The organism is Paenibacillus ginsengarvi (assembly GCF_003626695.1).
Lineage (GTDB): Bacteria > Bacillota > Bacilli > Paenibacillales > NBRC-103111 > Paenibacillus_AB > Paenibacillus_AB ginsengarvi.
In genome coordinates, this window is sequence record NZ_RBAH01000012.1 from 1 (window position 1) to 57,671 (window position 57,671).

Sequence of the window (57,671 nt, forward strand, 5' to 3'; positions counted from 1 at the left end):
TCCGTCTGTAACACGGGTTCGTGACACCAAGAAAGTACGACCTACCTTCGCCAGCCCAGTACCAGTATGGACAATATTTTCATTCATCAGTGGTGCCGCAAAGCAGCATGTTTGTCTGTAACGTTAAGAAATATACTCACTTTTTTGTAAAACTTCTTTAGTACACTAAGGATACGCTTTTGTTCGCGCGCAAACGAAAGTTAGCAGGAAGAAAGGGGTTCAGTATGCAAACGTACAATGTCCTCGTCGCCGACGACGATGCCGAAATCGTGGAAGCCATCCAAATTTACTTGCAGCGGGAACGGCTGAACATTTTCACCGCCTCGAACGGACTGGAGGCGCTCGAAGCGCTCGGAAAGCACGAGATTCATCTGATCGTGCTCGATGTCATGATGCCCGGACTCGATGGCATCAAGGCGACGCTGCAAATCCGCGAATCGAAAAACATCCCGATTCTCATCGTCTCCGCCAAAACCGAGGATGCCGACAAAATCATCGGCCTCAATGCCGGAGCGGACGACTATATCGGCAAGCCGTTCAACCCGCTCGAGCTGGTCGCCAGGGTGAAGTCCCAACTTCGCCGATATACGAGGCTCGGCAATTACAAGCCGGCGGACGAACTATTAAACGCCCAAGGGCTCGTACTGAACAAAAACACGAAGACGATAACCGTCGACGAGGAAGAAGTGCGATTGACCGCAACCGAATACAAAATTCTCGAGCTGCTTATGGAGCATAAGGGCCGCGTCTTTTCGATCGACGAAATTTACGAGAAGGTGTGGAAGGAGCCTAGCGTGAGCGGAGAAAATACGGTGGCGGTCCATGTCAGGCGGATTCGCGAAAAAATCGAAATTAACCCGCGCGAGCCAAAATATTTGAAGGTGGTATGGGGCATTGGCTACAAAATCGAAAAATAGCGGGCGGACCGTACCGATCACGGCTGTACTCGTTCTGCTAGTTTGCTTGACCGGAATCGCGCTTCAGCTGTTTATCGCGATTTATAAGGACCGGTCGTACATATACGGCAATCCGTTTTGGGACGGAGATTTGTTCAATAACGTTCAAGTTCAGATCACCGTTACCGATATCGCCAAATACTATGCGGAATACGCAGGCTACGAGCAGCTCAGCGACAAAGAGAAAGTCGACGAGGAGACGATCCGGCTGTGGCGGGAGCAGTTCGACGCGCTGGCCGCTGGGGCAATCCAAAACGCAGCAGGCCGAGGCGAGCATGACGCGCTGCCGGACGGACAAGTTTGGGCGAATACGGCGTCCACCTCGCTCGCCGCGCTGCAGCAGAGAACCGGCAAATGGATGTCGGACGAGTGGGACAAGTTGGCCGAGCAGGTTTGGCAAACTCAGCTTCAGGAAAATACGAAGCTGCTGCTCGCCGACAAAAACAGCGAGTACAACAATTTGAAAAGAGCGGTCACCCGTGTCGATCCTTTCTTGAAATATACGATTAAGGACAGCCGCCGCCAAATGACGTTTTCCAATACCCGGAGCGAATCAGCAGGAACGGATACGGCCGGAGAAGAAACCGTCCACACGATCACGTTTCCGATGAAAGAGCCGAGACCGCTGCATCAAGAGCTGAACGACTATTTCAAGCAGCACGGGTTGGAAGGAAGCTTTACGTTTTACGCAATCGCGGCGCCGGTTGAATCCGCCTTCGCATTCGATACGATTATGGCTAAAGACTACATAAGATTGCTGGACGTTCGCAAGCAGCTTCAATATGAAATGGCCGGCCTGGCGACGGTTCTAGCGGCAGTGGCGCTGCTGCTGCTGCATGTACGCAAACATCGGGAAGAAGCGGCAAAAGAAATCGGAATGCGGGTATCGAACTGGCAGCGCCGTATTCCGGTGGACCTTCGGGTCGCCCTGCTCGCGGCCGTCCCCGCTATCGCGATCGGCTGCGGAAGAACGATGTATAACTGGGGAATGCATTTCCCCTTGTTCAGCCATGTTTTCCGCTGGGCCTTGCTCTCGCTGCTTGCTTCTTACGTTCTGATCACGATAAGCGACGCGATTCGTCTGTATCGTCATGCCGGGACTTTAGCCGCTCAGCGGGAGAACGCGTACTTCGTTACGTTATTCCGGCTTGCGCGATTCGCGGCGATGCGGAAGGCACTCCTGCTCAAATCGGCTCTATTGTTTGCAGCCACCGTTTTATTCGGCTTGTGTGTTTTTGCTGCGGCTGCGGAATTCAAAGGGTTTGTGCTCCTGTCGGTGCTGTACATCGCCGTCTACGTCGCAGTGATTACACCGTACTGCTTAAAACGGATCGGGGCTATGAACATCATGGCAGCCGGCATTGACGAATTGGCCGCAGGCCGCTTGAACATGGCGTTCGAAGGGAACGGAACCGGAAGCGGCGGCGTCTTATCGCATATGATCCATCAGCTGAGCAACATGAGAAGCGGGCTGCAAGCCGCTCTGGACAGCCAGTTGAAAAGCGAGAAGCTGAAGTCCGAGCTGATCTCGAACGTCTCCCACGATCTGAAAACGCCGCTGACGTCGATGATCAATTACGTCGGCCTGCTCAAGCAAGAGGTACGCCGCCCTAGCGAGTCGGAACGCTACATCGCGGTTCTGGAAGCCAAGACGAAACGCCTCAAGGAGCTCATCGACGATCTGTTCGAAATATCCCAGCTTTCGAGCGGCACTGTCGTTCCCGTGATCGAACGCGTTGACGTGGCTGCCCTGCTGCAGCAGACGCTGGCGGAATTGGAGGATAAAATCGAAGCGTCCGGGCTGCAGTTCCGGGTCCAAGTTCAGCACCCGCATCTGTATGCTCGGCTTGACGGCAAAAAAACGTGGAGAGTGTTCGAAAACTTGATCCACAATACGCTCCGCTATTCGCTGCCGAACACGCGCGTCCATATCGGCCTGCTGGAAACAGACGAGCATATCGTACTGCGGATTCATAACGTTTCCGCTTATGAAATTACGGTTCCTCCGAACGAGCTGTTCGAGCGCTCCAAGCGAGGAGACGTTTCGCGGCATACGGAAGGATCGGGACTCGGACTCGCTATCGCCAAAAGCATTGTCGAGCTGCAGGGCGGGCGCATCTACATCGATATCGAAGGAGACTATTTCAAAGTAACCGTCGAACTGTTAAAAGATACGCTGCAGAAGCACGAATGATAAATAGCGGAGCCATCCCGGAAAAGGATGCGCTCCGCTAACGCTATTGCGATCCCTAAATAGGCCGGCTACGCGCTGCGATCTCCGAGAACGAATACTTTCACGTTTTTTTTCACTCCGAATTCGACCGCCTCGTCCAAATCGTTCATGAATACGTCGATGCGCGCTCCCTTGATTGCGGAGCCGGTATCCTCGGCCTTACGCAGTCCGATGCCTTCGATCAGCACCGTGGAGCCGAGCGGAATAATCGACGGATCGACTGCTACCGTCCTTCCTTCCTCCGCTTTGCTGCCGCTGCGCGTAATGCCGTATGCCGGATGGGATGGCGTTTTGCCCGTGGATTCTTTTCCCGCTGTGTACGCCGTTAGCGTAGAACTCAGCACACGCTGGACGACCGGCCGGTCTCCCGCTTCGTCGGTCCATCCCGGTTCGGTTTGCGGAATATCGAGCTTCTGGCCGACCCGGAGCCGGTTTGGGTCCTTCAGCGTATTGGCGGCAAGCAGCTCGCCCACGGTAATGCCGAAGGCGCGGGATATTTGAGAAAGGGTATCTCCCGAATGAACTTCGTACTGTAAAATCGTTACCGCCGGAGCGGTCGACTGCATCTGCTCCTGCTGGTTTGTACTCAGGGCGCCGCTTGCGTAAGCAGTACCGGCCGTCTCGGCTTCCCGATCGGCAGGGCCCGTGAATTCCCAAGTCGTACCGTTGTATATCCAATTGTCGGACATGGCAAGCTCTTCCTCCTGGCTGTTGTAGGCGAGCCCGGTCGCCCCCGTACCGAATGCGATTGCTACTGCCGTGACTACTGCCGTGACTTGTTTAATCCAGTTACGCATTCTAGCAACATCCTCCTCGATTTTGTAAGTAGTGTGATAGATTTGGATGGTACTAGAGTTGCCATATGACGGCCGTTCTAAACGTACTGGACTTTTCAATCAAGTTGTACAGGCTTTCGGAACGGAGTCCCGCTCTGTACGGCGCTACACCTGCATTTCGTTCCACCAATTCACTCCCCTGCACCTCGAAACAAAAAAGCGGCCCCGTCTATCAGACAGGGACCTCTGTGAACATATATTTCTTCTCCCTTACATCCACCGCTGCGATACGGTCGTATTGCAGTAAGAAGCATGGGTTTTATTTCACCCGACTCACCTTGCGCATCACGGCGACAAGCAGCAGCAGCAACGGCAGTAAAAGGCCGATGGTAAATACGAATAGCGGCAAAGTGGTTTTATTGAAGGTAGCCAAATAGGTGCTGTTGGGCACCGAAAATATGGAGAATGTAACGATAACGACACCCAAAGGGAACGCCAAAAACCGGTACGTGCGAAGGCGCAGCGATTCGGCTATGCCCAGAACAAGCGCATAATGCATGATGCTCAGTCTAAAATAGATCGTAAGAATCCAGATTATAGCCAAGATCGCTTCGATACGTTCCAGGAAATGGCCGATGTTGATTTTTCTCGCTATCGCATAACTTGGAAAGCTATTCCGGGCCACTTGATCAGCCCCGAGCACAGAGATACTCAGTACCGTAATAACCGTTAGAACGAGCCCGCCGAGGAGCATACCCGTAAATACGGCTCTTCCGGCTTTCTCGATCCGGTTCACCGCAGGATAGATCATAAGAAAAGTGACGGTCCCGAGAAACGGAAAAGTGAAAACGGAGATCGTTGCTTTCAGCACCGGAAAGAACCCTTCCTCCAAGACGGGTTGCAAGTTCTTCATCTCCACCTGCGGGGCCAGCAGCACAAACAACATGATAAGAAGCAGGATGACCCACGGGAAAAATAGTTCCGCGGCGCGCGCCAAAGGCTCAAGCCCCAGCTTAACCCCCATAATGACAACGACCATAACGCAAATATGAATAGCTTGGATCGGTGTTTGCTGCATAATTTGAGTCGTCAAAAAATCCCCGATGTTGCGAAGCGTCAATACAGCAATTATAAACACATAAAAGAAAAATATCGCAAAAACCGCTTTCCCCAGCCATTTTCCTAAAATCACTTCGCTGTATTCGGCGAAGGTCATGTTCGGAAATCGTTTCCCGAGAGCCATGTACAGCGGAATAACAAGCAAACCAAGACCTATCCCGGCTATAGCGGCGATCCAGGCATCCTGTTTGGCCTTGGCGACAAGAATGGAGGGAATGATCAGAATGGCGCTCCCGACCGTATATAACATCACGAATATCGTTAACTGACGAATGGTGATTTTTCCCTTTTCCAGCATCTAGATTCCTCCTCTCTGGCGAACCGCATATGCGCCTAGGAGCAGCAGAGGCATGCCGATGCTGAAAGTCATATCGAAATAAGGCCAATATGCCGTTGTATACTCACTAAAGTGCGCTATATTCGGGGAAAAATAAGTAGCCGAAGCGGCGATAGTAAAAGCGAGCGGCATGGCGAGCGCACGAAACTCTTTCAATTTGAGCACTTGCGCAAGACCGAGTTGAATCACATATACGTATATGGACGTTTTTATAAATAACGTAATGATCCACATGACGGCCATAATCGCTTCCAGCCTTTCGATGAAACGGCCGATGCTGATTTGTTTGGCGAGCGTATAGCTCGGATACATATTTCTGGATGAATAATCGTAGCCAAGCACAAGAACGGATAAGGCGATCATGATCACGAGAACGATACCACCGAGCAAAGCACCCGACACAAAATATTTTCGAATGTTCTCCGTCTTATTGACGTAAGGAAATATCATTAAAAACGCAACAAGCTCCATATAGGGATTGGAAGCGGAAAATATGGAGCCCCGTAAAACCGGCTTGATTCCTTCCGCAAAAACCGGCTGCACTTGTTTGGGATCAATCTGGGGGATAAGAAACAGGACAAGCCCAAGGAAGAGCAGCACAAACCAGGGAAAAAAAATTTCCCCGGCTCGGGCGACAGCCTCGAGTCCAAGCCGCAGGCCCATGACGATCACGCTAAGAAACAAAATATGGATAGCATCGATGGGGGTTTCCGGAATCATATGTGTTGTCATAAAATCGCCGATAATCCTTACTAGTCCTGCAGCGTTGTAGAAGATATAGGCCAGAAAGACGGAGGAAACCGCCGTTCCGACCCATGTTCCCAACAATTTGGCATTGTATTCGATCAAGTTCAAGCCAGGATACATCCGACCGACCGTTCCGACCAAATAGACGACAAGCAGTCCGATGAGCAGTCCGACAATGCCGGAGATCCATGCATCCTGTTTCGCCTCCATGGCGGGAACGGCAGGCAAGATGAGGATGGAATCGCCGACGGTCAGAAGGACGACCAGTATCGTAAATTGGCGAATATTGATTTTACCTTTTTCCAGCATCCGCTCCGGACTCCCTTAGCTCAAAAATTTCTTGAAGACATCGCTGACCGGCTTATACATCCACGTAAGAAAATCGAGCGGGCTCGGAAGGATCACATGCATGATCAGCGCAAAGCTGAGACCCGCCCCTGCCAGAAGCAGAATGGCGAATACCCACAGTTCCTTCACTAATTTTTGTTTCCAAAGAGTAGGAACTTCCAGTACCGCGATTACGGCTGTTACAACAAGGATCCCGCTAATTTTCCACATCGGAAGCGCTCCTTAATTTTTTAATTCTTCCAAAAAAGAATTGTTTATCGTGCCGAGACGCCGTATTCGGATATCGACATTCACGTTTACCGGGAGATCGGCGAACTGCTCATCCCAATTTTCCCTTACCTTTTTCCAGGCTTTCGGTTGCGTGCGATGGAACACTTCACCGAATCCGAAAATGTCCACTTTATATTGGTCTTGCACCCTTTTGATCGTCGCTTCGATAAACTCCTTTACGGTCTTCTCGCCGATTGTTTCGAGCATCTCGATCGAATTCGCTTTGGTCAGATCGATACGGCATGCGACTTCCCCCAAGTTCGCTTCCGTTCGAATGTTCACATCGATCGCCGGCGCGCCGTCTGCAAGCTTTCCTTTGACGATCGTTTTCGACCGGATGACCTCTACCGAAAATCGGCCTCCTTCCGGGCAGTTCGCATATCCTACCGTGTTGTCCACATTATCGGTTATATAGTTATAAGCCTTGCTTTCGGTATCATCCAGCCAGCCGACCAGCTTATCGCCGTTAAATACCGCCAGTCCTGCCGATTTCAGCCGGCTTTTTTGTACGAGGGAAGTGATGTTTTTCTCCGTTTTCCCCGCTTCGACGTCTCCGGTTGCTCTGATGCCGGTCAATACGGCGTGTTTGCCTGCGGTCGTCAAACTGGAAATCAGCTTGTCCAATGTAACTTTTACTGTAGGTGCCCAAGCCTTCTCCGAAGTCTCCAAGGAATCGAACAGCTCCATAGACGGTATTTTTTCTAGCGATGTCATGATGGACAGAAGGGTTGACGCTTCGTCGTCTCTCGCCACCACGATGTAAAAATCGGTGCGAAACTCATGATCCCGCGACATGAAATCCAACACGTCCCCGATTCCTTCTCTCGCCAGCGATTCTCCTATGACTACGACCCGCACATGGGACGAATAAATATTTCGCGGACTTTCCTTCGTCATTTTGCGCATCGCTTCCATAATAGAAGATCCGGTGGCCCGGTATAAGACAACCGGGGAACGAAGACTTTCCCCTTTTCGAGAAGCCGCTTGTCCCGGGTTGACCACCTGTACGGATACTTTGTAGTTATCCCCCGCCCGATCAATGCCAAGTCCGACTGCGATCGCAAGCGTATTTAATTCCCGGCGATTCCAGCATCCCGTAGCGGTTGCGAGCAGGACGGCGGATAGAAACAATAAGAGCAGATTTCGTACCATAAACACCCCACCTTATTGTGCGATCGACATGACTGCCGGCAGCCATAATGTTCTTATGACCGGGTATCCGGCTTCGGGGGCTTATTTCGTCCGCGTCGGACGTTCTTCTGGCTGACCAGTCTGGGACGAGTAAACATGGCCCAGTGAGGAACCCGAAAGATGGTGTCCTTCAGATCGTCGACGATAACGGGAGCAAGCGGACTCATGTAAGGGACGCCGAATGAGCGCAAGCTGCACAAGTGCAAAACAAGCGCGATGATCCCGATAATAATTCCGAAAATGCCAAAAGAAGCGGCGAGTCCCATTAACGGAAACCGCAGCATACGGATCGCAATGGCCATGTTGGAGGCGGGAAAAACAAAGCTGGAAATGGCCGTAATCGAGACGACGATGACCATGGCGGCCGAAACGATGCCTGCTTCGACCGCCGCTTGGCCGATGACGAGCGTTCCGACGATCGACACCGCTTGCCCGATTGCCCTTGGCATCCGCAAACCGGCCTCCCGCAATATTTCGAAGGTCAGCTCCATCATGAGCGCTTCGATGAAAGCTGGAAAAGGCACGCCTTCCCGTTGACCCGCCAAGCTGATCAACAGCTGTGTCGGCAGCATTTCCTGATGAAACGTGGTAATGGCGATATAGATCGACGGACCGAGCAGCGCGATAAAGAAACCTACGAAACGAAGGATGCGGATGAAGCTGCTGATGTCGGCACGTTGATAGTAATCTTCCGCGGAGTGGAAGAAAGAAATGAATAACGCGGGTACAACGAGCACAAACGGCGTCCCGTCTACCAGAATGGCGATTTTCCCTTCCAGAAGCTCGGCCGCGATGACATCCGGACGTTCAGAATTATAGATGGTCGGAAATGGCGAGTAGGCTTCATCTTGGATCAATTCCTCGACATAGCCGCTTTCGAGTATGCCGTCGATATCGATGCGATCGAGACGACTGCGCACTTCTTCTACCGTTTTATCATTGACGATGCCGTGAATATACATGACGGCCACGTTCGTTTTCGTCACCCTGCCGATTTGTTTGCGTTCGAGCCATAAATTCGGGTCTTTGATCTTTCTTCGGATCAATGCCGTGTTCGTTTGCAAGTTTTCCGTAAAGCTTTCCTTCGGCCCGCGCACGACCGATTCCGTGGCGGGCTCGGTCACGCTGCGGCCTTCCCATCCGCTCATGCCGATTACTAAACCTCGCGAATATCCGTCCAACAAAAGAATTACGCCGCCCGACAGGAGGGAAGTGAATAAAGTGCCGAAGTCCGTTACGTCCTGAATGTCTCCTACGGAGAGGATGCGCTCCTTCATGTCCTGCAGCAGATTTGGATCGCTGTAATCGGGGTCCGACATGAGGGTTTCCATAATATACTGTTGAGCGGATTTCATATCGACGAGCCCTTCGGTATAACACATGGCGGCTCGAATCCGCCCCCCGGGACCGATTCTGAATTCCCTGATCACGATGTCGCCGCTGTACCCGAGCATTTCTTTCATGAGCTGAATATTTTCCGGAAGACTGGCTTTAAGAGATTCGGCAACAACCGGTTGCCGGTTTTCGGCGTCATATAGGGACAAACGATTAGCGTTAGCTTTTTTTTTGAAAAATTTCATGACCCCGACCTTCTCCCGACTTGAGCTCCCAACTTTTTCTATTGTTTCCCGAACGCATGATTATAAACTTCCGGGCCGCGGCCCTCCGTTCATGAATGCGGCTGTCGGTGCGCAAGAAAGAAAAACCGTCCGGAAAACCAATAACAAAAAAACCTTGAAGGGCAAATGCCGATCAAGGTTTTGCGGGAACTCCGCTCTATTCAACATCTCCAAAAACAATGCGAATATCGAGCAGCTCGGAACGGCTGCCGATTCGCAGCGGCGGTCCCCAGGAGCCGAAGCCGCAAGACACGATTGCGTGCATCGCGCCTTTTCGTAAGTAACCCCAGTCCAGCTCGAAAATGCGGCGTGTAATGAGATGGCCCGGCATCAGTTGCCCGCGATGCGTATGCCCCGATAGCATCAGGTCGACGCCCGCCTTCTCCGCCTCGCCAAGCTGGCGCGGCTGGTGATCGAGCAGCACGATCGGCAGCGACTTGTCCGCTTCTGCCAGCAGCTCGTCTATGGCGAGTCGGCCTCCTGGGTCGAAGCGGGCGACAGCTGCGTCTTTGCGGCCGGCGACATAGAAGGTTGCATCCACGCTCACGATACGGTCGACGAGCACTTCAATGCCTATCGCCTGCATCCGTTTCAAATATTCGTCGATATGTCCGCCGATGTACTCATGGTTGCCGAGCGACGCATATACGCCGAGCGGAGCCCGCAAATTCCGCAGCACATCATCCATCCGCTCGCGGATAAACGGATCGATGCTATCGTCAAGCACATCTCCAGGCAAAAGGATGAGATCCGGCTTTAGCGCCTCCACACGTCGCAGCAGCCTGTGAATATGCCGTTTGCCCACGATCGTTCCGAGATGCAGGTCCGACGCCACGGCAAGTCGCAGCTCCTTGCGCGCCCCGGCCTGCTTGGCGACGCGGATGTCGTAGCGGCGTACAACCGGACTCCAGGCATTGCGCGAGCCGAGAAGTATAATGCCGGCCAAGAGCAGCAGCTCGGCAGAGCCGATTCCCTGAATCGCTCTGGCTGAATCCACACCGCCCCAGCGCAGCAAAACGTACAGAAGATCGGCCAGCGGCAGCGTAAGCAGCGAATACATCAGCACCGCGAGCCCGTAGGAGCCGATCAGCTTAACAAGCTTGTACAGCCCGTAAGGCAGTACGCGGCGCAGCAGCATGGCGGCCAAATAGCCATATGCGATGAAGGGGTACAAGGTCCAGAACGCCCAATCCGCCTGATCCGTTACGGCCGTTGTCCAGAACACGAACCCGTTCCAACCGATAAAGATCGTCAGAGCCACGTACACGAGCAAAATCGAAACGATAAGTAGTACGGTACGGCTTTTCAAGTCTTATGCTCTCCTCGTACCGAGAACCGCCCAGTAACGTCAGCTTTCCGGATCATGTGGTCCGGTTACATGGCAGGGCCCCCGAAGTATTGATCTGATCTCTCTAAATTCCATTGTCTCACAAGAAGCGCCGGATAAAAAGCACGGTTGCCGGAGCTAAGACGGTAGCTTGAAGATTACTAACCGCGCGACTTCAGCTTGTATGGCGACCTTCCGGCAGACGAAGGCATTCGTCCTTCGTAAACCAGAGCCGTTCGCTGAGCCGTCCGAGCAGCATCGCAGTCAAAGCGGCCGACGAAGCAAGCACGAACATAATCAAAATTTGATACCGCACCGCTTCGATCGGATCGGCCCCGGCTACGATCATGCCGGTCATCATGCCAGGCAGTTGGACGAGCCCTACCGTCTTCATGCCATCGATCGTCGGAATCATGCTCGAGCGCACCGAGCGCTTGACCGATGCCCGTATGGCTTGCCGGGCTGACGCGCCGAGCGAGAGCAGCGCCTCGATCTCGCCGCGGGAAGCTTCCATCTCCCGCTTCATCTGGTTCAGAAACAAGCCGCACACGATCATCGAACTGCCGATCGTAATACCGCTGACCGGTATGATATATTGCGGCGTCGGGTCGATGATCCCAAAACCGAGCAGCAGCGCCATCGTGACCGCTTCGGTGCAGGCGAGGGAAACCGCGATACGCAGGCGGATGCCGGGGATATGCTTCGCCCGCGAGCCGGCGTTCCAGGCGGCGACCGCGATCATGCCCGCTACGATCAGTACGATGAAGAGCGGATGGTTCGTATCGAATACGAAATGAAGCACATAGCCGACGAGCAGCAATTGAACGGCGGACCGTATCGTGCCGACGGCGATTTCTTTTTCCAGTCCCAGCTTCTGCCGCAGCGAAAGCGCCATCGTGACCCCTACAAATACAAGCGTGCATACCAACGCCCAATTAGACATGGCCCGCAGATCTCCCTTCGGCATGCAGCGAGCGTACAAACTCACGCGCCTTCTCCGTCGCCGGAGCACGGAAAAAGGCGGGCGCCGGACCGGCTTCCAGCAGCCGGTTGTCGGCCATGAACCAGACCGTATCGCAGCCCAGGCGCGCTTGTTCCAAATCGTGGGTCACCCATAATAGCGCCGTTCCCCTCTGCTCCGACCACTCGCCCAGCAGCCGCTCCACAGCCCGTTTGCTGGCCGGGTCCAGTGCCGACGTGACCTCATCCAGCAGCATCGCCTCCGGCTCCAGCAGCATGGAGCGGACGAGAGCGGTCCGCTGCTTCTCGCCACCCGACAGCTCTCCCGCCAGCTTCCGCCAATCCAGCCCGCCGAGACCGGCCGCATCCATGCAGCGCTCCGCCAAGTCCCGGTTGAACGGCTTCCCATGCAGGTCGCTTGCCGCCTTCAGATTCATCTCCACCGTTCCGGGCAGCATGACCGGCTGCTGGGCCACGTAGCCAATGCGCCGCCGCCATTCCGCCGGCTTCCAGTCCCGCGCTTCCCGCCCGGCTAACCGGATGGCGCCTTCGCTTTGCGTATCGAGCCGGGCCAGGATGCGCAGCAGCGTGCTTTTCCCTTGCCCCGACGTGCCTAGAATGGCGATTCGCTGCCCCGGTTCGACCTGGGCCGTTATCTCCCGGAACAAATATTCGCCGGGTCTATCCATTCGAATTTTGGCAATTTGCTCTAATACCAGCCATTCGTCCAATCCGCTACACTCCCATATCCGTCAAAACTCAAAGCGGACCGGCCTATACCGGACCGATCCGTTTGACAAACGTCTCTTCAATTATTGTAGCAGATCGACCGCTTCCGTTCGACTGGAGTCAAAAATCGGGATTGCCCATTTTGCCCGCTTGAAAGTCCTGGAACGCCTGAATGATTTCCTCGCGGCTGTTCATGACGAACGGTCCGTGCTGGAACACCGGCTCGTGGATCGGTTCGCCGCTGAGCACAAGCACGAGCGTGTCGTCCGTATGCCCTTCGATCATAATGTCCCCGGGCTCATTCGCAAATAGTACAAAGTCTCCTGCCGATGCCTGCTTCAATTCGTTGATTGTGGCGCTGCCCTTCAGCACCATAGCGGCCGTATTGTAAGTCTGCGGCAGCGCGAAGCGCGACTTGCCTCCCGCTTTAAAAGCAATGTCGAACAGATGAATCGGCGTAAAGGTTAACGCCGGACCCTTCACCCCCTCGTAGTCGCCGGCAATAATCCGCACCGTTCCGCCATCGTCGGGAAGCTGGACGTTGCCCATGTTTTTCTTCAGCAGCTCCTGATACCTCGGTTCATGCATTTTGTAGGCGCGCGGCAGATTGACCCATAACTGAATGAAATGAAACGTTCCCCCGCTTTTCGAAAATTCCTTGCTGTGGTATTCCTTATGCAGCAGGCCCGATCCGGCTGTCATCCACTGGACGTCGCCGGGGCCGACGATCCCGTGATTACCGAAGCTGTCATGGTGTTCGACCGAGCCTTCATAGGCGATCGAGACCGTTTCGAATCCGCGGTGCGGATGCGCGCCCACCCCTTTCACTTCGTCGCTTGGCGGGAATGCGAACGGGGCGTTATAGTCAAGCAGAATGAACGGGCTAAACCGCTGTCCGAAGTTGGTGCCGGACGGAAAGTAGTTGGATACGCGAAAGCCGTCCCCGACCATATGCGCGGGCGCTCCGTGAAACGTTCCTTCGATCGATCTGAATGTGGTTGTCATAAGGCAGCACTCCTTTGAAATGGATATATAGGTTTGCAATTTATTTTATATCAAGAATCTTAATTTAAAGATAATACACAAATGGCCGGTTGTCAATACCTCAATATCTTAACTAGAAAATACAGGATAAAACTGGATTTCATTGTTTTTCAGCTTGTTTTAAGGTTGCTTTAAGCTTGTTTTCAGCATCCGTTCACTTAAGCGAAATGTTGCTCTGGCATAATTTGTTTGCGAGATGAGCAAACCACAACGAAAGAGGCCGAAGATGTGACTGTAAAACCTAACAAATTCATGATACAGACGTCCCGCGGCGCGGCCGTTTTTTTAGTTTTACTGTTCCACGCATCCCAGACGGGGCTGCGATATTTCGATTACGATTACTTGGGCGTGGGCGAAATGGGGCGTTCCGGCGCCTACACGTTTTTTTTCGTCCTCACCGGTTATTTGATGCACACGCTCTATCGCCGGGAGTGGGGAAACCGCGGCATGTTCGGGACGTTTTTGCTAAAGCGGTTTGCCCGCATCTATCCTTTATATTGGCTCGTTATGGCTGCGGTTATGCCGATTTATTTTCTCGTGCCGTCGTTCGGCGTCGGCTTCGAACGGGACCCTTCCGCTATCTTGAAGTCGCTGCTGCTGTGGCCGCAAGACCACGGTCCGATACTGGGCGTCGCCTGGTCGCTCAGCTACATCGTCCTGTTTTACCTCGTGTACTCGCTCGTTTTCATCTGGAAAGATAAAGTGCTGGTGGCGATTTACTCGTCCTGGATGACCATTATCGTGCTGAATATGTTCGGCTGGATTGAATTGAAAGCAAGCACGATGCTTTCCTTTTTGTTCGGGTCGTATCATCTTCAGTTTGTCATCGGCATCTTGATCGCCATCGCGGTGCAGAGCTTTCCGGTAAAGCGTCATGCGTGGTGGGTAACGTCCGGCGCTGCCGTATACGTCGTGCTGTGGGTGGCGAGGTTCGAGCTGCGGAACATTCCGCAAGCGGAGCTGCTGCATTCATTGGGTTCGGCGCTCCTGCTGGTCGGCATCACGACTTGGAGCGGCAAGGAACCGCGTTACTTGAAGCCGCTCGCTGCGATGGGTGACGCCTCGTATTCGATCTTGCTGGCCAGCCTGCCGGCTCTGTCTATTACATTCAAGCTGGCTCGAGCCGCTCAACTTCCGGGTACGCTTGGTTTAGGAGTAACGATTTCGATCTGCCTTCTGGCAGCGCTTGGCCTGTGCCTGCTTTTCTACCGCTGGGTCGAACGGCCGCTGAACGAGTTTTTCCGCAAACGGTTTATGAATAAGAGAAATCTCTACCGGCATCCTTCAAAGATGAGCTTAACACCGCCTAAATAGCGGTTGCTCTGCCCGGTTCCTTGAACGCTTTTGACTCCAAAACTTGCGCCATCTTAAAGGTGGCGCTTTTTGCATGGGCTTGTTGACATAATTAATTGTCATACATATAATTGTTAAGACAACTATTTTCTCAAGAAGGTGAAACAATGATAAACGAAACGTCTTCCGCCAGCATCCTGGATCGTTCCGCCGGGTTTATGATGGGACTGACTTCGCGGAAGCTGTCGCATCTGTTTACGCAAAGGCTCAAGCCTTACGATATTACGCCGGAGCAATGGATGGTGCTGTACTGCATTCATGAGCGCGAGGGCATGATCCAGACCGAAATTGCGGCCCGCTCGGGCAAGGACAAGCCTACAACAGGGCGCATTCTCGAAACGCTAGAGAGCAAGGGCTTCGTTACGAAACAGATCGGCAAAACGGACCGGCGATCTTTTGTCGTTTTCATTACGGATGCCGGCAAGGAACTGCTGGAACAAACCGAACCGATCGAACGGCAAACCGTTGCCGACGCCACGACTGCCTTGAGCACCGCCGAGTACGAGCAACTGCTGCTGCTGCTGCGCCGCATTGGCGACACGATTGACCATATGGAGACCCCTGACGCCTAACCGCCACTTACCGCTGCCCTACCGAAATCGAACAGGAGATGTAAATTAAAAATGTCTGACCCGATACAATCATCTATTCAAACCAATACTCCAAAATTGTGGACAAGATCTTTTATCGTCATCACGCTAAGCTATTTTCTCATGTTTCTTTGCCTGCAAATGCTGCTGTCCCCGCTTCCAACGTACACGAAGGATCGTTTTGCTCCCGGTGACTTTACCGTGAGCCTGGTCACAAGCGTGTTCGCCCTTGCGGCGATCGTCGCCCGGCTCATTACGGCCCGGCTCATGAAAAAGGTGCACCGCAACGTGCTCCTTTTTTGCGGTCTGCTTGTCGGCGCTGCGGCAACGGCGCTGTACTCATTTGCAGATTCGATCGAAATGCTGCTGCTCCTTCGTATTTTGTACGGAGTCGGCTTCGGGGTCGGCAGCACGATCATGCCGACATTCGTTTCGCAAATTATCCCGCATGGCCGCATCGGCGAAGGAATCGGCTATTTTGGCTTGTCGACCAGTCTAGCCATGTCGTTCGGGCCGATGATCGGACTCTCCGTGCTGGACGGCTACGGCTTCGCCCCGCTTACGGCACTTGGCGCCATCTCGACTGCGCTTGTCATTCCGCTGCTGCTGGGGTTCCGCGCCATACCGGCCGCCCAGCCACGCAAATCGGCGCCGAACCAATCGGCCACAGCCGGTAGCGGCAAGAAGCCTTTTAACGGCAAATTGCTCATCCCTGCACTGCTGAATACGCTTGTGTCGATCACCTACGGCGGCCTGCTCAGCTTCCTCGCCCTGTTCGGCAAAGAAGCGCATTTGGCTCATGTCGGTTTGTTTTTTTTGTTTAATGTGTTTACCGTTCTGATCATCCGGCCGATATCCGGACGTCTGTTCGACAGCAAAGGCCATGCCGCAGTATTGATTCCGGCGGCGGTTTGCGTGTTTGCCGGTCTGCTGATTTTGTCGTTTGCGAATAACACGACCGTGCTGATTATATCCGCCCTCGTGTACGGCCTCGGCTTCGGCGCGATACAGCCGACGCTTCAGGCATGGATGCTGCGCGACTCGGCGCCGGAGCATCACGGCACGGTTAACAGCCTGTACTACAATGCGCTCGACTTTGGCGTGGCCGTAGGAGCCATGACGCTCGGAGTAATCGCATCGCACAGCACGTACGCGCTCATGTACCGCTATTCCGCATGTTTTATGATCGCTTTCCTCGTGTTTTATGTCATTTCCCAGTTGGTGTTGGGCAAGAAGACCGCAGCTGGCGTTGCACGGGGAGAAACGCAACATACAGCCAAAACTTAACATACTTAAATGTTGACTATGTATACATGTAACGGTACAATGATAGGATGAAGAGGTGACTGAATCATATGAATCCATATCAAATTTTGCTGTTCTATAAATATATTCCGATAGCCGACCCCGAGGCTTTCGCCGCTGAACATCTGCAATACACGAAGGAGCTCGGTGTCAAGGGGCGTATTTTGATCGCCAGCGAGGGCATCAACGGAACACTGTCCGGAACAATTGAACAAACCGAACGCTACATGGCACATATGAGAGCCAATCCTTTATTTGCCGATATGGTGTTCAAAATCGATCCGTCTGAAGGACATGCGTTCAAGAAGCTGTTCGTCCGCCACAGACAAGAACTCGTGACGCTTCGCTACACCCGGAAGCTCGATCCCGGTACGGATGGCGGCGGAAGACTCTCGCCGAAGATGTTCTACGAAACTATGCAGCAAGAGGATGTTGTCGTGCTCGACGGGCGCAGCGGGTACGAGTACGATCTTGGCCATTTTCGCAATGCAATCCGGCCGGACGTCGATTCGTTCCGTGAGTTTCCGGAGTGGATTCGCAGCAATATGGCAGATTTGAAGGATAAAAAAATATTGACCTATTGCACCGGCGGCATCCGCTGCGAAATGCTGACCGCCGTCCTCAAGGAAGAAGGGTTTCCCGATGTGCATCAGCTCGACGGCGGCATCGTTACGTACGGCCACGACCCGGAAGTGCAGGGCCGGGGATTCGACGGGAACTGCTACGTGTTCGACGAGCGCATCTCGGTGCGGATCAACCAAACCGACGAACATGTTCTCATCGGCGAATGCCACCATTGCGGCGCCAAGACGGACCGCTACATCAACTGCGCCGACGACAGCTGTCACCATCAGCATCTGGTATGCGACGACTGCCTGACATCGAAGCATGGCTACTGCTCCGAGGCGTGCGAGGCGCACGATACAGCTATGGCAAGCTCAAATTAAGATCTTAATGCCATTTACAACAAACAACCCCCGCGAGGTTCTCCGTGCGAGAACGGTTTGCAGGGGTTGCTTTTTTTCTATGTTCGTATCAATGCCCGGAACCCGCGGCTAGTCCGACGAGTTCGACCATTTTCCGGCTTTCTTCGTTCAGCCCGGCGATCGTCACCGTTTTGCCGTATTGCGCGTACCTGAGCTTCGCCTTCGCAATGGCCTTTACGGCCGATTGATCCCAGACGTGGGAGGCGCCGAAATCGATCACAACCTGCTCCGGATCTTTTTTGTAGTCAAACAGCTCGACGAAGTGCGACATCGTTCCGAAAAAGAGCTGTCCGGAAATCCGGTATGTTTTCGTTCCGTCCGGGGCCGTTTCGGCACTAGCCTTGATTTTCGCCGATTTCCAGCCAAAAATGACCGAACTGAGCACAACGCCCGCGAGTACCCCGATCGCCAAATCCGAAGTCGCGACTACAATCGCCACGGTAACGATCATAACAAGCGCGTCGCTTCGCGGCGTCTTGGGCAAGCTGCGAAGCGAGCTCCAATCGAACGTACTGACCGACACCATGATCATCACACCGACCAGAGCAGCCATCGGAATTTGCTTCACAACGCCGCCGAGCACGAGGATCAGAAACAGCAGGAATATTCCCGCAACGAACGTCGACAAGCGCGTGCGCCCGCCCGACTTGACGTTGATGACCGTTTGGCCGATCATCGCACAACCCGCCATACCGCCGAAAAAGCCGGTCAGCACATTCGCGATGCCTTGCCCGCGAATTTCTTTGTTTTTGTCGCTGTGCGTCTCGGTCATCTCATCCACAATCGAGGCGGTCATCAGCGTTTCGGTCATGCCGACGACAGCCAGCGCTAGCGAGTGAGGCAATATATGCCAGAGCGCCTGGATCGATAGCTCGATATCCGGAACGTGGAAAAACGGCAGCGATTGCGTCAGCGCGCCCATGTCGCCGACCGTGCGCACGTCCAAGTGAAGCGTCACGGATACGATCGTCATCGCTATGATCGCCACAAGCGCCGAAGGAACCGACTTCGTCAGCAGCGGGAACAGGTACACGATCGCGAGCGTACCGATCAGCAGCAAATACATCGATAGACCCGCTCCCTTGAAGTTCGGAAGCTGCGCCATAAAAATAATGATTGCAAGCGCATTAACGAAGCCGGTCATGACCGAATGCGGGATGAACGTAATAAACTTGCCGAACTTCAGCACGCCCATCGCGTATTGAAGCAGTCCCGTAAGGATCGAAGCGGCAAACAAATATTCGATTCCGTATTTGGCGATAATCGGCCCCATAAGCGAAGCCATCGCCCCGGTTGCGGCGGAGATCATCCCCGGCCGGCCTCCCGTAAACGAGATCGTAACGGCGATAATGAATGAGGCGTACAACCCGACCATCGGATCGACCCCGGCCAAAATGGAAAAGGCGATCGCCTCCGGAATAAGGGCAATCGCGACCGTCATTCCCGACAGTATGTCTCTGCGCGGATTGGACAGCCAGCCGGTCTTTACTTTTTCCCACAGCAAAACAATCTTTCAGCTCCTTGTCTATTTCCGAAATGACGCCGCACGAAGGCCAGCCGCCGCAAAAATACGCCGAACAGGCGGCTTCCTTGTGGCCGTACGGTTCATCCGGTGTGCCTCCCACTCTCAGAGAAGCCGGGCGATGTTTACAAGAGTTTATTATACACCACGTTCCGGCATCGTCTATACTGTTGGGGCAAATAACGACAAAAAGACAGCTCCCGCTTTTCGCAAGAACCGTCTGAATTTGCCGAGCTTTCACATACTGCTTAACCTTTCCACAAGCCGGTGCGTCTCGAGCACGCGATCGGCGCGAACTTGGCAGTCGTCCGGATTATCGAGCGTAGCGAGAAAATGGTCGACGATGCCTGCGAAGCCGCGGCGGTGGGAGATTGTCTCCCAACTGCCGAACCGCAGGCTCCGCTCTCCTTCGCGCTTATCCCGCAGCACGCCCGCTTCCATATTGACGATCTCGGCCGAACGGCCTCCTCCGTGCAGCTCCAGCCTCTCCAGATCGCCGCCGGCTCTCCGATTCATGCTGACGAGCGATACCGAGCGGCCGAACCGCAGGCTGCCCGACGCATGAAGCAGCCGGCCGTCCTCGTCCTTCTCGCCGAGCCAGCCCATCACCTCGTAGGCCCCGGCTCCTAGCCAGAGCAGCAGATCGATCATATGGATCATGTCGTCGTACATCGTTTCTTTCGCCATCAGCTTCTGCCTCGACACCCGATGCTTCTGGGCGACGCACAGATCGAAACCTCCGCCCGCCTCCAGCCAGTTCTTCGCCTGTACGTACATCGGCGCAAACCGGCGGTTGAAGCCTACGGCCAGCAGCTTGCCGCGCTTCGTCGCGAGCTCCGCCATCCGCTCGGATTCCTCCAGCTTGTAAGACAGCGGCTTGTCCACATACACGTGGACGCCTCGTTCCAGACAACGCTGCACAATATCTGCATGTGTTTCCGTCGGGCTGTGTACAAAGACGGCATCCAGCTCGCGGTCCAGCAGCTCGCCTAGATCCGTCGTGCCTCCGGGGAGCCGGTATGCCTGCCCTACCCGCTCCACTGTTTCCGGCGAGCGGCTTGCGATCCCGACGATTTCCAGTCCGGGGTGAACCGCCACGACCGGCAAATACGCCTTCTCCGCAATATCCCCCAAGCCGATTATCGCTACCTTTCTCTTCATGCCCCTCTCCCCCATCCTGCCGCTTTCCGCCTACGGCGCGGCAACGTATCCGAATCCAGCAGCACTTTCGAGCCGATTAGCGCCGCCACGGCCAGCAGGACGACGCCTACGCCGAGCGAAACGCCGAACAGCTGCACCCATACCGGCATATCCACGCTCAACCGGTATATCGCGCCACCGAGAAGCGGGCCAAGAAAACCGGCTAGCCCCGTCAGCGCGTAGAAAACCGCGATGAATACAGGCCGCTCGCTCTTCGGCGTATCTCCGATGACGAAATTAAACATCAGCTGGTTAAACCCTCCTGTGCCGATTCCGATCAGCGCATGAATCAGCAGGAGCACACCCATATCGGGGAAAAGCGGCAGCAGCCCCCAGCCCATACAAGCCGCGGCGATGACCGGCAGCGTCCAGAACAGCAGCGTCTTCGAACCGATCTTCGCATTCAGGTTGCCCCACATAAAATACCCGGCCATCATCGCCACATTCTGAGTCATCGTTGCAATTGCGATCCAGTTGTAGCTTACGTTCATTACGTTCAGCATGACGTAGCTGTAAAAAGGAACGGAAATCCCCTGCAAAAACAGCCACAGCGATATAAACAGCATCGATTTCAAAAAAGGCTTGTGGCGGAACGGAATCGCCAGCATTTCCTTCGTCCCGCTTTGCTGCGATTTCTCGAACGGCCGGTTCGGGTACAGCAGGAAAAAAGCAATGTCGAGCACGGCGCAAACGGCGGCCACCATGTACATGATCTCGAATCCTTGGCGCTCGGGCAGCCGGTCCAGCAACTGGCCGAACACCATAATGGCTATGCAGCCTCCTGCCCACAAAATCGTATTGCGGATGCCCAAGTACCTGCCGCGCACTTTGGCCGGCACCATATCGGCAATAAGCGACGTCCAGAATACGGAGCCCATGGCCTGCGACATAAAAGCAACGATGCATACGGCGATGTAAACGGATACTCCTAGTTCTCTCGGAATAAACATCGGCAGCACGCCGGCAGCGAGCCACAGCAGCCGGTGCGCCCCGCAGAGTACCGTGAAAAGCAGCTTCCGATTCGTAAATCGCTGAATCAGCAGCGCCGCTACAAGCTGCAGCATATTCGCCAGACTTGGAATCGCCAGCACAATGCCGACTTGCAGCGACGTAGCGCCTAAATATAGCAAATACCCCGTGACGAAAGGCCCACCTAGCAGTTGAAACATAATAATAGCCGGTATCCCTTCCAGAATAGCGGCGATCATTCCTCCGCGATAAGCGGAATGTTTGCGAACCGAACGTTTTTTGCCAAATATCCCCATAACTGAGCCTCGCTTCGCAACAATTTCAAAATTCGTACCAGCAACTGCATCTTCAAAGGTTATCGCCCATATGATATAATTAGTAGCGTATTTTGGCGAATGCTTGACTTGATATGGGGGAAACATGTAAATGAAAAACATATGGCTAGTGCTATTCGGACTTCTCGTATTCGGTGCGTTTTTCATTTCCAGCATCCTGCGGGAATCGCCCCTGCTGCTTTACATTGCCAGCGTCATCCCGATCTTCATCGTTCCTTTTTTGCCGGATCTGAGAACGAACCAGCGACTGCGCCAGAAGCGGGGCGGCGTGAGCGTCGTCAAGCTCAGCGGCAATTCCGGCAAGCCCGAGTGGCTGATCGTCACGTTTAAGCCGGGCACCGTTTACTGGAACCGGAAATCGCTGATCATTTCCTATGAACATGCGCCATCCGTGGAATCCGTTCCTACCGATGATTATACCGCGGCTCTGACCGTACTGAAATACGATTTACGAACACGCAAAAATTCGGAACGCGTCCGCATATCGCTGCCGAATTTGTCGGAACGCATTGTCGGCATGCCGTTTACAGTACATGAAGTAAACCGGCTGATTATTCCGCTTGGCGATACGGTTGAGTTGGAACCGGCGAACGTTCCCGCCGCCGTCGCTTCGCGCGGCATAGAGCTGCAAGCATAAATAAATAACCCCACAAAGTGGAGCCGTGGCTTCGAAGCAAGGGGTTCCCCCGAAAGTATTCGGATTAAGCTACGAAGGGTCACGTCACTTTCGGGGGAATCGATTATTCCAAATACTTTGCGGGGAGCCCCGACATGAAAGCCCGCCTATCGCAAGGCGGGCTTTGTTATTAGATTCAATAGCTGGCTGCGGCCGCTTGAATGACCGATTGCATCGGCAGATGGTACGGGCACACCTTTTGGCATAGCGGCGTTTCCTTGCAAGGTTCGTAATCGGCGCAAGCCGTAATCTTGTCCTTATGCTTCTCATAAAAGCCGTCGCCCTTGGCCAGCAAACCGAGCTCCTGGCGGACGACGCTAGAGATCATCACATCAGGGATCGGGATGCCCAGCGGACAGGAACAGTAGTTGCAGCGGCGGCAGTTATGCTCGCCCAGCTTCTGCGCCATATTTTCCAGCTCTCGCCGCTCCGCTTCCTCCACCTCGCGCTCCATCGCCGCTATGTTTTGCTTCACTTCCTCTACGCTCACCATACCGGATATGATAACATGAACGTCCTGGCTGTACGGATAACGAATCGCCTTGTCCACCGGTCGAATAAACCCGCCTGACAAAGGCTTCATCGCCACCCGGGCCATATTGCGGCGAACCATCTCGGGAATAAGCTCGTTCAAGGCAAACGGCTGCGCCAAATTCAAATGGAACAGCACCTGATCGAACTGGTCCTTCTGAATCCACATCGCCAGCAATTCCGGACGGTGGCCGGTAATGCCGATATGGCGCACCTTGCCCGCTTCCTTCGCCTCGAGCGCCGCGCGGTAAGCGCCGTCCTCCTCCATTGCGGCCTTGAATTCATGTACATAATTGACGTAATGGATTTGCAGCAAATCGATTACATCCGTCTTCATACGTGTCAAGCTGCGGTCGATTTCCTCTTTCGCCGTAGCATAATCGCGCTTGTTCGTCTTGGTAGCCAAAAAGTATTCATTCCGGCGGTGGGAGATGCATTCGCCGATAATTTCTTCGCTGTTCCGATAAGCCGCTGCCGTATCGATATAGGTAATGCCGTGATCGAGTGCGTAATTGAGCGTTTCACGCGCCTGCTCCAGCGGCACGCCGGGCAAATTCATCGCCCCGAACCCGAGCGACGATACGCTGTCCCCTATTTTGCCGAATGGCCGATATTTCATTGCTGCTCTCCTCTCTGCCGAAACGGACCTCTCCTTCTATTGTAGCATACGCCGTCAGCATAACGGCAGCGTTATTTTGAAACGGGTGCCTTGTCCGACCTCGCTGTCGACACGGATATGCCCGCCGTGGTTTCTAATAATCCGATAGCTGACGGCCAGTCCGAGGCCCGTTCCTTCCAGCTTCGTTGTGAAGAACGGGTCGAACAGCTTCGACTGCGTATGATAGTCCATTCCCGGCCCGTTATCCTGAATGCAGATTATAACCTCGGCATGATGCTCGGCCGCCGTAATGCGGATCATGCCTCGTTCCTTCCGAGCTACTCCGCTTATCGCCTCCAGCGAGTTGCGGATAATGTTCAGCAGCACCTGCTTCATCTGCTTGACGTCCACGCATACGACGAGAGCCGGACTGATGTGCGCCAGCTCGATATCGCAGCCTTTCATAATCGCCTCGCTCTCGAAAAGTAGCCGGACTTCGGCAAGCAAATGGTCCAGCTTCACCTGCTGCTTGTCCGGCGTCGACGGCTTGGAGGAATTTAAAAATTCGTAAATAATATGGTTGGCCCGGTCGATTTCCTCGATGACGATTCGCGCGTACTCTTCTTTGCCAACCCGCGTCAGCTCGGGGAGCAGCAATTGGATGAAGCCGCGAATCGATGTAAGCGGATTCCGAATTTCGTGGGCGATGGCGGCGGCGATTTTGCCGAGCATGGCGAGCTTGTCGTTCTGATAGGCCGATTGCTCGATCTTTTTAAACTCCGTGACGTCTTTGACGCTGATCAGAATATCTCCGTCCAGCTCTTCTCCGTAGGTTGCGGTTACCAGGTAATGGCGGCCGTTCTCGTCGATGACCTCCTGATAGCGCAGCCGGTACAAGATCATTTCGCGGTGAAGCTTGACGATCAGCTTCCGGAACGTACGCGACAGCTCGGAGGAGGACGCCAGCGCCCGCATATCGAGCCCGATCAGAGATTTGCGCGGCACACCCAGAAAACGCCCCATGAGCACGTTGACGAACGAGATGAATCCTTCGCTGTTGAACAGCATGATGCCGCAATCCATATGCTGCAGTACATTTTCATATTTGCTGGCGACAGCCTGAAACGAGCTGTGCGTCTGGACCAGCGTATCCCGCAGCTCCTCCAGCACCCGCTCCTGGTTCGGAACGTGCTGAAATTTGAAGCGGTAATGGGCCAGCAGCTCCATCAGAAACAGCAAAGACAGGCGGTAATAGCGCAGCGCCTCTTCCGGCTCTACGCTAGCGGTAATCGTGTGAATGCTCTGCTCGTGCAGCAGAACGATTTGCTCCGGCTCTACGGTTTGAAGCATGGTTCCTAGCGATGTTGCCGGATGATGGGAGCCGCTGCTGCCGTTCTCGAAAAATTGGGTCAGGGCTCGTAAGTATTGCTTCCTCAACTGAGTCATTAAGCACACCTCTACCTGAATGTTTACGCGCAGCCGGCCCCTTGCCGGACGTATCCCTAGCGAGCTACCAGTATCATAGAGTGATTAGCCAGGGGACGTCAATCGCAAATAACCGCTAATAAATTGGAACGATGTCGAATTAGTAAAGAAAAAAGAAAAACGTACCGCAGTCCCAAACCACCTGGAGATGCGGCACGTTTTGCAGTTTCGGAAATGGCGGAGAGCTTCCGTTCAAGCTCCTGTAAGGTTCGCTCCAAGCCGTCCTTCAGGAATGATGGCGAATTATCTCCGGTCGTCGTCTCTTCTTGGATCTTCCTGACGTTTCTTCTCTTCCTCCTGCTTTTTCTTCGCTTCTTCCTGCTTCTTTTTCTCTTCCTCTTGCTTTTTCTTCGCTTCTTCCTGCTTTTTTCTCTCTTCTTCTTGCTTTTTACTCTCTTCTTCCTGCTTTTTCTTCGCTTCTTCCTGCTTCTTCTTTTCGTCCGCCTTCTTCTTCTCTTCCTCTATCCTTTTTTTCTCTTCTTCCTGTTTCTTTTTCTCCGCCTCTACCCTTTTACGCTCATCCTCTTTTTTCTTATCCAGCTCCTGCTGTTTTTTCTTTTCCTCTTCCTGCTTTTTCTTCTCGTCCTCTTTGGAAGGCGTCGTTCCCGGCTTTTGCCCTATATTCGTCGCGCCGCCGTTGTTTCTGTTATCGTTCTTATTATCATTCTTGTTATCGTTTTTGCTGTCATTCTTGCTGTCGTTCTTGTTGTCGTTCTTGTTGTCGTTCTTGTTGTCGTTCTTGTTGTCGTTCTTGTTATCGTTTTTGCTATCATTCTTGTTGTCGTTTTTCGACGGCGTCGTTGTAGCTGGCTTTACCGGCTGCTTCTTGTCGTCGTTCGACTGTTTCTTGTCCTTCAGTCTGGCATCCAGCTCGCCTTTTCTCTCCTGCTCCAGCAAAGCGGATAACACTTCTTTTTTCGGCAAGCTGCCCGTATTGAGGAGACCTCCGATTCCGCCCGCCTCTTTGGCTATTTTATGTACGGAATCGTCCTTCAAGGCGTTCAGGTCGATCTCTTTTCCGTTATCTTTGGCGCTCAAATAGACGGCGTATTTGCCGGCCGAAACTCCTTTGGACAGAGCCTCTTCGCGAATCGTCGGAGGCGTTACGAAGGAAGTGACCTGAATATTCGAGGAAGCTTGCGGATGAGTCGTTCCGATATGCTTGGACACGGTGTCCGTCACAATTTGGCCGAGGTTGCTCTCGTCTATCTTCGCTTCCTCGTACACTTTCGTGCTGGAAATAATAATATCTCCTTCGTCTTTGCCGAAATACCCCTTTTGTTCCACTTGATCCATGATGACTTCCGTAGCAATTGCCAGCGGCTTGCCCCGTACGTTGATGGTCGATAGCAGGGCGGTGCCGTCATCATTAAGTCCCCGCGCTTCTTGGACGTTGTGATCCTTGTCGATGCCAAGCTCTACGCTCGGATTGATGTCAAGCGTCACATACGCAACGATCGGCTTGACCCCCTCCAGATTGCCCCCCAGGCCGGTAAAAATGACGAGGCAAAAGAGGACAGCTGCGCTCATGGCTAATACGGCGGAAAAAACGGGTCTTTTCAGGCGAAACGGAGGAGTGGAGAACAAAACTTCTTCTCCGATCTGGCATGCACGCCCCATGCGGGGAACTTTTTTGAATTGACCGTCCGGTGTAAGTACGACCAGATCCGCCTCGGTCAATTCCATCACAATACCTTTATGCACGCTCACTTACTCCCCTCCTTCGTGAACTTCCGGGATGTTCAAATAATGCTTCAAATACGGGTAAGGCCCGCTGTAAATCAGGGCGACCGCAATAATAAATTTACGGTTGCGCTCCAGCGTCTTCCGGGATACTTTCACCTGCCCCAGCAGCTCCTTGATCGGCAGCATCTTCTTGCTGAGCACGATCGACATCATCGTACTATCGCGCGCCAGCAGAGCCCCGATCTCGAACAAAGCGTCTCTGGAATCGCTATGCTTGGGAGAAGCTTCGACCAGGTCGCCGAACGATATCCCGAAATCCTGCAAACAGCGGTTGAAGTCCACAATTTCGCTTCGCCGTTCCTGGGTTGTTTTTTCTTTCTCGTACTGTTCAATCGCCTGGTGAACCTCGACGGGATTGACAATACTGTCCTCATCATCCTCCACTTCGAAAGAACTATACGGGATTTGCCCCGTAAAGCGGGACTCCTTGCGAATAAAGTCGATTAATCTTCGGCGTATGACCGTTTCGGCGAAGCTCAAAAAAGATCTTCCCGATTGCGGGGAAAACTGGTTGATGGCTTCGTTAAAAGCGCCGAGAGCGATACTGAACTCGTCGTCCTTGGAAGGATCGATATATCGTTTGCAGAAACGGCTTGTAACCTTGGCTACATACGGTTGATAGTCGGTAATAAATTGGTTTCTCAGACGGATGTTTCCATCTTGAATTTGCATCACCTTTTGTTCCGGAGAATCCGGTATATCGGAAGTGTCGTGAGACTGGCGTTTTCCGAGAAACTTCTTGAACAAGACGAGCAGCAAACATTCCACCTCACAATACATGTTTCGAGTTCACCCTCGCAGATATGGGGGTCAGCCGAACCCGATCCTTGTATTATAGCATACATTTTTATGGCAGCAGAACGCGCGCCGCTTTCTGGTCGCCATATCTGACTCTTTACCTAGCTTGTCCGGACGTTTATAGGACTAATAGCAGGGGCCTGCTCCGGGTGCAGCCGGGTTACATGCAAAACGTCTCTTCCTGGGAAGAGACGCGGATTTCAGCTACTTGGGGGTACCCGCCGAGAACGCCTTTTTGCGCATTTTATTGCGTCGTTCGTTTAACGCGGTCAGCCGTTTCTTCAGCTGCTTCTCCCATTCCTCATCCTTTAGCTGTTTGGCGACCGACAGCAGATCGAGCGCCATATCGATTTGATTCATGACGACGTCGGCCGGCTCCTCGGATTCTACATTGACACAGTTCTCGTACAACCCCTCGCTCGACTTGTCCTCCACATAATCCTGGAAATCGACTTCCGGCGCATGGTCGCCGTGGGCGTACTCGGCCAATATTTCGTATTCGCTTTCCACCATATAATGCACTTCGACACGATGGCAGACGGGGCAGAACAACAACGGAACATTATGAATATGCGTCCCGATATGCCGCAGCGTCCCTTTCGTGCCGATCATGCTGGCTCCGCAGCAAAAGCTCATCGCCACGCATCCTCCTTTCCGATATTTGCCCATGCAAGGCTGTGCAGCTTTTTTTCTATTTAACGTATTCGCTTTCAATACGGTTAATTCCTCTTCCGCCGCTTGTCCATTATCAGGAATTTCATACAACTTGAAGCCAAAAGGAAAAGACGCGAACCGGTACCCGCTTCCGTCGAAGCCATTACCGTTCGCGCCCTTGCCGTCTATAAACCCGGACCTTATTGTCCGTACGTTTCCTTATATCGTTCTGCGCTCCACAGGTTGTCCAGCTCGGACACGTCATTCAGCTCGACTACAACCATCCAGCCTTCGCCGTATGGAGCTTTGTTGACATGCTCTGGAGCATCTTCCAGACCGCCGTTCACTTCCACGACTTTGCCCGAAACCGGGGCGTACAGCTCGGATACGGTTTTCACCGACTCCACGCTGCCAAACGGCTCGCCGAATTCGAGCGTATCGCCAACCTTGGGCAGTTCCACGAATACGATATCGCCGAGCTCGTTTTGGGCGAAGTCGGTAATCCCGATCGTCACGCGGTTTCCTTCCAATCTGGCCCATTCATGCTCTTCGCTGTACTTCAGTTGATCTGGTACGTTCACTGGATAGTCCCTCCCGGAATAGGTTCAAACCTATATTATGGTTTCGGCCCCAATAGTTTATGAAGCCGCTGCTCCACCATACGGATCGCCTTCTCGCCCGCCCCGTAAAAGCGCATCTGGCCTTCGGCGTCGAACAAATAATAAGCCGGCACATATTCGTTCATGAACGAATCGGTTATGGTCAGATCGTTGTCGATCGCGACCGGATGCTTCAAGTCGTACTGCCGAATCGCACCGCGTACCGTTTCCGGATCTTTGTCCTTGTCGGAGCGTGGCGAGTGGACGCCGACAACTTGCAGACGATACGGCTCGGCGTACTTGTCTCTCCATTCGTTTACAAACGGCAAGCCTTCCTTGCACAAATAACAGCTGATCGCCCAGAAGTGGACAAGCACCGGGCGGCCCTTCAGCTCCGACTTGTCGATTGCACCGTTCACCCAATCCGGGACGTCCGCAAATGGCGGTATGGGCTCGCGCAAGCGTATTGGCATCCCGCTTCCCCCTCACATATGTCGATGACGCGCCTTCCATGGAACCGGTTTTGCAAAAATCCCCCCACCTGCATGAGGCAGGCAAGGGGAGCATGTACCTGTTAACGATCATCGGCTTCAAATCAACTGTTATGCATCTTATGTATCGTGCAGCAAAGTACTCATGCTCACGAGTAGAATCGTATCATTCCGAATCGGGAAAGTCAAAAAAATATTGTGATTTCCGGCAGCCAAATAAGCCAAAAAATCCCTCGAGCGACTTATCGCCCGAGGGATTGTGCGTATAGCAGTTTACTTGTTCATTGCGTCTACGATCAAATCGCCCATCGCAGTCGTGCCGATCGCCTTGTTCTTGTCTACGGCGATGTCGCCGGTGCGGTGACCCGCATCAAGAACCGACTTGACGGCATTTTCGATGACGTCTCCCGCTTCCTGGTAGCCGAACGACAGCTTGAGCATAAGCGCTACGGACAAAATCGTCGCGATCGGGTTGGCAATGCCTTGACCGGCGATATCCGGCGCAGAGCCGTGTACCGGCTCGTACAGGCCGAAGCTGCCTTCGCCGAGCGAAGCCGAGGACAACATCCCGATCGAACCGGTCAGCATCGCCGCTTCGTCGCTCAAAATGTCTCCGAACATATTCTCCGTCACGATGACGTCGAAGCTGGACGGACGGCGCAGCAGCTGCATCGCGCAGTTGTCGACGAGCACGTGCTCGAGCTCGACATCCGGATATTCCGGAGCGATTTTGTTAACCGTTTCGCGCCACAGGCGGGACGTCTCGAGCACGTTCGCCTTGTCGACGGAGCAAAGCTTCTTGCGGCGGGTGCGGGCGATCTGGAACGCCTGGTGCACGATCCGCTCGACTTCCTTCACGTTGTATACGCAAGTATCGACCGCTTCTTGACCGTTATCGGTTTCGCGGCGGAACTTCTCGCCGAAGTAGATGCCGCCCGTCAGCTCGCGAACGACGATCAGGTCGGTGCCTTCAAGCACTTCCGGCTTAAGCGTCGAAGCTTCCTTCAAGCAGTCGAAAATGACCGCGGGGCGAATGTTCGAGAACAGGCCAAGCGCTTTGCGAATGCCGAGAAGACCCGTTTCCGGACGAAGCTCCTTCGAGTTGTTATCCCATTTCGGTCCGCCAACCGCACCAAGCAATACGGCGTCGGCGCGTTTGCAAATATCGAGCGTATCCTGCGGAAGCGGCGTTCCTCTTTCGTCGATCGCGATGCCGCCGAACAAGCCGGACTCCGTTTCGAATTTGTAGCCAAACAGCTCTTCCGTTTTCTTCAGCACTTTAAGCGCCTCGGCTACTACTTCCGGTCCGATGCCGTCGCCGGGGAGAACCGCGATTTTTTTCGTATCAGCCATTACCATTCACTCCTAGAAAAATTTAGTTCGGAAACCTTCTCCTGCTTACTATCATTCTTGCACAAATCACTTCGCATTACAAAGATATAAAATCTATCGTTCTTATAGGTAAACGCAATAATGGTCAGGTTGGAGCAACCTTGCAGAAAAGCATGACTTACCCTTTCTGCTCCACAAGCTCGATCCGGTTGCCGAACGGATCGCTAATATGGAATCGCGTAACGCCCGCAATCGGTTCGTCGGAAACGACGGGGACCCCGCTTGCCTCCAGCTTGCTTCTCAGCGCATCCAAACCGCTTACCTCGAAAGCAGGGTGAGCCTTCAACGCGGGCACAAACTCGCCTTGCACGCCGATATGCAGCTGCTGCGCCCCGCATTGAAACCAGACACCCCCACGCTTCCGCAAAACTTCCGGCTTTTCCAGCTCCGGCATCCCCAGCAGCTCGCCGAAAAAGCGCCTTGCCTCCTGTTCGCAGCCGCTTGGAGCCGCCAACTGAACATGGTCGATACCTACAAAACGAAACGTCATCGCCTTTCACCTCTTTGTTTCATCCAATGAAACTAAATTCCGATTGATGAAACAATAATACCATAATTTCCGCCAACTGTCATTCGGAACTTTCACTTAAACTCGGCGATATAGTGCCCCAGCTCCACAAACCGGATGAGACCGGCCGATTCCGCCAGGCGGATCGATGCATGGTTCGTCTCCAGCACTTGGTAGCGTGGTACGAGCCCTCTGCTTATCAAATGAAACACCGCCGCGCCGACTACCCGCTTGGCTAGCCCGTGCCCCCTCCGTTCCTCCCGCGTATGGACAGCCCCGATCTCCCAAATTTGCTTATAATTTTGGAACACAAGACAGCTGCTGACCGGCAAACCATCCTCATACATCGTAAAGGAGCTTGCTCCGTTTTGAAAATAAGAGCGGATCTCCTCCTCCTCGTAGCTGTTATCGAGCCAGAGCGGCATCACATTTGCCTCCGATTTGCCGCTTATGACAACATGAGGGTCTACAGAGCCTGTTGCGCCAGACGGAGACGTATACGAATAAAACGATCGCGCTTTTTGCAAGTCGCACCACTCGGCCAGTTTCCGCGCATAGCTCGGCCTTTGCAGCTTGAAGATGACTCGCGACCCGGCCGGTATATACGGCAGCAGCTCAGGGATAAGCTCAACATCCGTACAGTCCAGAAAAACGGCATAATCGGCGTCAGGATACGTCAAACGGTCATACGGCAGCGCCGTTGTCGGCAGCAACAGCAACATTCCCAAATGTCCGCCCTTTTGTACAAAGCGGCATTCGATGAGACCCGGATACGACTGGATCATTTTGAGAAGACTCACATTGGTGAGCATGTCCTGCTCAAGCAGCTTCATAAGTTGCTTCAAACCAATCCCTTCCTTCAACAATTTTATATAAATATACAATAAATTGTATTATCAATCATCAAAATCACAAAAAAGCCTTCTGCCCTAAGGGCAAAAGGCTAATCTGCTTGATTACTTCACAGTCACTTTAATCGATACAGTTTTGCCGCCGAATTTGGCGCTGATGGAGGAGGTGCCCTTCTCATAGGCAGTAATCGTGCCGTCCATCACGTCGGCCGAATTATCGCGGGTACTTTTCCACTCCGCCCGGTCCGATACATCTCCGGTCGTGCCGTCTTTATACGTGGCGATAAGCGGGATCTTCCTCTTCTCGCCGACGCTCATCTCGACCGTTTTCACGCTGGCCTTCAAGTATTTCAAGCTGTCGACTTCTACGGCAACGGATACACTCTTGCCGCCGAACTTCGCAGTAATCGATGTTTTGCCGTACTCTCCTGCGCTGATGAGGCCCGAGTCGCTAATATCCGCAACTTTGTAGCTGCGGGTCGCCCATTCAGCTTCCGAAGTGACATCCCTCGTAGAACCGTCAGAGAACGTTGCCGTCAGGGTCACCTGAGCGGTGCCGCCCGACTTGAGCTGCACATCCCGCTTGTCTAGCGTCAGCTTCGTCGCATAGTCCACTTCCAGAGGGATGGTAACCGATCTGCTGCCGTATTTGGCAACCAGCGATGTTTTGCCTCGTTCGAACGAAGTTACAAGCCCGCCGGATACTTCCGCGATTTTGGACGAAGTAACCGACCAATCCGCTTTGGACGTTACATTCTCCGTAGTTCCGTCCGAATAAGTAGCCGTCAAGGTGACTTGAGCCTCTTGCCCTTTACTCAAAATGACGCTGCGGTGGCTCGCGCTCAGCTTGTCCGCCAGCTCAACCTGGGCAGTCGCGGACACGCTTTTCTCGCCGAACTTGGCGGTGATGGTGGCCTTTCCGGAGCTGTGCGCCGTCACGGTGCCGCCCGACACTTCGGCTACCGCCGCAGACGAGGTGGACCAGTCCGCATCGCGGGTGACGTCCTTGACCGTGCCGTCTTTATATTTCGCCGTAACCGTAAGCTGCTTGCGCTCTTCTTCCTTCAAAACAAGCGTCCGGTCGCTGATCGTAAGCATATCGAGCGCGCCGACACTGACCGATATTTTGACCGTCTTCTTGCCGTATTGAGCCGTTATCGTAGCTTCTCCGCGATCCAGCGCTAAGATCTTTCCGTCGACCACGGTTGCAAACGCCGCGTTGCTTGTCGTCCAGACCGCCTTCTCTGTTACGTCGCCCGTCGTCTCATCCGAGTATGTCGCGGTCAATTTCACTTGCACCGTATCGCCGGGCTGCACGTCGAATTTCACTTGATCGGCCGTAAGCTTGGTCGCTGGGTCAACCTCGACCGGAACCGTTACGCTCTTGTCGCCATATTTGACCGTAATCGTCGTATCGCCGGAGCCGATCGCCTTGACGCTGCCCTTTGTCACAACTGCAATGCTCTGGTCGTTAGACGTCCATTCCGCTTCGTCCGTTACCGTTCCGCTTGATCCATCGGCGTATGTAGCATCCAGCTTGATCGTTTTCGTATCGCCCTTGCGCATCGAAAGCGACTTCGGATTAACCGTGAGCTTCCTCGCCACGCTGACATCGACCATAACGGTAACCGTCTTCGAGCCGTAAGTGGCGGTGATCGACGCTTGTCCGGACTTGTAGGCGATCAGATTGCCCTTGTCCACACCGACAACGTCGGCGCTGTCCGAGCTCCATACAGCCGCGTCCGTTACGTCCGCCGCGACGCCATCGGCATAGGTCGCATCCAGCTTCAGCTTATCCGTACCGCCGACCTTCAGGAACAGGTCGCTTTTGTTCACGGTCAGCTTTTTCACGATTTCTACATTAACTGGAACCGTGATCGTCCTGCCTCCGTACTGGGCGGTAATAACCGCTTGCCCGCTCTGAAGCGCGGTAACAAGCCCTTTATACACGCTCGCCACATTGCCGTTATCGGAGCTCCATTCCGCCTGCCCCGTAACATCCTCTGTCTTGCCGTCCGTATAGGTCACGGTCAGCGACAGCTGGTGCGTGCCTTTCAGCTTCAGCTCCAGCTTGGAGCTGTCGGCTTTCAGCGTTTGAGTCGTATCGACGCTGACCGGGATCGTAACCGTCTTGTCGCCGTAAGAGGCCGTAATCGTTGCCTCACCCTTCGCGTAAGCCCGCACGGCGCCTTTGGACACATACGCCACGGTTTCGTCGTCCGAGAACCAGTCCGCCTTGGCGGTAACGTCCTCGGTTTTGCCGTCGGCGAACGTTGCCGTCAGCTTGATCGTTTCCGACTTGTCCTTGCGCATGACGAGATCGGTCACGTTCGCTTCGAGCTTCCGCGCGATTCCCGCATCGACCGTAATTTGCACCGACTTGTTGCCGTACGAAGCCTTAATCTCCGCTTGGCCGACCGAATTCGCAATAATGAGTCCTTTATCTACGTCGGCTACCGAGTCGTCGCTGCTCGTCCAGTCCGCCTTGTCCGTAATGACGGCCGTAGAGCCGTCCGCATACGTTGCCGTCAGCTTGATCTGCTTCGTCGCGTCGGGCTGCAAGAATACATCGGTAATGTCCGCTTCGAGCTTTCTTACCGATTCCACGTTTACCGTAATCGCCGCCGTTTTGCCGCCGTACTTCGCGCGGATCGTCGTCTGACCGGAACCGTACGCCGTGATAACGCCTTTGAAAGCGTCGGCTACGCCGCCATTATCCGAGGACCAGGTCGCTTTCTCGAAAACATCCTCCGTCATGCCGTTCTCGAACATTGCCATGAGGCTGATCGTCTTCTGTGCGCCCACGCGCAAATCGACGCTCGTAGGAGTAGGATCGAGACGGCGCACTTTGTCGACGCTGACCGGGACCGTAACCGTTTTACCGCCGTACGTCGCATTGATGTTCGTTTCCCCGGATGCGATAGCGACTACTTTGCCGTTAATGACATCGACTACTCCGTCGTTCTCCGTGGTCCATTCCGCGCTGGTTGTCACATCGGCCACATTGCCGTCCGTGTACGTCGCGGTCAGGCTGATCTGATCTTCGCCGCCGACTCGCAGCGACAGATCCTGCTTGTTTTTGCTGAGGCTTCTAACCTTCTTGACTACCTTCACGTTGACGAACTCCGTCTTGCCCATGTACGTGGCCTTGACGAGCGCCGTGCCTTCCGCCTTGCCCACAATCGCTCCGGCATAAGCTGTAGCGACTCCCGAGCTGCCATCGACGCTCCAATCGGTTTTGATCGTCACGTCGGCAGTCGCGCCGCTTACATAAATTGCCGTCGCCGTAAGCGTGTACGTATCGCCTACGGAGATGTTCACTTCATTCTTGGACAACACGAGACGCGATATTTCATCGGCAGCGAATACGCTTCCTGCCGCAGGTCCTGCAACCATGGAAATGATGACAACCAACTGCAGAAGGAACTTTTGTACCGCTCTTCGGCCCCATCCGCTTTTTTGCGCGTTACTTCCAACCGTTTCCGTCAATTCGGTCCTTCCTTTCTCCCCACCCTCCGTCTTTACGGAGGTTCTTGTTTGATAAAATACTCGATCGATGCCCCTTTCACGCTTTTCTACTTATATCGACACATTCGGTCATTTTTTTAAGGTTTTACGCAAAAAAAGTCCAATCCCCCACTACGGAGAATTGGACTTTCCTATCGAAGATCCGGTAAACCGGCAATCTTACTTTTTGATCCAGTGCATCATTTCGCGAAGACCGCGGCCAACCGTTTCCAGTTGATGCTCGGATTCGCGGCGGCGCGTAGCCGTGAAGAATGCGCGGTTCGATTGGTTTTCCAAAATGAAGTTGCGCGCGAACGTACCGTTTTGGATATCTTCGAGCACTTTTTTCATTTCTTTTTTCGTTTCGTCCGTTACGATGCGAGGTCCGGTAACATAGTCGCCGTACTCAGCCGTGTTGGAGATCGAATGACGCATAGCGGCAAGACCGCCTTCGTACATCAGGTCAACAATCAGCTTCAGCTCGTGCAAGCACTCGAAGTAAGCGACTTCCGGCTGGTAGCCGGCTTCTACGAGCGTTTCAAAGCCCGCTTTGACGAGTGCGGAGGTACCGCCGCAAAGCACGGCTTGCTCGCCGAACAAGTCGGTCTCGGTTTCTTCGCGGAACGTCGTTTCGATAACGCCCGCACGGGTGCAGCCGATCCCTTTTGCGTAAGCGAGACCGAGGTCTTTCGCTTTGCCGGAAGCGTCTTGGTAAACGGCGATCAAGCCCGGAACGCCGAAGCCTTCTACGAATACGCGGCGCACCAGGTGGCCCGGCGATTTCGGAGCGACCATGAATACGTCCGTGTTCGCATCAGGAACGATTTGGCCAAAATGAATGTTGAAGCCGTGGGAGAATACGAGCGCTGCGCCTTTTTTCAGGTTCGGCGCGATTTCTTCGTTATATACTTTCGCTTGCGTTTCGTCAGGCATCAAAATTTGCACGAGGTCGGCGCGGCTTGCCGCTTCCGCAACGGATACGACTTCGAAGCCGTCGTTGCTCGCCTGTTCCCAGGAGCGGCCCGGACGAAGACCGATGATAACTTTTACGCCGCTGTCGCGCAAGTTTTGCGCTTGGGCATGACCTTGGCTGCCGTAGCCGATAACGGCGACCGTTTTGCCGGAAAGTACGCTCAAATCTGCATCTTTTTCATAGTACATTGTTACTGCCATTGGATAAGTTCCTCCTTGATCTTTTTAACAACCCTGTAAGTGGGCGTCCGGCAGGGCGAACGGGAATACCCGACCGATCATCTGACTCCGGGCTCGTCCCGTCGGACTCCCACTTACGGGCTGCAACGATTCATTTTCGTTGGATATGATATGGCTTGCAAAGCTGCGGCGGATCATTGCAGCGCTGCGTCAAAGCGCTCCGGTGGAGCCGTTCGCCGCAGGCCTGGGCGTATGATCCACCGCAAGTTGAACCTTGCGATTATTTACTTGACCGCTCCGCGAATCATCGCGGTTATGCCGGTCCTGGAAAACTCGCGGATGCCGTAAGGCTTCAGCAGCTCGGCCATCGCGTCGATTTTGTGCGTGTCGCCGACCACCTGCACGATGAGCGACGACGGCCCGATGTCGACTACAGCGGCGCGAAACGTTTCGACGATGCCGAGAATTTCCGGACGCATGCTCGGCTCCGCGCTTACTTTGATCAGCGCAAGCTCGCGGGCGACCATCGGATGGGAACTGAGATCGATAACCTTGATGACATCGATCAGCTTGTACAATTGCTTCTGCACCTGCTCCAGCGTCCGTTCGTCGCCGGTCGTTACGATAACCATCCGGGAAAGTCCGGCTTCCTCGGACTCCCCGACGGTAATACTCTCAATATTGAAGCCGCGGCGTCCGAACAATCCGGATACGCGCTGCAGAACGCCGGGCTGGTTGTTGACCAATACGGATATGGTATGCCTCGTCTCGCTCATTCCGAATCCCCCAGTATCATCTGACTTAATGTGCTTCCTGCCGTTACCATCGGGAACACGTTCTCCCCCTTCGGCACGACGAAGTCGATGACGACCGGCCCCGGGGTATCCAGCGCCTCCTGCCAAACTTTGCGGGCTTCTTCCTTGTTCGTGGCCCGCAGCCCTTTTACGCCGTACGCTTCCGCCAGCTTCACGAAATCCGGGCTTCCCGCCAGGTCGATATGGCTGTACCGGTTATCGTAAATGATCTCCTGCCACTGGCGAACCATGCCGAGTACCTGGTTGTTAATAATAACCACCTTGACCGGGATGTTGTTGATCGCGCAGATCGCCAGCTCCTGAGCGCACATCTGCATGCCGCCGTCGCCGTTGATCGATACGACCAGCTTCTCCGGGTTGCCCATTTGCGCGCCGATCGCGGACGGGAAACCGAAACCCATCGTACCGAGACCACCGGACGAAATCAGCGAGCGAGGGTGCTGGAACTTGTAATATTGCGCAGCCCACATCTGATGCTGGCCGACGTCGGTTGTTACGATCGCCTCGCCCTTCGTCGTTTCGCTGATCATATCGATTACGAATTGCGGCTTCAGCTCGCTTTCGGAATCGATATATTTGAGCGGACGTTTCGCCTTCAGTTCCTCGATCTCGGCATTCCACTGTTCGGAACGGGCCGGACGGGCTTTGGCGTTCGCGAGCCCAAGCACCGCCTTGATATCGCCGACGACCGGAATGTCCGTTTTGACGTTTTTGCCGATCTCCGCCGGGTCTACGTCGATATGGGCGATCATCTTGACGTTCGGCGCGAAGCCGTCCAGGTTCATCGTAACGCGGTCGTCAAACCGGGAGCCGATCGAGATCAGCAGATCCGCATGCTGGATCGCGTGGTTTGCCGTATAGGTGCCATGCATGCCGGGCATCCCCATCCAGAGCGGGTGGGCGCTCGGAAAACCGCCGAGTCCGAGCAGCGTCGTCGTGACCGGGATATTCGTCTTGCCTACGAATTCGATCAATTCCTGCGACGCATTCGCGTAAACGACTCCGCCGCCGGCAATGATGACCGGACGCTCCGCCTCTTCGATCGCCTGCAGCAGCTTGTCGACCTGCAGCTTATTCGGCTGTACGGTAGGGTTATAGCCGCGGATGGAGAGCGAGTCCGGGTAGGCAAACTTCGTTTTATTGGCCGATACGTCCTTCGGAATATCGATCAGAACGGGACCTTTCCGGCCCGTATTCGCAATATGGAACGCTTCGTGAACGATACGCGGCAAGTCTTCGACATTGCGCACGAGGTAGCTGTGCTTCGTAATCGGCATCGTAATGCCGGTAATATCCGCTTCCTGGAAGGCGTCCGTCCCGATGGCGCTCGTAGCTACGTTGCCCGTAATAATGACAAGCGGCACCGAGTCCATATAAGCCGTGGCAATGCCGGTGACGAGATTCGTAGCTCCCGGACCGGACGTCGCGATGCATACTCCGACGTTCCCGGTAGACCTCGCATATCCGTCGGCGGCATGAATGGCGCCTTGCTCGTGGCGGGTAAGCAAATGCTTGAAATCCGGGTTTCCGTGCATAGCGTCGTAGATGAACAAGACGGCGCCGCCCGGGTAGCCGAAGACGCAGTCCACTCCCTCCAATAACAGCGAACGAAGCAGTATCTCCGATCCGGTAATGACATCCGGCTGAAGCAGCTTTTGACGAAGTTGTTCCTTAGACAGTGCAGCTTCCATTTGAGCACTCATAAGTGACCCTCCTCTCAAAGATTAGACAAACCATACACATGCGCTTTAAACAAAAAAACCCTTTCGTCCGCAGCGCACGAATGCGCGAACGGGACGAAAGGGTTATCTCTTCCGTGGTACCACCCAAGTTTGCCGTATGCCTCACAGCATACAGCCTTAGCAAGTAAGGGACGCCTCGAGGTCGTCGAATACTTGTGGCACGGTAACGTGTGCCATCCCGATTCCCCCTAATGATCCGACACGGTCGCAAAGCGACTGCCGTTGTTCAGGGGAACAGCTCCAAGGTGAGCTCGTCGACAAGGGATTATGGCTTAGGTTTCAGCACATCCTTAAGCTCTCTGGAACATAAGAGCCCTTATCACTTCGTCCTCTTCATAGCCGATAACGCAATGGTTTGAATTAATGTTAGGTTTAATTATAGCATTCCGAAGCCAATAGTCAAGACCTTGTTTGCGGCGTCTTTTGTGGCAATCGAATCCAGCCAACCTAAACAAAAAAAGCTGCCCTTCCGGGCAGCCTGTGGCTTGCTTATGCGTTCACTTTTTGCTTCGCCGTATCGGCCAGGCTCGTGAATGCTTTCAAGTCGTTTACAGCCAGATCGGCCAGCATTTTGCGGTTTACTTCGATACCGGCCAGCTTGAGGCCGTGCATCAGCTTGCTGTACGACAATCCGTTCAAGCGCGCAGCGGCGTTGATCCGCACGATCCACAGCTTGCGGAAGTTGCGTTTCGTTTGACGGCGGTCGCGGTATGCGTACGTGAGCGACTTGAGCACTTGCTCGTTTGCCGTTTTAAACAGTCTATGTTTGGAGCCGTAATAGCCTCTCGCCAATTTCAATATTTTTTTGCGCCGACGTGCGCGGACGATTCCGCCTTTTACCCTTGCCATTTGTGGAATACCTCCTGAGCGTTATTGAGCCTTCGAACGGCTCTTCTGAAAATCATTATGGAAAAGCTTATTTCAAGTTGGCGATTTGCTGTTTCAGGCGAGCTACGTCACCGCTAGCCATGAGCGGCGATTTGCCGAGGCGTTGCTTTTGGCTTTTGCCTTTGCCGTACATCAAATGGTTTTGGTACGCTTTATATCGTTTTACTTTACCGGTAGCGGTAACTTTGACGCGGTCTTTCAGACTGCTGTGCGTTTTCATTTTAGGCATGTGAATAGTCCTCCTCGTAAGATTAGCTTTGCGGCTTCGGTGCCAATATCATAATCATGCTGCGGCCTTCCAGCTTCGGCCGGCGCTCGATGATCGAATCGCCTTCGACTTCGGCGGCCATGCGCTCCAGCACCTTTTGCCCGATATCGGCATGCGTGATTTCGCGGCCGCGGAAGCGTACCGACAGCTTCACTTTGTCGCCGTCAGCCAAAAATTTAATGACGTTGCGAAGTTTGGTCTGGAAGTCGTGCTCATCGATCGTTGCCGTCAGGCGAATTTCTTTGATTTCGACGATTTTTTGATTTTTGCGGGCTTCCTTCTCTTTCTTCTGCATCTCGTAACGGTATTTGCCGTAGTCCATAATGCGGCATACCGGCGGTTTTGCGGTCGGAGCGACGTTTACAAGATCGAGATTGGCGTCGGCCGCAAGCTGCATCGCTTCGCGGAACGGCTTGATGCCAAGCTGCTCCCCTTCGGCTCCGATAAGACGTACTTCCTTCGCACGAATTTCGTCATTGATAATATGGTCCTTACTAATCGTATTCCACCTCCTAGAATAGTCCCCCAAAAGTGAAGCAATCCTTCGAAGGAATTCCGGGTACTTTTGGGGGAGCCCCCGGAACCCTGTCCCCCGAAAGTGAAGCTTATGCTTCAAGTAATGATTCCGGGAACATTCGGGGAAACTCCACGGAATCTTTGTTGCCCTATATAAAAGCAAAAAAGATGCGGACGACAATCGCCCACATCTTACGATGACAAATAGAACACAGCTAAGGTTCTGTTCCGTCGTATATACCCGCCGATAAAGTCGGCCCAGGTGAGAAGCGGGCGCTTCTGCTTGTTACGCTTTTGAACACTCTTAGTACTATATCACTTCAGGGAGGCGTTTGTCAACGCCTATACTTGCTTGCTCTTTACATCCTCGAAACGGATGACGCGCGTATGCTGCGTATGGCTCCACTGCTTGTTGTTCTGCGTGAAGAACGCGTACAGCGTAATCGGCCACCACGAAGCCAAGTAAACGGGATAAAGCAGAAGCGAAGCATACATTCTCCACGACTTCACCTTCTCGAAAACCATCGCCAGCGGGAAGCCCAGATACACGAGCAAGGTCACGACCACCATCAGCCAAGTCGGCAAGTAATCGTACAGCGACGAGAAATGGCGCGTCCCCGGCAAAGCGAGATCCACCCACAAAATCGCGCTAAATATAAAGCCGAGCAGGACGTTGTACACGTTGAACGTATAGATCGCGGTGTCGATCTTCGCCCAGCTGCGTTCTTTAATGCCTTGCCACAGCAGCGAGAAGAAGTAACGGCGCGCAACGTCGAAATGACCTTGCATCCAGCGCAGGCGCTGTCTCGCGGACGCCTTAAACGTCAGCGGCTTCTCGTCGTACACCTTCGCCTCGTAACACATCGTCGGATTAATGCCGCGTTTGACACAGCGGACGGTAAACTCAAGATCCTCGACAAGGCTAGTCGCGCCCCAGCCCATTTCTTTGAGCAGGTTCGACTCGAAGCACATGCCTGTGCCACCAAGGAAGTTGGCCAGCTTCAGATTCGTGCGCGGCAGCTGCCAGAGACGGTTGCAGAACCAATACGTAATAGCGTAGGCGGCGGTAATCCAGGAATCGGAAGGATTTTTCGTATCCAAGTAAGCCTGAATGACTCTGGAGCCGGAGCAAAGCTCATTGTTCATATGCTGCAAGAAGTCCGTGTTCACGAGGTTGTCGGCATCGAGGATGACGACCCCGTCGTAAGACTTCGGCATTTTCCACAGCTCTTTGAGCATCCATTCGATCGCATACCCTTTGCCGCGAAGGCTCGGGTTATTGCGGACGCAGGCGTAAACGCCCATCTGTCTCGAAATTTCGGCGGTACGGTCGGTACAGTTGTCGCAGATGACGAACACGTCGTACAATTCCTTCGGATAGTCAAGCTCCTTCAAATTGTCGATCAGCGCACCGACGACCTGTTCCTCGTTATGGGCGGCTATAAGCACCGCAAATCTTTTCTGGGCGCTAAAGTGTGCCGTCCGTTTTTTCCGAAAAAACCCGAAGAAGGAAAAAAACAGCGAATATCCTCCGAGTAAAGCCAGAAGCACCTGCACGGCAAAAATGATGATGTCCAGCACTTGTGTGAGACCCCCTTACACCCGAAATGTTCTCTCTTCAATATGGTTCGGTGTATATTTTTGTTTTTCTGACGTAGCCGAATATGATTTTCTCCTGTTTGCATCAATTTGTCAAAATCGCTTTTGGCTCGATTCCGTCAGATTGATGTGGAAATCGGTTATTGCGGCGGGAGGAATCTAACGACTCGCTCGTTCCAGCAGATTCCTTCTTATTTTCATCCAATTTCGCTTTTTTTACTATTCGATTACAGAAATGTTACAGAACCATTAATTGGCTTACAGAAAACCGCCCTCCCCTATTATAATTGGCGGCCCGTCCTAAAGACAACCTAATGAAGGTCCTATTTTTGTTCATATTGTTCGGACCGATTCGACTTTTTGTCGGAAAAACGAACGGGTGCGGCGTAACCGTAACAAAAGCGCAAACAGCGGCAATGCTCCATCTCTAATACTAATAACGCAAAAACCCCCTTCAAGGTTACACCAAAGCCGAACGCTCCGTAAGAAAAACGTGTATCGACGTACTTCAAGGATGAGCGACCGCGACTGAACCCCACAAAGTGAAGAAGAGCTACGAAGTACATTCCGATTACTTTGCGGGGACCCCATAACCAGCGGAAGTTTCTCTTGGTAAAGAAAGTCGTATTTCGTTTCGCTTTACCGCTTTAGCGAAGTTAAACTTTCTTTAACGTTGAGAAAATTAACGCTCGTTCCAAGCGAATCCGCGTAAAAACGATCCTTCGCATGGCTGACTTTATACTCCCCTAACAATTGTAGCTTACAATGAGACGGTATATACGCGAAGCTGCATTTTATCCGGGAGGGATCGCCTTGAGCCGCGTTGTCCATTGGCTGCTGCACCGGGAGCGTTTGCTCTTTTATGCCGTTAACCGCAAAATTAAACATTCGGCGCTGGACCGGCTGTTTTCCGTCATTACTCACGCGGGAGGAGCCGCGTTTACCATTTCGGCGTCTCTGCTGCTCGCCATCCTCGGCAGCGGCATGTGGCGCATCGCCGGGCTGGAGTGCATGATTGCGCTCGCCCTTAGTCATGTGCCGGTCGCCATCGTGAAACGAAAATATCCGCGCGCCCGTCCGTATCTCGTGCTGCCGGATACGAATATCTGCAAAAATCCGCTCACCGATCATTCGTTTCCTTCCGGCCATTCGACCGCCGTTTTCTCGATCGCCGTTCCGCTTGTGTGCGCCGCCCCCGTTCTCGGCTACGCGCTTTTGCCGCTCGCCGGCCTCGTCAGTCTGTCCCGCATCTATCTCGGATTGCACTACCCGTCCGACTGCGCGGCAGGCATAGCCATCGGGACCTGCACAGGTCTTGGGACGGTTGCAATCTTCGCCTGAAATTATTATTGTAAGGGTAGAGGCACCAAAGTAATCTACAGGTGACATGAATGCCGTGCACCCTATGCCGTATTCATATTCAGTTTTCTAAAGGTCAGGTGACGATCTTTGCGAAAGAAACGGATCTTGCTGCTATCCGAAGGGTTCGGAGCCGGTCACACACAGGCGGCGCACGCTTTGTCCGCCCTGCTCCGCCAGCTTTCCCCGGATCTGCAAACACGGGTTCTCGAGCTGGGCAGCTTCCTTCATCCGATGCTTGCGCGTGTTATGGTATCGGCTTACCGGAAAACGATCACCTCGCAGCCTAAGCTATACGGCTTCGTTTACCGCAAACAGTATAAGAAATCGCTGAACCGGCTCACCCGCATGGCGCTGCATCGGCTCTTCTACGGACAGACGATGGAAGTGATCCGGCAGCTCAGGCCGGATACGATCGTCTGCACGCATCCATTTCCGAGCGCCGTCGTGTCGCGGCTGAAGCGCGCCGGTTTATCCGTTCCGCTATGTACGGTCATTACCGACTACGACGCGCATGGAACGTGGATCAATCCCGAAGTCAACAAGTACCTCGTATCTACTGAAGAAGTAAAGCGCAAGATGCTTCAGCGCGGCATTCCCGCCTCCCGCATCGAGGTAACCGGCATTCCGGTTCATCCGAACTTCTGGCAGCACCATAACAAGGAAGAGCTGCGGCAGCAATACGGTCTTCAGGATATGCCCACCGTGCTCGTCATGGGCGGTGGCTGGGGACTGATGCAGCACGAGGAAATGCTTCAGCATATGGCCCAGTGGCGCGACCGGCTTCAGTTTCTGTTCTGCATGGGCAGCAATCAGAAGGCGCTGGCAAGGCTCCAGGCCGATCCGAGATTTGCGCATCCGAATATTCGCCTTATCGGGTTTTCGCATGAAATCGACAAGCTGATGGACGTCTCCGATCTGCTCATTACGAAGCCCGGAGGCATGACTTGCAGCGAAGGGCTCGCCAAAGGGCTGCCGATGCTGTTTTACAGCCCGATTCCCGGTCAAGAGGAAGAAAACTGCCACTATTTCACCGAGATGGGACTCGGCGAGCAGATCAAATCGATGAGTACGCTCGATTACTGGTTCGAGAAGCTGACCGCCGGCATCCCGGGCGCAGGCAAGCCGCATGACGCAGCAATCGACCCTTATGCCTATGATCCGAGCGCCTGCCATCATGCGATTATGCAGATGCTGTCGGAGCGCCAGCTCGAAGCTACTAACCCGTGAATCCAAACAGCAGCGATCCCGTCTCCGGAAGGAGCGGGATTTTTGGCGTTTTTCGTCAGGAAAATGCAGTATCCGCTTTCTTGTCCTTTATGGTATTCTTGGCATGCAAGATGAATCCAGGCAAAATGAGGCGAATTTTTAGTGGAGCTGACCCCCGTGCAAATCGCGCTCGCGCTGCTGGCCGCCGTCATGACCGGCTTTTCCAAAACCGGCGTTCCCGGCGCGGGCATCTTCGGCGTTGCCCTTATGGCTACCGTCTTCCCCGCCAAGCAATCGGTGGGCATGCTGCTGCCGATGCTGATCACGGCGGATATAGTAGCCGTCTCGTATTACCGGCGCGCGGTCGTATGGAAGCATCTGATCGTGCTCATCCCCTGGGTGCTGGCCGGTATCGTCATCGGCTTTTTCGTTATGGACCATATCGGCGACGGACAGCTGTCGGTTATGTTGGGCGTGCTCATTCTGTCTTTGCTGCTGCTGCACCTGGTCCGGGACAAGCTGGAGCGGAAGCTGAACTACCCGTTTACGCAATCGGTTTACTTTCAGGCCGTACTCGGCGTACTGGCCGGCTTTACGACGATGGTCGGCAACGCAGCGGGCGCGATCATGACGATTTATTTGCTGTCGAAGGGGCTTCAGAAGAAGGAATTTATCGGAACGGGGGCGTGGTTTTTTCTCGCCGTGAACTTGATCAAAGTGCCGTTCACCGTTTACTTGGGACTTATCACGGCCGATACGCTCGTATTTACGACCTGGATGGCGGTCCCGATATTGCTCGGTACGTGGGCCGGCATTCGCCTCGTGCCGCGTATCCCGCAAAAGTGGTTTGCCGCGCTTATTTTGCTCCTGACGTTTCTAGGCGCGCTGCGGCTGATATTTACGTAAATTATGCCGCCCCGCACGGGATGATCCGTACATACACATGCAAAAAAAGCCCCTCGGGCATAGAGGGAATGCTCTACGGCCTGACAGGGGCTTCGCATAGTGGTCCAACTGCTCTAGGCTTCGGACTGCGGCCTGGATTGTTCTTGCAGCGAAGCTTCGTGCTTCGCCAGCGCGTCTGGGCCGATAACCGCTTCCAGCCTGTAGATCGGCATATTTTGCTCGTAAAATTTGTTCTCGTACTCGGTCATGACATTGTCCGGTGCCGGGCCGTCCTTATGTAGATCCAGCGAGATCGAGCGCAGCCGGATATTCATGTCTGCGAACGAATTCAGCGAGAACTCGAACAGCGAGCGGGAGTCGGTTTTGAAATGAATTTCGCCGAGGCCGTCCAGCAAGCGGATATATTGCCGCACGAACCCGGCATGCGTCAGCCTCCGGCGCGCATGCTTCTTCTTCGGCCACGGGTCGCTAAAGTTCAAATAAATACGGCGCAACTCCCCTTCGTCAAACATATCCGCGATATGCTCGATATTAAACAGCGCCAGCGCCAGATTGTCCGGTGCCCCGCCATCCTCGCGTCCCGCCGCCGTCCTCGCCTTGTCGCTCGCCCTGCGAATCAGCTCGTCGTACATATCCACGCCGATAAAATTCGCTTCCGGATGTAGCAGGCTCATCTCGCTGATGAATTTGCCCTTTCCCATGCCAAGCTCGACATAAATCGGCTTGTCGTTGCCGAACCTTTCGGCCCAGCGGCCTTTCCACTCCGCCGGATTCAAGACGACGAGATCGTGCTGCCGCTCGATCGTCTCGCGTATCCCTTTTCTGCCTCTCAAACGCATGCGGCTTTCCTCCACGTTTCGATTGCTATCTATACGATTTACCATCTTAGACGATTTTCCGGCAAAAGAAAAGCGCCTGCCGCGGGAACTGCCGCTCTTCCCGCGGGTCGCACAAAAAAAGAACGCAGCCCTCGTTCGCGGCAAAAGCCGGAGGAGCGGCGGCGTTCTTTGTTTACAAGCATTTATCGTTCGTCGGGCCGGCCCATCAATACCGCGACGGGTCGCCTTCTATCATTTTGCGGTCAAGCACCTTCTGCACTTTTTTCTTCGCATTCAAAGCCACTTTGCTTTCCGGACGGAAGCGAAACCCTCCGCTTAGCGCCATTGCCTCTTTAACCGTAAGCTCGACCATAATCGTTTCGTCGCCGTTTGGAATTTCAAACGTTTCGTTCATGGACCTCACCTCGTAATTGTAATAGTGTACCCTATGATCAGAATCTCGACGAGTAGTGGATCGGAAGAGAAGCGAAAAGTGCTGATTGGTTGAAGCAATTTCTTCACGTTTAATATAACACATCATGTTAGGTTTTGCAAGCGGAAATGCCGCAGCGGCAAGCCTTTTTTCGCTTTATAAAACCTGCCAAAATGCAGCAAAATCCGCGCCGCCCCATTCGCGCGATCAGACACGATGCGACCGCCGGTACTCCGAAGGGCTGATGTCCATTTCCCTGGAAAACACCCGGCTCAAATAAAAAGCGTTCTGGTAGCCGCAAAGCTCGGCGATCGCCTCAAGCGGCTCGTCCGTTTCGGCCAGAAGCTGTCTCACTTTGCGCAGTCGAACACCCGTCCAGTATTTCACAGGAGATATGCCGAGCTCCTTCTGGAATTTGCGGGTGAACTGGGACTGGCTGAGTCCGACACGGGAAGCGACAAGCTGCATGGAAATGTCCTCGTACGCATGTTCGTTTACGTAACGAACGGCTTCCTGAATCGCGCTGTCTCTCGGCTTTCTCTCTCTTCGGCTCGCCGCGCGCTCCCCGATATACTGGTACAACAGGTCCGTTACAAGATGCTCCAAGTACTGCTGCGATACATGCTCCCGCGCGTCGCGCAGCGCCGCCAAAGTAGACAGTAGCCGGCTCGTATCGCGAAATACGATTTTGCCGAGGTATGGAAACTCAATCGGCCCGTCCGGCGATATCGTGCTCAAATGAAACTGCACGTAATGGAAATCCAGCAGCCCGAGCGTACGGCGGTGGAACGGAATGCCGGGAGGGCAGAGCACGGCTTCTCCGGCTTTCGCTTCCCCCGTTTCGTCGCCGACGGCATATTCGAACGTGCCCTTTTCGCTCGCAATGATCGCCCAGCCTTCGTACGTTTCCTCCGGCAGCCTGAAGCTTTCCCGGTCGCGGGAATACGCATGGGCAATCAGTTTCGTCTCCACCGCAATCGTTCTTGCGCTAAGCAATGGCGATCCCTCCTTGTCCTGCAAAAAAGTATAAGCAAAACAGCAATCGGGTGCATGTTCTTTATAATTATAAAGATATACGATACGGATAAGAAAGAAAATACCAAACAAAAAAGTGAAGGAGTCTTGCAAAATGAGCAGCATTTTATCGTACGCGCAGTTGGACGAATTCAAGCAAAAGGGGTATCTTGTCCTACGCAGCCAATTCACCCGCGAGGAGACGCAGTTATGGCGTGCCGAGGCCAACAGACTGCTCAGCCTGGACGAGCAAATCATAAACCCGCTTAATGTCCGGGTCGGATTCCGCAAAATCGGCGATACGAGTACGGTCGAGAAATTCGATCCGCTGATCGACATTTCCCCGGTGTATAACGAGCTGGCGAATGACGAACGCATCCTGACCCCGCTTCGCGACATCTACCTCGACGAGCCGCTGCTGTTCAAAGACAAGCTCATCTTCAAGCTTCCCGGTATGAGCGGCTATACGATGCACCAGGATGCCGCCTACTGGCAGGGCTTTCCGTACGAAGGGCTCATATCGGTTATGGTCGCAGTCGACGGAGCGTCCCGCGAGAACGGCGGGCTGGAGCTGTTCCCGGGTTACCACGACCGGTTCCGCTCCACACCCGGGGAGCTGCGTAATATGAACGACGCGGAAATCGCCGAGATCGACCTCGGCACAGGCGAGCTGGTCGAAACGTCGCCCGGCGACATCATCTTGTTCCATTCCCTCGCTCCGCACCGCAGCGGTCCGAATACGGCCGAATACAGCCGCACGCAGCTTTATTTGACTTATACCCCGTCCAGAAACGGGCAGCTGTACAAGGCACATTACCAGCATTTCGTCCGCTACGGCTCGAGGAACAAAACGGACGATGTGATCAAGCAAAATTATTTTTTGTGACAGTCTTTACGATCCGATCAGCGGAAAACCGGCGAAATGCGCCGGTTTTTTTCTTTTTCCCGGCAATCTACAAAAAAGTATATACACATTGCGGGTTTAATGAATGTTCGCTGGCCCGCGGCTAGTTGTATGATGAGAGAGAACCACAGATCAATCGAACCAAAACGAAGGAGGGGATGCTCATTGACAGCTCTCTATCGGGGCAAGATGAGGACGACAAAGAAGTACATGCTATGGCTTACAGGCGGCATCATGTCTTTGCTTCTCGCGGCATGCGGAAGCACGGGCGGCGGCAAAGACGCCGGAACTTCAGGGAACGGTGCGAAGAGCGCCGAAGAGAACGTTAACAAAGGGCCGGTCAAGCTTGTGTTTTACTCCACTGCAGGTTGGACGCAAGAGGCGTTCAACGAACGGTTCGGCGACGCGATGCGCAAAAAGTTTCCGAACTATACGATCGAATACATCCAATCGGGCCAGGGGGCGGGCCTTGCGGATTTGATGGCCGCCGGACAGCAGATCGACGTATTTTGGCAAGCGGTCGACGTTACGATCCAGCAGATGCAGGAATACAAGCTGGAGTATGACATGAGCGATCTGATCAAGAAGCACGGGCTGGATTTGAACACGCTGGAGCCTTCGTCGATCAATGCGGTTCGGTCTTTGTCGGGCGGTAAAATGTATGCGCTTCCACTTGTCATCAATACAGCCGCTTTATATTACAACAAAGACTTGTTCGACAAGTTCGGCGTTCCTTATCCGAAGGATAACATGACCTGGGATCAGGTAATCGATGTGGCGAAACGGATGTACCGGACCGACGGCGGACAGCCTTATTTCGGGCTCGGCACTTCGATCACGCACAACTTCAGCCTGAACCCGCAGTCGGTTCCTTATGTCGATCGCAAAACCGAAAAGGCGACCATTCTGACCGATCCGAAATGGAAATCGATATTCGAAGTCATCGTCGAAGCGTACAAAACGACCGGCGGAACGGCACTGGGACCGACGCAGTTCGTGCAAAACAAAAATATCGCCATGACCGAGGGCCTCGCCAATCTGTTCCTTAACCTGGACATGACCGCGATGAACTGGGACATGGTCAGGTATCCGACTTATAAGGAAGCGCCCGGCAAAGCGCCGCAGCCTTACCCGACGCTGTTCGGCGTTACGTCGACAAGCAAGTTCAAAGACGAAGCGTTCCAGGTGCTTCAGCATATGCTGAGCGAGCAGGAGCAGCTCAGCTTGTCAGAGCGGGCCGTCATCCCCGTGCTGCAAAAAGATAATGTGCAGAAGGCGTTCGGCACGAAGAGCAAGTATCAGGGCAAAAATTTTCAGTCCATACTAAGCCGGAAATTTTCGCCAATGCCGGATAAGACCAAGTACGACTCCAAGGCGCAGCCGATCTATAATAAATATGTCCCCAATATCGCCAAAGGCGAAATGGATCTGAACACCGCCTTCCGCAGCATCGACGAAGACATGAGCAAAATGATTGCCGAAGAAAAGGCGAAATAACCGTTCGAACTATTCGGAGTACAGGGGTAAGCGCTCGCTCCCCCCTCTCCCGCTTCGCGCAGCAGAACGTTCGAAAGCCGCTACGCTCCCCTCCTGACAGGACTTCTTGCGGCTACCGCTCGCCGTAAAGCTTCTCTTGCCCTGCCGCCATCTGGTACAATAGATTCGCAAGTGATCCGATTGTACCGCAAAGGAGTCTGACTTTACATGTCCGTACTAACTTCCGCCGAACAGCCCCGCCTGTGGGGCGACAAGCGGTTTCATACGTGGAATACCGAGATGCGCGAGCAGTTCGGCACCAAAGTGTTTAAAGTGATGCTCGACGCCGGGTTTACGTGTCCGAACCGGGACGGGCGCATCGCTACGGGCGGCTGCACGTTTTGCAGCGCCAGAGGTTCGGGCGACTTCGCCGGCAGCCGCCGGGACGATCTCGTCACCCAATTCGGCAAAATCCGCGACCTGCAGCACCGGAAATGGCCGGAAGCGAAGTATATCGGCTATTTCCAAGCGTACACGAACACCTACGCTCCCGTAGAGGAGCTGCGCGAGTATTATGAGGTTATTTTGCAGCAGCCGGGCGTGGTCGGCCTGTCGATCGCAACGCGTCCCGACTGCCTGCCGGACGATGTCGTCGACTATTTGGCGGAGCTGAACGAGCGCACGTATTTGTGGGTCGAGATGGGCTTGCAAACTGTGCACGAGAGTACGTCCCAGCTAATCAACCGGGCGCACGATACGAAGTGTTACCTGGATGCGGTGGCGAAGCTGCGGCGGCGCAACATCCGCGTTTGCGCGCATATCATCTACGGGCTGCCGGGCGAAACGCACGAGATGATGCTGGACACCGCGCGGGCGGTCGCCGCTATGGACGTGCAGGGCATCAAGGTGCATCTGCTCCATCTGATGCGCAAAACGCCGATGGTGAAGCAATACGAGGCCGGACTCGTCCGCTTTCTGGAAATGGATGAATACGTGAAGCTCGTCGTTGATACGCTAGAGCTGCTTCCCCCGGACATGATCGTGCACCGGCTGACCGGCGATGCTCCGCGCGATCTGCTGATCGGCCCGATGTGGAGCCTCAAGAAATGGGAAGTGCTGAACGCGATCGACAAAGAGCTTGTTTCGCGAGGCAGCTGGCAAGGCAAGTTTTGGGCGCCGGCGACGTGATACGCGGTACCTTGCGGCCGAATAGTCGCGAACAATGACGCATAGCCTCCGTACGCGCCCTATCTCTGGGCACGGCGGAGGCTTTGTGCGTTCATGGCTAGGCTAGCCGTCTATCTGCGTCGTTCAAAGATCATCGGCCGCGGCCGTACAACGGCCGAGCGATAGCGGAACCGCGAGTTCCGTTATCGCCGCTTCGCGGCCCACCCAAGCGACTTAGAGGAAGTAAAACTTCCTTTATAGCCCATTTCCCCAGACTGACTCGGTTGAACTGGCGGCCATAACGGAACTTTCGTTTCCTCTATCCCCCCCCTGCAGCGGCACTCTGCAAGCAATAGCGGAACTTTCACTTCCGCTCTCCTGCAAGTCAGGGTAACCCATACTGCATCGCCTGATGAACCGTAATTCCACCTCGTGTATGAAGCCTTTCCAAATACAGTCCAAACCGATCAAACCGCCTTCCCGCACTCCTCGTTACCTGACTAGAGAGAACGTTACATGCCGGGAGCGACATCGAATCGGACAAAATGGGAGGCAAAGTTATGAAAAGAATCGCCCTAGCACCTGTAGCAATTGCAATCCTGATCGCACTCGCGGCCTGTGGCCAAAAAGAAGCCGGATCGCCTGCGACCGCTCAAGCCCCCAGCAGCGGGACTAACGCAACCAGTCCGAGCCAGCCTGCTCAGACTCCGGCCCAGTCTCCTCCTGCTGTCGCTCAAGCCCCTAGCAGCGGGACTAACGCAACCAGTCCGAGCCAGCCTGCTCAGACTCCGGCCCAGTCTCCTCCTCCTGCTGCCGCTCAAGCCCCTAGCAGCGGGACTAGCACGACCAGTCCGAGTCAGCCTGCTCAGACTCCGGCCCAGGCTTCTCCTCCTGCTGCCGCTCAAGCCCCCAGCAGCGGGACTAACGCAACCAGTCCGAGCCAGCCTGTTCAGACTCCGCCCCAGACTCCTCCTCCTGCTGCCGCTCAAGCCCCTAGCAGCGGGACTAACGCAACCAGTCCGAGCCAGCCTGCTCAGACTCCTCCTCCTGCCGCGCCGGCTAAGACCGAACCGGCAAAAACGGAACCGGCGCAAGATGCGGCAGCGGTGAAGGCCGAGGAAATTTACAAAACCAACTGCATGTCATGCCACGGCGGCAACCTCGAGGGCAAACCGGGACCGAATCTGCAGAAAATCGGCGCCAGCAAAACCAAAGAACAAATTATGACGCAAATTACGAAGGGCGGCACGAGAATGCCCGGCTTCGAGAAAACCATCGAAGCAGCCGATATCGAAACGCTGGCCACCTGGTTGGCGGCGAAAAAGTAGCTGCGGCCGTTAATTTGCCCGTTATGCTCCAGCCTTAGGAGGCTCCTTGTCGTTTTAGAGACAGGGAGCCGCTTGTATTTTCAAACGAACCTGTGTTATGGTATCGCTAAAATTCAACAAAAACGCGAACCGGAGGAACTCATGGGATTCGTTTCCGTACTAAGCTTCGCCCACCGCTGTGTCAGCGAAAGGCTCCGGCCCGGGGATACCGCCGTGGACGCTACGGCCGGAACCGGAGCGGACACCGCCTTTTTATGCAAAACGGTCGGTGCAAAGGGAGCCGTGTATGCCTTCGATATTCAGCAGGCAGCGCTGGACCGGGTAGCGGAGCGGCTGGAGAAACAACCGGACGTGCCGCGGCAGCTCCATCTGCTGCTCCGAAGCCATGCCGACATGCGGGAGGCGCTGCCCCGGGAAGTCTGCGGCCGCGTTTCGGCGGTCATGTTTAACCTCGGTTATTTGCCCGGTGGCGATCCCGATATTATTACGCGCCCCGATTCGACGATCCCGGCCTTTAACGCCGCCCTCTCGATCCTGAAGCCGGGCGGTCTGCTCACCGCCGTGCTGTACCCGGGCCATCCCGGGGGGAGCGAGGAAGCGCTCCTCGCCGAGCAGTGGGCGGAAGCGCTGCCCGAGGCCGACTATCAGGCGATCGTTTACCGGTTTGCCAACCGGAGCCACCGTCCCCCCTATGTAATTGCCGTAGAGAAAAGAAACGTGTAAAGTAATACGAGTCGACAACACGAAAGCGAGGTCTACCAGAATGAAATCTTATCCTTTGCAATTTAAGCCCGAAATGAAAGAGCGGGTTTGGGGCGGACGAGCGCTCGAACAATTCGGCCTGGACTTGCCGGAAGGACCGATCGGGGAAGGCTGGATGATCGGCGATCACCCGAACGGCACGACGAAGGTGCTAAACGGCGAGCTGGCCGGTCTCGGGCTGGACGAAGTCCGGGAGCGTTACGGCAAAACGATATTCGGCACAAAAGCCGCCGCAGCCGAAGGCTCGCGTTTTCCGCTGCTGATCAAGCTGCTCGATTGCAACGACGATTTGTCGATTCAGGTCCATCCGGACAATGACTATAAAGAGCTCCCGGCCGGCGAGCTCGGCAAAACGGAAATGTGGTACGTGCTCGACGCGAAGCCGGGCGCCAAAATCATATACGGGCTGAAGCCGGGGATGACGCGGGAAGTTTTTGCCGAAAGCATTCGCGATAACCGGATCATGGACAGCCTGCAGGAAGTCGAAGTTCAGGCCGGCGATTCGTTCTATATTCCGGCCGGAACGGTGCATGCGCTCTGCGCGGGCGTACTCGTGGCGGAAATTCAGCAAAATTCCGATACGACCTACCGGTTGTACGACTACGACCGGCTCGGGCTGGACGGAAAGCCGCGGGAGCTGCATGTCGAGCATTCCTTAAACGTGACGGCGTATGGGGATAGCGGGGCTACCCGGATGAAAACGGATATCGACGCCGCGAACAGCTGGCTTCGCCTGGCGGCATCGCGTTATTTCATCGTCGAGAAAGGCGTTTCGGAAGGCGTCTGGAAACTGGCCACGTCGCCGGAGAGCTTCACGATTCTCGTCATATGTGACGGTACGGGCACGCTAGATTGGGCGGACGGATCGCTTCCGGCCAAGCGGGGCGACTGCTTCCTGCTGCCGGCGGATCTCGGCGAATACAGCCTGAACGGCGGCCTGACGGTACTGCGCAGCTATTTGCCTTAAGCTTCTTATTATACAGCGGGCTTTCCCGTATTGGAGCGAACAAGCGTGGAGCATCCATCTATTGAAATGATCGTCTTCTTAGTTTCCATCGGCTTTGTCGCTTCGTTCATCGATTCGGTTGTAGGCGGCGGCGGATTAATATCCGTCCCCGCCCTGCTGTCGACCGGCTTGCCGCCGGCTATGGCGCTCGGCACAAACAAGCTGGGCGGAGCGATCTCCTCGTTAACCAGCTCGATCTCGTTTTTGCTGTCGGGCAAAATGGACATCAAGCTGATCAAAAAATGGTTCCCGCTTTCCCTCGTCGGGTCCGTGGCCGGAGCTTATACCGTGCGGCTCATTCCTCCGGACTTCTTAAAGCCTCTTGTAATCGTCCTTCTCATCGGCGTGACGTTATACACACTATTAGGCAAAAAAAGAACAGCGCGCCCCTCAGGACCGCAGCTGACGAAACAAATATTGCTGGCCGGCGCGTTCGTCGCACTGGCGCTTGGCTATTACGACGGCTTCTTCGGGCCGGGTACCGGTTCGTTCCTGCTGTTTGCCTTCCTGCTTCTCGGCTTTGACTTCGTGGGCGCGGCCGGCAATGCCAAGGCGCTTAATTTCGCCAGCAATCTGGGCAGTCTTGTAACGTTTGCCCTGATGGGAAATGTGAATGTGTACTACGGGATACCGATGGGCCTCTCAATGATCGCAGGTGCGCTAGTCGGTTCCAGAGTGGCTATTCGCAAGGGTGCAGGCTACGTAAAACCGTTGTTTGTTGCAGTCACTGCGATATTGATTGGCAAGCAGCTATGGGATTTGATGCACTAGAGGTTACTTTCGATTCCTTCGAAATTAGAGAAGGATATTTTTGGATAAGCATCCCTTTTTTTCCATTAGTCCACAGGCACCTTCGGCAGCACGATACGAACGACCGTACCTGATGCGTCTCCCGACAGCTCATAATGGCCTCCCATTTTTTGCAGCACCACTTCGCAGAAGTTCAGTCCAAGCCCGATCGAATCTTCCTTCGTCGTGAAAAAAGGGTCCTTCACCAGCTTCATCATATCCGCCGCTATGCCGGGGCCCGAGTCCCGAATCATGATGGACGACGTTTTGTCCCCTACGTGAACCGCTATGCGGATGCCGCCGTTTTTGCCATTCGTCGCATCGAACGAATTTTTCATAAACTCGTTGAGCACTTCGCGCAAATAATGGGGATCGATAAGCAGTTGGCCGTCCTCGGACGGAAATTCGCAAACGAGCGGGATGCCGTGCTTGATTGCTTCCCTCTGCAAGCTGGGGATATACCCTTCCAGAAATTCGGAAATCCAGACCGGGCGCATATCGAGCTGAAATGGCTTGCCCAGCCGCAGCCAGCGCTGGACGTAATTGTTGATCTCGGTCACCTGATGATTGGCGAGCGTAATATAATGCTCGACGCTTTTGGCCACAAGCTGGTCGGATAAATGATTCGAGGCCAGATTAGCCTTCAGCGCCGTTTCGATCAGCTGCAAGCTCCCGCGCACAACGGCAAGCGGGTTCAAAATGCTGTTCGCCGTACCGGCCGCCATCTCTCCGATCAGCTTGCGCTTCTCGTTCGCCAGCTTCATCTCGTAAAATTGGCATAACCCGGTAATGTCGAACAGGGCAACGTGACATCGTTCTTCGGAATCAACGTCCCTTTTGTAGCAATACAGCATTAATTGAAACATGCGGTCATCGATCGTTTCCTCGACGACGACCCCGGTTACGTCCTGCTCCTGCTTCACGGCAAGCGCCGCGACTTTGCGAAGCTGCGACGTTTCCGGAATGCCTTCCCCCTCCTCGATCCCATAAATCGATTTCATTTTTGCGTTTCCGCAAACCATGTTCATTTGCCCGTCAATCGAAGCGATCGCGAAATCGATATCCGGGGATTGTGCGATGAAGTCGATAACGTTCATACCGTCAACGTCCTTTTGCATTAGCTGGATTGATCCGGCACGGGCTGTGTCGAAAATTATTAGACGAAATCAATTCGAGTGTACCATAGTAAAGCGGCAAAGAAAAACCTATTTCCGTTCGCGCGAACCGTTCGGTATAATATTGTAGAACCCCGCGTCAACCGAAACGCGGCCTTGTCCGTCTTAAGAGGAGAGGAGCATATACTGTCTTGAAATCATTACATAACGCCGTCTGGCTCTATCTCGGCTCGGAAGCCCGGGACGCCGCCGAAATCGCCTCCTTGATCGAATGGTGCGAGCGGAATCGGGTCGGCAAAGTGATCGTTTATGTCAACTTAAACGCCAAAATAAACGAGCCGTACGCGGAGCGGATTGCTAGTCTCGCAGACGCCTGTGCCGCCAAAGGAATCGCAGTGCACGGCATGGTATCCACCCTGCATCAGCGGGCCGAAGAACCCAGCAGCCTGCTGCTCGCAGACAAAGACTGCTATTGCGTAGACGCCCACGGCATCTCGAATTACGAAGAACCGATCAACGGCCGCGGCTTCGTGCTGGACCCGCGGCATCCGGCCGTCATCTCAGCCGTATCTGCCGGTTGTGCCGGCCTGCTGCGCCAATTCCCGGGGCTCAGCGGCATTCACCTGGACTTTATTCGTTACTACCATTACGAC

53 protein-coding genes and 1 other annotated feature (1 of these 54 running past the window's edge) are annotated in these 57,671 nt (G+C 54.1%); of the genes, 18 read left to right on the plus strand and 35 right to left on the minus strand.

Going from position 1 to position 57,671, the window contains the following annotated elements; all coding sequences use genetic code 11:
* Window positions 1-224 precede the first annotated feature (224 nt).
* Together D7M11_RS16990 and D7M11_RS16995 are read left to right on the plus strand one after the other, a co-directional pair.
* The gene (locus D7M11_RS16990; RefSeq protein WP_120748447.1) at window positions 225-917 is read left to right on the plus strand and encodes a response regulator transcription factor; all 693 of its coding nucleotides are present in this window, start codon (window positions 225-227) and stop codon (window positions 915-917) included.
* Complete coding sequence (locus D7M11_RS16995; protein WP_120748448.1) at window positions 895-3,150, plus strand: sensor histidine kinase; 2,256 nt, start codon at window positions 895-897, stop codon at window positions 3,148-3,150. Before D7M11_RS16990 ends, D7M11_RS16995 begins: the two co-directional genes overlap by 23 nt.
* A 68-nt stretch (window positions 3,151-3,218) precedes the next feature.
* Here the strand turns inward: D7M11_RS16995 and D7M11_RS17000 are convergent, their stop codons facing one another.
* The 10 genes from D7M11_RS17000 to D7M11_RS17045 form a co-directional block, all read right to left on the minus strand.
* Window positions 3,219-3,986, minus strand: a complete 768-nt coding sequence (locus D7M11_RS17000; protein WP_240041160.1) for a 3D domain-containing protein — start codon at window positions 3,984-3,986, stop codon at window positions 3,219-3,221.
* A 298-nt stretch (window positions 3,987-4,284) separates the two neighbouring features.
* On the minus strand, window positions 4,285-5,382 hold the full coding sequence (locus tag D7M11_RS17005; protein WP_120748449.1) for a GerAB/ArcD/ProY family transporter: 1,098 nt from the start codon (window positions 5,380-5,382) through the stop codon (window positions 4,285-4,287).
* Window positions 5,383-6,477 (minus strand): GerAB/ArcD/ProY family transporter, encoded by a 1,095-nt coding sequence (locus D7M11_RS17010; RefSeq protein WP_120748450.1) that lies wholly within the window; start codon window positions 6,475-6,477, stop codon window positions 5,383-5,385. It lies immediately after the preceding gene.
* Window positions 6,478-6,492: 15 nt separating this feature from the next.
* On the minus strand, window positions 6,493-6,726 hold the full coding sequence (locus D7M11_RS17015; RefSeq protein ID WP_120748451.1) for a hypothetical protein: 234 nt from the start codon (window positions 6,724-6,726) through the stop codon (window positions 6,493-6,495).
* Window positions 6,727-6,738: 12 nt separating this feature from the next.
* On the minus strand, window positions 6,739-7,938 hold the full coding sequence (locus D7M11_RS17020) for a Ger(x)C family spore germination protein (RefSeq protein ID WP_120748452.1): 1,200 nt from the start codon (window positions 7,936-7,938) through the stop codon (window positions 6,739-6,741).
* Window positions 7,939-7,991: 53 nt separating this feature from the next.
* On the minus strand, window positions 7,992-9,557 hold the full coding sequence (locus tag D7M11_RS17025; protein WP_120748453.1) for a spore germination protein: 1,566 nt from the start codon (window positions 9,555-9,557) through the stop codon (window positions 7,992-7,994).
* Between the two features lie 196 nt (window positions 9,558-9,753).
* Window positions 9,754-10,905 carry a metallophosphoesterase gene (locus D7M11_RS17030; protein WP_120748454.1) on the minus strand — a complete coding sequence of 384 codons (1,152 nt, stop codon included), beginning with the start codon at window positions 10,903-10,905 and terminating at the stop codon, window positions 9,754-9,756.
* A 193-nt stretch (window positions 10,906-11,098) separates the two neighbouring features.
* Window positions 11,099-11,866 (minus strand): ABC transporter permease, encoded by a 768-nt coding sequence (locus D7M11_RS17035; protein ID WP_120748455.1) that lies wholly within the window; start codon window positions 11,864-11,866, stop codon window positions 11,099-11,101.
* Complete coding sequence (locus D7M11_RS17040) at window positions 11,859-12,614, minus strand: ABC transporter ATP-binding protein (RefSeq protein WP_240041161.1); 756 nt, start codon at window positions 12,612-12,614, stop codon at window positions 11,859-11,861. Before D7M11_RS17040 ends, D7M11_RS17035 begins: the two co-directional genes overlap by 8 nt.
* 118 nt (window positions 12,615-12,732) lie before the next feature.
* Complete coding sequence (locus tag D7M11_RS17045; protein WP_120748456.1) at window positions 12,733-13,617, minus strand: pirin family protein; 885 nt, start codon at window positions 13,615-13,617, stop codon at window positions 12,733-12,735.
* Window positions 13,618-13,884: 267 nt separating this feature from the next.
* Between D7M11_RS17045 and D7M11_RS17050 the strand changes: the two genes are divergently transcribed.
* From D7M11_RS17050 to trhO, 4 genes are all read left to right on the plus strand, one after another.
* Complete coding sequence (locus D7M11_RS17050) at window positions 13,885-14,970, plus strand: acyltransferase family protein (protein WP_147433449.1); 1,086 nt, start codon at window positions 13,885-13,887, stop codon at window positions 14,968-14,970.
* A gap of 146 nt (window positions 14,971-15,116) precedes the next feature.
* Window positions 15,117-15,581 carry a MarR family winged helix-turn-helix transcriptional regulator gene (locus D7M11_RS17055; protein ID WP_120748458.1) on the plus strand — a complete coding sequence of 155 codons (465 nt, stop codon included), beginning with the start codon at window positions 15,117-15,119 and terminating at the stop codon, window positions 15,579-15,581.
* 96 nt (window positions 15,582-15,677) lie between these two features.
* The gene (locus D7M11_RS17060; RefSeq protein WP_240041162.1) at window positions 15,678-16,886 is read left to right on the plus strand and encodes an MFS transporter; all 1,209 of its coding nucleotides are present in this window, start codon (window positions 15,678-15,680) and stop codon (window positions 16,884-16,886) included.
* 68 nt (window positions 16,887-16,954) lie between these two features.
* Complete coding sequence (trhO, locus tag D7M11_RS17065; RefSeq protein WP_120748460.1) at window positions 16,955-17,851, plus strand: oxygen-dependent tRNA uridine(34) hydroxylase TrhO; 897 nt, start codon at window positions 16,955-16,957, stop codon at window positions 17,849-17,851.
* Between the two features lie 88 nt (window positions 17,852-17,939).
* Here the strand turns inward: trhO and D7M11_RS17070 are convergent, their stop codons facing one another.
* From D7M11_RS17070 to D7M11_RS17080, 3 genes are all read right to left on the minus strand, one after another.
* Complete coding sequence (locus D7M11_RS17070) at window positions 17,940-19,391, minus strand: SulP family inorganic anion transporter (protein WP_120748645.1); 1,452 nt, start codon at window positions 19,389-19,391, stop codon at window positions 17,940-17,942.
* Between the two features lie 258 nt (window positions 19,392-19,649).
* Entirely contained in the window at window positions 19,650-20,573 is a 924-nt protein-coding gene (locus D7M11_RS17075; protein WP_120748461.1) for a Gfo/Idh/MocA family protein, read from the minus strand.
* A complete protein-coding gene (locus tag D7M11_RS17080) occupies window positions 20,570-21,877 on the minus strand; it encodes an MFS transporter (protein ID WP_240041163.1) in 1,308 nt (435 codons plus the stop codon). Before D7M11_RS17080 ends, D7M11_RS17075 begins: the two co-directional genes overlap by 4 nt.
* A 130-nt stretch (window positions 21,878-22,007) precedes the next feature.
* On the opposite strand from D7M11_RS17080, the gene D7M11_RS17085 reads away from it, so the two are divergent.
* Window positions 22,008-22,553, plus strand: a complete 546-nt coding sequence (locus tag D7M11_RS17085) for a hypothetical protein (RefSeq protein ID WP_120748462.1) — start codon at window positions 22,008-22,010, stop codon at window positions 22,551-22,553.
* 175 nt (window positions 22,554-22,728) lie between these two features.
* Here D7M11_RS17085 and D7M11_RS17090 read toward each other — a convergent pair whose 3' ends face one another.
* From D7M11_RS17090 to D7M11_RS17175, 18 genes are all read right to left on the minus strand, one after another.
* Entirely contained in the window at window positions 22,729-23,742 is a 1,014-nt protein-coding gene (locus tag D7M11_RS17090; protein ID WP_120748463.1) for an aldo/keto reductase, read from the minus strand.
* A 54-nt stretch (window positions 23,743-23,796) separates the two neighbouring features.
* Window positions 23,797-25,167 (minus strand): ATP-binding protein, encoded by a 1,371-nt coding sequence (locus tag D7M11_RS17095; RefSeq protein WP_120748464.1) that lies wholly within the window; start codon window positions 25,165-25,167, stop codon window positions 23,797-23,799.
* A 282-nt stretch (window positions 25,168-25,449) separates the two neighbouring features.
* The gene (locus D7M11_RS17100; RefSeq protein WP_120748465.1) at window positions 25,450-26,916 is read right to left on the minus strand and encodes an anti-sigma factor domain-containing protein; all 1,467 of its coding nucleotides are present in this window, start codon (window positions 26,914-26,916) and stop codon (window positions 25,450-25,452) included.
* Complete coding sequence (gene sigI, locus D7M11_RS17105; protein ID WP_420818430.1) at window positions 26,917-27,732, minus strand: RNA polymerase sigma factor SigI; 816 nt, start codon at window positions 27,730-27,732, stop codon at window positions 26,917-26,919.
* Window positions 27,733-27,954: 222 nt separating this feature from the next.
* Window positions 27,955-28,386 (minus strand): hypothetical protein, encoded by a 432-nt coding sequence (locus D7M11_RS17110; protein WP_120748467.1) that lies wholly within the window; start codon window positions 28,384-28,386, stop codon window positions 27,955-27,957.
* A gap of 218 nt (window positions 28,387-28,604) precedes the next feature.
* Entirely contained in the window at window positions 28,605-28,985 is a 381-nt protein-coding gene (gcvH, locus tag D7M11_RS17115; protein WP_120748468.1) for a glycine cleavage system protein GcvH, read from the minus strand.
* Between the two features lie 35 nt (window positions 28,986-29,020).
* Window positions 29,021-29,476 carry a redoxin domain-containing protein gene (locus D7M11_RS17120; RefSeq protein ID WP_338042499.1) on the minus strand — a complete coding sequence of 152 codons (456 nt, stop codon included), beginning with the start codon at window positions 29,474-29,476 and terminating at the stop codon, window positions 29,021-29,023.
* A gap of 291 nt (window positions 29,477-29,767) precedes the next feature.
* Window positions 29,768-30,847, minus strand: coding sequence for a 3-isopropylmalate dehydrogenase (gene leuB, locus D7M11_RS17125; protein WP_120748469.1), 1,080 nt, complete (start codon window positions 30,845-30,847; stop codon window positions 29,768-29,770).
* 157 nt (window positions 30,848-31,004) lie between these two features.
* On the minus strand, window positions 31,005-31,376 hold the full coding sequence (locus D7M11_RS17130) for a VOC family protein (protein ID WP_120748470.1): 372 nt from the start codon (window positions 31,374-31,376) through the stop codon (window positions 31,005-31,007).
* Window positions 31,377-31,468: 92 nt separating this feature from the next.
* Window positions 31,469-32,239 (minus strand): GNAT family N-acetyltransferase, encoded by a 771-nt coding sequence (locus D7M11_RS17135; protein ID WP_120748471.1) that lies wholly within the window; start codon window positions 32,237-32,239, stop codon window positions 31,469-31,471.
* A gap of 111 nt (window positions 32,240-32,350) precedes the next feature.
* Window positions 32,351-35,734, minus strand: coding sequence for an Ig-like domain-containing protein (locus D7M11_RS17140; protein WP_120748472.1), 3,384 nt, complete (start codon window positions 35,732-35,734; stop codon window positions 32,351-32,353).
* A 198-nt stretch (window positions 35,735-35,932) separates the two neighbouring features.
* Window positions 35,933-36,925 (minus strand): ketol-acid reductoisomerase, encoded by a 993-nt coding sequence (gene ilvC / locus D7M11_RS17145; protein WP_120748473.1) that lies wholly within the window; start codon window positions 36,923-36,925, stop codon window positions 35,933-35,935.
* 263 nt (window positions 36,926-37,188) lie between these two features.
* Entirely contained in the window at window positions 37,189-37,680 is a 492-nt protein-coding gene (ilvN, locus tag D7M11_RS17150) for an acetolactate synthase small subunit (protein WP_120748474.1), read from the minus strand.
* Entirely contained in the window at window positions 37,677-39,422 is a 1,746-nt protein-coding gene (gene ilvB, locus D7M11_RS17155) for a biosynthetic-type acetolactate synthase large subunit (RefSeq protein ID WP_120748475.1), read from the minus strand. Before ilvB ends, ilvN begins: the two co-directional genes overlap by 4 nt.
* Window positions 39,423-39,950: 528 nt before the next feature.
* A complete protein-coding gene (gene rplT, locus D7M11_RS17160; RefSeq protein ID WP_120748476.1) occupies window positions 39,951-40,310 on the minus strand; it encodes a 50S ribosomal protein L20 in 360 nt (119 codons plus the stop codon).
* Window positions 40,311-40,377: 67 nt separating this feature from the next.
* Window positions 40,378-40,578, minus strand: coding sequence for a 50S ribosomal protein L35 (rpmI, locus tag D7M11_RS17165; protein WP_120748477.1), 201 nt, complete (start codon window positions 40,576-40,578; stop codon window positions 40,378-40,380).
* A gap of 22 nt (window positions 40,579-40,600) precedes the next feature.
* Window positions 40,601-41,101: a translation initiation factor IF-3 gene (gene infC / locus D7M11_RS17170; protein WP_120748648.1), complete on the minus strand. Its 501-nt coding sequence runs from the start codon at window positions 41,099-41,101 to the stop codon at window positions 40,601-40,603.
* A 188-nt stretch (window positions 41,102-41,289) separates the two neighbouring features.
* Window positions 41,290-41,424: a sequence feature (ribosomal protein L20 leader region), on the minus strand.
* A 51-nt stretch (window positions 41,425-41,475) separates the two neighbouring features.
* Window positions 41,476-42,714: a glycosyltransferase family 2 protein gene (locus D7M11_RS17175; protein WP_120748478.1), complete on the minus strand. Its 1,239-nt coding sequence runs from the start codon at window positions 42,712-42,714 to the stop codon at window positions 41,476-41,478.
* Between the two features lie 831 nt (window positions 42,715-43,545).
* On the opposite strand from D7M11_RS17175, the gene D7M11_RS17180 reads away from it, so the two are divergent.
* The 3 genes from D7M11_RS17180 to D7M11_RS17190 all read left to right on the plus strand — a co-directional run bounded on the left by D7M11_RS17180 (window position 43,546) and on the right by D7M11_RS17190 (window position 46,206).
* A complete protein-coding gene (locus D7M11_RS17180; protein WP_120748479.1) occupies window positions 43,546-44,073 on the plus strand; it encodes a phosphatase PAP2 family protein in 528 nt (175 codons plus the stop codon).
* A gap of 108 nt (window positions 44,074-44,181) precedes the next feature.
* Window positions 44,182-45,321 carry an MGDG synthase family glycosyltransferase gene (locus D7M11_RS17185; RefSeq protein ID WP_120748480.1) on the plus strand — a complete coding sequence of 380 codons (1,140 nt, stop codon included), beginning with the start codon at window positions 44,182-44,184 and terminating at the stop codon, window positions 45,319-45,321.
* A gap of 141 nt (window positions 45,322-45,462) precedes the next feature.
* The gene (locus D7M11_RS17190) at window positions 45,463-46,206 is read left to right on the plus strand and encodes a sulfite exporter TauE/SafE family protein (RefSeq protein ID WP_240041164.1); all 744 of its coding nucleotides are present in this window, start codon (window positions 45,463-45,465) and stop codon (window positions 46,204-46,206) included.
* A 113-nt stretch (window positions 46,207-46,319) separates the two neighbouring features.
* Here D7M11_RS17190 and trmB read toward each other — a convergent pair whose 3' ends face one another.
* The 3 genes from trmB to D7M11_RS17205 form a co-directional block, all read right to left on the minus strand.
* A complete protein-coding gene (trmB, locus tag D7M11_RS17195) occupies window positions 46,320-47,045 on the minus strand; it encodes a tRNA (guanosine(46)-N7)-methyltransferase TrmB (protein WP_120748481.1) in 726 nt (241 codons plus the stop codon).
* Window positions 47,046-47,250: 205 nt separating this feature from the next.
* Window positions 47,251-47,439: a hypothetical protein gene (locus tag D7M11_RS17200; protein ID WP_120748482.1), complete on the minus strand. Its 189-nt coding sequence runs from the start codon at window positions 47,437-47,439 to the stop codon at window positions 47,251-47,253.
* Between the two features lie 225 nt (window positions 47,440-47,664).
* Window positions 47,665-48,453: a helix-turn-helix domain-containing protein gene (locus D7M11_RS17205; RefSeq protein ID WP_158606673.1), complete on the minus strand. Its 789-nt coding sequence runs from the start codon at window positions 48,451-48,453 to the stop codon at window positions 47,665-47,667.
* A 133-nt stretch (window positions 48,454-48,586) separates the two neighbouring features.
* Between D7M11_RS17205 and D7M11_RS17210 the strand changes: the two genes are divergently transcribed.
* The 7 genes from D7M11_RS17210 (at window position 48,587) to D7M11_RS17240 (ending at window position 55,885) form a co-directional block, all read left to right on the plus strand.
* Entirely contained in the window at window positions 48,587-49,357 is a 771-nt protein-coding gene (locus tag D7M11_RS17210) for a phytanoyl-CoA dioxygenase family protein (protein WP_147433450.1), read from the plus strand.
* Window positions 49,358-49,540: 183 nt separating this feature from the next.
* On the plus strand, window positions 49,541-50,872 hold the full coding sequence (locus D7M11_RS17215; RefSeq protein WP_158606674.1) for an ABC transporter substrate-binding protein: 1,332 nt from the start codon (window positions 49,541-49,543) through the stop codon (window positions 50,870-50,872).
* 207 nt (window positions 50,873-51,079) lie between these two features.
* Window positions 51,080-52,039: a tRNA modification radical SAM protein MnmL/YtqA gene (gene mnmL / locus D7M11_RS17220; RefSeq protein ID WP_120748486.1), complete on the plus strand. Its 960-nt coding sequence runs from the start codon at window positions 51,080-51,082 to the stop codon at window positions 52,037-52,039.
* A 539-nt stretch (window positions 52,040-52,578) separates the two neighbouring features.
* Window positions 52,579-53,346 carry a c-type cytochrome gene (locus tag D7M11_RS17225; protein WP_120748487.1) on the plus strand — a complete coding sequence of 256 codons (768 nt, stop codon included), beginning with the start codon at window positions 52,579-52,581 and terminating at the stop codon, window positions 53,344-53,346.
* Between the two features lie 141 nt (window positions 53,347-53,487).
* The gene (gene mnmM / locus D7M11_RS17230; RefSeq protein WP_120748650.1) at window positions 53,488-54,069 is read left to right on the plus strand and encodes a tRNA 5-(aminomethyl)-2-thiouridylate-methyltransferase MnmM; all 582 of its coding nucleotides are present in this window, start codon (window positions 53,488-53,490) and stop codon (window positions 54,067-54,069) included.
* A 40-nt stretch (window positions 54,070-54,109) separates the two neighbouring features.
* Window positions 54,110-55,075, plus strand: coding sequence for a type I phosphomannose isomerase catalytic subunit (locus D7M11_RS17235; protein WP_120748488.1), 966 nt, complete (start codon window positions 54,110-54,112; stop codon window positions 55,073-55,075).
* A gap of 45 nt (window positions 55,076-55,120) precedes the next feature.
* The gene (locus D7M11_RS17240) at window positions 55,121-55,885 is read left to right on the plus strand and encodes a TSUP family transporter (RefSeq protein WP_120748489.1); all 765 of its coding nucleotides are present in this window, start codon (window positions 55,121-55,123) and stop codon (window positions 55,883-55,885) included.
* A 65-nt stretch (window positions 55,886-55,950) separates the two neighbouring features.
* Here the strand turns inward: D7M11_RS17240 and D7M11_RS17245 are convergent, their stop codons facing one another.
* Window positions 55,951-57,000, minus strand: a complete 1,050-nt coding sequence (locus D7M11_RS17245; RefSeq protein ID WP_158606675.1) for an ATP-binding protein — start codon at window positions 56,998-57,000, stop codon at window positions 55,951-55,953.
* Window positions 57,001-57,209: 209 nt separating this feature from the next.
* On the opposite strand from D7M11_RS17245, the gene D7M11_RS17250 reads away from it, so the two are divergent.
* A protein-coding gene (locus D7M11_RS17250) for a glycoside hydrolase family protein (RefSeq protein WP_120748491.1) crosses the window boundary here: on the plus strand, window positions 57,210-57,671 show its start. The gene runs 741 nt beyond the window's last position; only the first 462 of its 1,203 coding nucleotides appear in the window; the start codon lies at window positions 57,210-57,212; its stop codon lies beyond the right edge, outside the window.

Excerpts from the sequence above, each read along its gene's own strand:
- mnmL (WP_120748486.1), top strand. The coding sequence starts at position 51,080 with ATGTCCGTACTAACTTCCGCCGAACAGCCCCGCCTGTGGGGCGACAAG.
- D7M11_RS17130 (WP_120748470.1), bottom strand. The coding sequence starts at position 31,376 with ATGACGTTTCGTTTTGTAGGTATCGACCATGTTCAGTTGGCGGCTCCA.
- D7M11_RS17035 (WP_120748455.1), bottom strand. The coding sequence starts at position 11,866 with ATGTCTAATTGGGCGTTGGTATGCACGCTTGTATTTGTAGGGGTCACG.
- D7M11_RS17110 (WP_120748467.1), bottom strand. The coding sequence starts at position 28,386 with ATGAGCTTTTGCTGCGGAGCCAGCATGATCGGCACGAAAGGGACGCTG.
- mnmM (WP_120748650.1), top strand. The coding sequence starts at position 53,488 with ATGGGATTCGTTTCCGTACTAAGCTTCGCCCACCGCTGTGTCAGCGAA.
- rpmI (WP_120748477.1), bottom strand. The coding sequence starts at position 40,578 with ATGCCTAAAATGAAAACGCACAGCAGTCTGAAAGACCGCGTCAAAGTT.
- D7M11_RS16990 (WP_120748447.1), top strand. The coding sequence starts at position 225 with ATGCAAACGTACAATGTCCTCGTCGCCGACGACGATGCCGAAATCGTG.
- D7M11_RS17090 (WP_120748463.1), bottom strand. The coding sequence starts at position 23,742 with ATGAAATATCGGCCATTCGGCAAAATAGGGGACAGCGTATCGTCGCTC.
- D7M11_RS17080 (WP_240041163.1), bottom strand. The coding sequence starts at position 21,877 with ATGGGGATATTTGGCAAAAAACGTTCGGTTCGCAAACATTCCGCTTAT.
- D7M11_RS17010 (WP_120748450.1), bottom strand. The coding sequence starts at position 6,477 with ATGCTGGAAAAAGGTAAAATCAATATTCGCCAATTTACGATACTGGTC.
- D7M11_RS17235 (WP_120748488.1), top strand. The coding sequence starts at position 54,110 with ATGAAATCTTATCCTTTGCAATTTAAGCCCGAAATGAAAGAGCGGGTT.
- D7M11_RS17045 (WP_120748456.1), bottom strand. The coding sequence starts at position 13,617 with ATGACAACCACATTCAGATCGATCGAAGGAACGTTTCACGGAGCGCCC.
- D7M11_RS17055 (WP_120748458.1), top strand. The coding sequence starts at position 15,117 with ATGATAAACGAAACGTCTTCCGCCAGCATCCTGGATCGTTCCGCCGGG.
- D7M11_RS17020 (WP_120748452.1), bottom strand. The coding sequence starts at position 7,938 with ATGGTACGAAATCTGCTCTTATTGTTTCTATCCGCCGTCCTGCTCGCA.
- D7M11_RS17245 (WP_158606675.1), bottom strand. The coding sequence starts at position 57,000 with ATGAACGTTATCGACTTCATCGCACAATCCCCGGATATCGATTTCGCG.
- D7M11_RS17225 (WP_120748487.1), top strand. The coding sequence starts at position 52,579 with ATGAAAAGAATCGCCCTAGCACCTGTAGCAATTGCAATCCTGATCGCA.
- ilvC (WP_120748473.1), bottom strand. The coding sequence starts at position 36,925 with ATGGCAGTAACAATGTACTATGAAAAAGATGCAGATTTGAGCGTACTT.
- trmB (WP_120748481.1), bottom strand. The coding sequence starts at position 47,045 with ATGCGTTTGAGAGGCAGAAAAGGGATACGCGAGACGATCGAGCGGCAG.
- D7M11_RS17005 (WP_120748449.1), bottom strand. The coding sequence starts at position 5,382 with ATGCTGGAAAAGGGAAAAATCACCATTCGTCAGTTAACGATATTCGTG.
- trhO (WP_120748460.1), top strand. The coding sequence starts at position 16,955 with ATGAATCCATATCAAATTTTGCTGTTCTATAAATATATTCCGATAGCC.
- D7M11_RS17085 (WP_120748462.1), top strand. The coding sequence starts at position 22,008 with ATGAAAAACATATGGCTAGTGCTATTCGGACTTCTCGTATTCGGTGCG.
- leuB (WP_120748469.1), bottom strand. The coding sequence starts at position 30,847 with ATGGCTGATACGAAAAAAATCGCGGTTCTCCCCGGCGACGGCATCGGA.
- ilvN (WP_120748474.1), bottom strand. The coding sequence starts at position 37,680 with ATGAGCGAGACGAGGCATACCATATCCGTATTGGTCAACAACCAGCCC.
- D7M11_RS17120 (WP_338042499.1), bottom strand. The coding sequence starts at position 29,476 with ATGCCAATACGCTTGCGCGAGCCCATACCGCCATTTGCGGACGTCCCG.
- D7M11_RS17015 (WP_120748451.1), bottom strand. The coding sequence starts at position 6,726 with ATGTGGAAAATTAGCGGGATCCTTGTTGTAACAGCCGTAATCGCGGTA.
- rplT (WP_120748476.1), bottom strand. The coding sequence starts at position 40,310 with ATGGCAAGGGTAAAAGGCGGAATCGTCCGCGCACGTCGGCGCAAAAAA.
- D7M11_RS17210 (WP_147433450.1), top strand. The coding sequence starts at position 48,587 with ATGAGCAGCATTTTATCGTACGCGCAGTTGGACGAATTCAAGCAAAAG.
- sigI (WP_420818430.1), bottom strand. The coding sequence starts at position 27,732 with ATGTATTGTGAGGTGGAATGTTTGCTGCTCGTCTTGTTCAAGAAGTTT.
- D7M11_RS17200 (WP_120748482.1), bottom strand. The coding sequence starts at position 47,439 with ATGAACGAAACGTTTGAAATTCCAAACGGCGACGAAACGATTATGGTC.
- D7M11_RS17095 (WP_120748464.1), bottom strand. The coding sequence starts at position 25,167 with ATGACTCAGTTGAGGAAGCAATACTTACGAGCCCTGACCCAATTTTTC.
- D7M11_RS17025 (WP_120748453.1), bottom strand. The coding sequence starts at position 9,557 with ATGAAATTTTTCAAAAAAAAAGCTAACGCTAATCGTTTGTCCCTATAT.
- D7M11_RS17075 (WP_120748461.1), bottom strand. The coding sequence starts at position 20,573 with ATGAAGAGAAAGGTAGCGATAATCGGCTTGGGGGATATTGCGGAGAAG.
- ilvB (WP_120748475.1), bottom strand. The coding sequence starts at position 39,422 with ATGAGTGCTCAAATGGAAGCTGCACTGTCTAAGGAACAACTTCGTCAA.
- D7M11_RS17000 (WP_240041160.1), bottom strand. The coding sequence starts at position 3,986 with ATGCGTAACTGGATTAAACAAGTCACGGCAGTAGTCACGGCAGTAGCA.